Source organism: Methylobacter tundripaludum SV96, from assembly GCF_000190755.2.
In the GTDB taxonomy this organism is placed as follows: Bacteria; Pseudomonadota; Gammaproteobacteria; order Methylococcales; family Methylomonadaceae; genus Methylobacter_A; species Methylobacter_A tundripaludum.
In genome coordinates this window covers 114,851-172,521 of the sequence record NZ_JH109152.1, presented here as the reverse complement: position 1 = coordinate 172,521, position 57,671 = coordinate 114,851, and the positions used below count along the sequence as shown (strand labels likewise).

Here is a 57,671-nt window from a genome sequence, read left to right as displayed (position 1 = left end):
AACAGCGTTATCGTGGTTCCACAATAAACAATCTGTCGCAATATCATAGGCTTGTGCATTACGTATTGCTTCAAGCCATTTTTAATAGCTAACAAATACCAAAACCGGCGGCATAAGCACTTCAAATCTTATAAGCTCTAATGGTATATTGGCGATAGAAAACAATGCGTCCTTAAGAAGCGCAGACTTAATCAGGAGAGTTCTATAATGAATAATAAAGGCGTCGATCAGTCCAAACGCCAGTTTTTAACCTCGGCCTTGACCGTGGTTGGCGCAGTCGGCACAGGCTATTTAGCTGTTCCTTTTCTTGCTCAAATGCAGCCCAGTGCCAAAGCCATGGCGGCAGGCGCGCCTGTTGAAGTTGACATCAGCAAAATGGAACCCGGTCAATTAATCAGGGTCGCATGGCGAGGCAAACCGGTCTGGATACTCAACAGAACCCCACAGGTTCTTGAAACTCTAAAAACATTGGACAGTGAGTTAAGAGATCCTCTTTCTCAGGAATCGATACAACCGGAGTCCAGTAAAAACCCGGCACGTTCGATTAAACCGGAAGTGTTTGTTGCCGTGGGCTTATGCACCCACTTGGGCTGCTCACCTACGTTTCGTCCTGAAATAGCGCCTACCGATCTTGGCGACAAGTGGCACGGCGGATTTTTCTGTCCATGTCATGGCTCCTGGTTTGATCTGGCCGGCCGCGTTTATCGCGGAGTACCGGCGCCAACTAACTTGGAAATCCCCCCTTACCGCTATATTACCGATACTCAACTGATTATTGGTGAATCCGCAGAGGAAGCAAGCGCATGAAACCTAGCCGCATAACTGAATGTAACGAATGGATTTTGGCTCGTTTTCCGCTGACCAAACTCTGGAACGAGCACATGACGCATTATTATGCGCCTAAGAACTTCAATTTCTGGTATTTCTTCGGTTCACTGGCTTTACTGGTGTTGGTTAACCAGATCTTGACCGGTATTTTCCTGACCATGAATTACAAGCCGGATGCCAAACTGGCATTCGATTCCGTAGAATACATCATGCGCGATGTGAACTGGGGCTGGCTGATCCGCTACATGCACTCGACCGGTTCGTCGGCGTTTTTTATCGTTGTTTACCTGCACATGTTTAGAGGCTTGCTTTACGGTTCGTTCAAGCATCCCCGAGAGCTGGTCTGGATTTTCGGCATGCTGTTGTTCGTAGCCCTGATGGCCGAAGCGTTTATGGGCTATCTGTTGCCTTGGGGACAAATGTCCTACTGGGGCGCTCAGGTTATTATCTCGCTGTTCAGCGCCATTCCTGTGATCGGCGATGATTTGTCGCTCTGGGTCAGAGGCGACTATGTGGTTTCCGATGCGACCCTGAACCGATTCTTTGCCTTTCATGTTATTGCGGTGCCGCTAGCGTTGGTTATGCTGGTGTTCCTACATATCGTGGCCTTGCATGAAGTGGGCTCTAACAACCCGGACGGCATTGAAATCAAGGACTCCAAAGATCCCTGGGGACATCCTGTAGACGGCATTCCTTTTCACCCCTATTACACCGTCAAAGATTTGGTCGGCGTGGGCGTGTTTATGCTGTTTTTCGCCACGGTTATTTTTTACATGCCGGAAATGGGCGGTTACTTCCTTGAGCATGCAAACTTTATCCCTGCCGATCCGATGAAAACCCCGGAACATATTGCGCCAGTCTGGTATTTCACACCTTTCTATGCAATCTTGAGGGCGATTCCTGACAAATTTGCCGGGGTTATCGGCATGGGTGGAGCGATAGTCGTATTGTTCCTGTTACCTTGGCTGGATCGTAGTCCCGTCAAATCGATTCGTTACCGCGGCGGCATTTATAAAAAGGCTTTATTACTGTTTGTAATCAGTTTCCTGGCGCTGGGCTATTTGGGTACGCAACCGGCAACGCCGACGGCAACCATATTTGCGCGCATCTTCACCGCGATATACTTCGGCTTCTTCCTGTTAATGCCGCTGTATACACGGTGGGAAAAAACCAAGCCGGTGCCAAAACGCTTAACCCCAGTGCATAGTCTTGAGGAGCAATTGCCCGCGTTAATTGAGGAAATTACCGTATTAAAACCAGCAGCTACTGAAATTGGTCATACTGCTTTTAAAGGTTCTTCTTTTACCAGACAGCCTAATCCCGAAGGCATAAGAAACGTTATCAGTCGGTTTGTAAAAAAAGCAATAGGGAGTCTGGATTAATATGAAAAATTTAATAGCATCACTTTTATTGTTATTGCTGTCTTTTGGGGTTGCCGCCTCGGAAGGCATTGAGCTGCAAACAGCGAATATCGATCTTTCCAATAATGCTTCATTGCAACGGGGGGCGAAACACTTTGTCACTTATTGTCTTGGCTGCCATTCAATCAAGCATATTCGTTACCTACGTATTGCCCTTGATACGGATGTCGATCAAAAGAAGATGTTAAAAGACATTGCCCCTGAAGGAGCAAGCATCTATGACCAACTCCACAGCGCCATGAACAAGCACGATTCGGAAAAATGGTTTGGTACGCAACCGCCCGATTTGTCGTTAATTGCCAGATCGCGTGGTGCGGATTGGCTGTACAGCTATTTAAAAAGCTACTATATTGATCCCAAAAGCCCTAGAGGGGTAAACAACCTGATTTTCAAGGATACTGCTATGCCTAACCCGCTCTGGCAATTGCAAGGTGAGCAGCATGCAGAACATAAAAAAAATATATGGGGTGATGAATACACCAATTTAGTTATGAAAGAACCGGGTACATTGTCCACAGGAGAATTTGATATTTTCGTCAATGACTTGGTTAATTTCCTGGTGTATGTCGGTGAGCCTGTGCAGCTTGAAAGACAGCGTATCGGAAAATACGTGATATTTTACATTTTGATGTTTTTAGTTGTGGCTTACCTGCTGAAAAAAGAATACTGGAAAAAGATCCATTAATTCTTAAACGTGTAAAGCATAATTAGCGGAGCAATAAGATGAGCTGCCGAAGGTAGCTCATCGCTCCCACTTGAAATACCCTTTCAACACACCTCAGAACAGGCTTTACCCCTCAGCGTAGCCAACGCCCAACAACGGTAAATAAAAACCTCGCCAATCTGTTATAATACCTTTTTTTTACCGCCCTACACGTCTTAAAGAGGTTGTTATTCGTGACAAATATTAATACTCGTAAATCTGTAATGACGCTTTTCTCATCTCCAACATGCGCGATGAGCCACTGCGCCCGTTTTGTTTTGCACGAGAAAGGAGTTGTCGCAGACATAGAATATTATGACCCGACAGATCCACCTGAAGATTTACTTGAGTTAAATCCCAACGGCACGTCACCCACATTGATTGAACGCGATCTGGTTCTCTATGACTCGCGCATCATCATGGAATACCTGGACGAACGCTTTCCGCACCCCCCTTTACACCAAATGGATCCGGTTTCACGGGCCAATGCCAGAATGCTGATCAAGCGCATCGACCAGGACTGGTATCAGTTACTGGACGAAATTTTATTTTCCGGGGAGAAAAAATCTGCCCGTGCCAAGAAAATGCTCAGAGAGAGCATACTCTCTGCTGCGCCCATTTTTGCAGCCAGACCCTATTTTATGAGTGATGAATTTTCACTGATCGATTGCGTCATCGCGCCCTTGTTATGGCGCTTACCCAGCATAGGCATTGACGTGGCGACCCCGAATGAAGTGATCACTAATTATGCCCAACGCATATTCAACAGAGCCGCATTCAAGCGTAGCCTGAGCGAAGCTGAAAAAGAAATGATCGAGCCTTTAAAGTAAACCCTAGCCTTATGACTTCTCTAAAGCCCTATTTGATTCGTTCAATTTACGAATGGATTATTGATAACAACCTGACGCCGCATCTTCTCGTGGACGCCGAAGATACCAGTGCAATTTTACCGAAAGAATTTATTGAAGACGGCAAAATCGTTTTAAATATAAGACCGGAAGCGATACAGGGTCTGTCTCTCGGCAACCAGGAAATTGAATTCAATGCCCGGTTTAGCGGAAAACCCATGCACATTAGCACGCCGATAACCGCTGTGTTGGCAATCTATGCCAAAGAAAACGGTAAAGGCATGATCTTCGACCAGGAAGATAGCGATGGCGATGAGCCACCGCCGGTAAAGAAACCGGCCGCAAAACCAAATTTACGCATCGTAAAATAACGGTAATTTTTGCTATGTCCAGACCTTCTGAACATAGCAACCCCTTTGTCTTTTTCGGCGTACAAAGCGTAAACCTCGTAGACCTACTCACACTTTGCGAAAAACAAGCTTATTATTCTGTATCCATCTCGCTGTCCTTAACTTTTTGTTATCAGTTAATCTTTTTAGTTGTATAGTGAAAACTCTATCTGAAAAAGCAAGCCCTTTCGATAGCCCGTCAAACAGATAGCCTAACCCTTATCCTAAGAGGTGATCCATGAACTCACTACAACAATCCCTTATTTTATCTTTCTTCCTGACTGCTTTCTTAACATTGCCGGTGTCGGCAGCCGATACGGCAGCCGGAGAACAAAAAGCGGAGCCCTGTACCAGCTGCCATGGACAAAAAGGTAACAGCAGTAATGCGCAATGGCCCAACTTGGCGGCACAACAATCGACCTACCTGGCCAATCAGCTCAAAGCATTTAAGGCTGGAGATCGCATCAACCTTATGATGCAATCAATGACAGCCAACCTGAATAATGAAGACATCAATAACCTTGCCGCTTATTTTTCCAGCCAGAAGCCCGTTAAGGCCGGCGGCGATCCGGCATTGGCAAAATCAGGCGAATCCAAAGCCGCTATGTGCCTGGGATGCCATGGCTCCACGGCTCAAGGTAACGGCCAGTTCCCAAGGCTTGCAGGGCAACATCCCGAATACCTTGAGCAACAATTAAAAGCCTTCAAGGATGGTTCACGTAAAAGCGGGCCAATGCAAGCCATTATCGCCAACCTGTCCGAGGCAGATTTTAAAGCGTTAGCGACTTATTTTGGATCGCTATAACAACCATGTCCCCATAATGATAACCATAAAATATCTTTTACTTCCGGCAACCGTTTTAGCTTTAGCCATCTCCGGAGCGGCTATTGCAAAACAACCGAATGCTCACGATAACCCACACAATCAAAGCTCCCCCCTGATGCCCGCTTGTTGAACAGCAATAAGCAATCAAAAACAGGCGATAACCTTCGCGGCGGGGATAGAGCCGACGAAAGACAAGATATTAACCCATCCGGAGATCATGATAATTCGCGCAATACTGATGACAGGGAATTTCAGGGAGGGCAATCGCGACATCGGCGCTAACAAAAACCCTTGGATTCTGCTTTTAAAAAGGCGGTCACACCGCCTTTTTTATATCCGCGTTATTTTCAACTGCCCCACGCGGCAACAAATGCTTTATCATTAGCGCATTAAAAATTAAAACCCAAGGGCTACCTATAAAAATAATGAGCCACCATCCAGAAGCCACCCCTGACCGCAATTTATCCCTGATCTTCCTGTTTGCCGCGACCTTGTTTACCAGTGCGTCGCTGATGTTTGTGTTGCAACCCCTGTTCGGGAAGATTTTATTACCTTTGCTCGGTGGTTCCCCGGCAGTCTGGAACACCTGCATGGTGTTTTACCAGAGTATCTTGTTTCTCGGCTATCTATACGCACACTATCTATCTACACGCTACAGTCAGCACCGCCAAATCCAGATCCATACGGCGCTGATACTGATCAGTTTTCTGGCGCTGCCTTTGGCCTTGCCGGAAAACACCGTCCCGCCGACAGACAGCAACCCTACCTTCTGGCTGCTCTGGACGTTATTTCTCGCTATCGGCCTGCCTTTTTTCGTAGTGTCCACGACCGCGCCGCTGATTCAAAAATGGTTCGCCAATGTCGGCCACCATACCAGCCATGATCCTTATTATCTCTATGCGGCCAGCAACACCGGCAGCCTGATTGCGCTGCTGAGTTACCCGTTCCTGCTTGAACCCAATATCGGGCTGGCTAACCAAAAGAGTTACTGGAGCGTCGGCTACCTGATACTTTGCCTGCTGATTGCAGCTTGCGCTTTTGTGCTATGGAAAAGCAGACAAACATCCGAGCAGCAAGGGGACGATCAGGATACAACGGCCGACGAAAACAATCTCAGCCTTGCCACCCAATTACACTGGCTGGCGCTGGCCTTTGTACCCTCCAGCCTGCTGCTGGGCTTGACCAACTTCATCAGTACCGATATTGCCTCGGTGCCGTTGCTGTGGATTATCCCGTTGACGCTGTATTTATTGTCTTTTGTGATCGTCTTTTCCAAATGGAACGACAAAATTCATCCGCTAATGGTGAAGCTGCAACCGATATTCCTGTTGCCGTTTATCGCCTACGCGTTCATTAATCCGGCTGATTTGCCTTATTGGGCTTACCTGATTTTGCACCTGATCGCTTTTTTCTTTGCGGTGATGGTTTGTCACGGCGAGCTGGCTAAATTAAGGCCTCATACCCGGCATTTAACCACCTTCTACCTGATCATGTCCTTTGCGGGCATGTTAGGCGGCATGTTCAACACCTTTGTTGCACCGTTCGTGTTCAATGCCGTGTATGAATACCCGATCATGATTATTGCGGCCTTACTGCTGCGCCCCGGCCTGAAACTGTCATTGAACGCCGGATTGCTGTTGCAAATAATAGCCCCTGCCCTGCTGGTTATTGCCGGGATTATTGTTCATGCCACCGTCGCTGATTTACTCCAGTATTTCGACGCCATCGTCATCGGCCTGATAGGCTTAACCTTATTGACCTACCTGCTCAGAGCGCGGCCGGTCGGCTTCGCTTTAATGACAGGCGCCATTATTTTCCTTGCTCTCGGCTTGCATGGCCTGTCATCGCATACGCTGTACCAGGAACGCACCTTTTTTGGCGTGCTCGCCGTGCGTGAAGCCGTGCTGACCGATGAACAAGGCAAGCCTGAAAGCTATCATGAACTGTTCCACGGCACGACCAAACACGGAGCGCAACGTCTGGCAGCAAACTTAAGCCAAATACCGTTGACCTATTACAGCCGTCCGGGGCCGATGGGCCAACTGTTCAAGGAATACGACAACAGCGACCAAACCTGGAATATCGGCGTAGTCGGATTGGGCGCGGGCGCTTTAGCCTGTTATGCCAAAGACCAACAAAACTGGACGCTGTACGAAATCGATCCGCTGGTGATAGACATTGCCGGCAACCCCGCCTATTTCAGCTACCTGAGCCAATGCGCTCACAACGCAGCAATGAGGGTCGGCGACGCCCGTTTATCACTGGAAAAAGAGCCTGATCAGCACTTTGATTTATTAGTCATGGATGCGTTCAGTTCCGACTCGGTACCGACCCACCTGCTGACCAAGGAAGCGCTGGAGCTATATTTCAAAAAACTCAAACCGGGCGGCATACTGGCATTCCACATGACCAACCGCCATCTGTCGCTGAAAAAAGTATTATCGATTAATGCGGAAGCCCTGCACTTGGCCTCATTGATTCAGGAGTTCAAACCGCAACAGGAAGTCCCGCTGGTGGTTGCGACTGATTGGGTGGTTATGGCAAAGCAGGCCGAAACGCTGGAACCATTGCGCCTGAGCCGTCTCGGCAACTGGCAAAAAATGCCCTTATATTTTGATATGAAGCCCTGGACTGACGACTTCACCAATATTGTCAGCATTTGGAAATAGGGAGGCTTCAAAGTTCACGAGCTTTATGAACCGGACGGGCATATTGCCCCGTCTGAAACGTTTTGCGTTGGGTAACTTAGCTCAGACACCGTAAAACGTTAGGGACGGGATTGCAAACCCCGTCCCGCTTGAGTATCTGATCTGGTGGCAGGATAACTGCGGCCAAATCCGAAATCTACCGTCCTATTGAAACATCGTAATGTTGGGCATAAAAAGCATGCCCAACCGACAAGACTAAGGTAAACAATATCTTTACCTTAATTTTTACGGTCGCTTAATTTTAAATACCCGGTTTTGGTAATCAATGACAAAGCCGTCAGGAAGAATTTCTTTCAGTAGCATTGCGTCTTTTATTTGCTGCCCTGGCTTATATTTGACCATATCAATCATAATAAAGCGTTCTTCAGGATCCTGTGAGTAGACAAATACATTGATAGTAAATTTCGGTAGCGTCTGGCGAAATTCGAAAGGCAAATCACTTAACAAAGGAATACCTTTTATCGCAGGTATTGTTTCGGGCTCATCCGATCCAACATTGGCAACAGGAGCTATTACCGGAGTGGTTTGTATCTGTAACTCGGAGTTGTTGGTAATAGCAGGTTGCTTAATGGTGTCAGCCGCCGTTTTTTTTGTGGTAACCGGTAACGGAGCCGGTTCAGGCTTTTCTTTATCGATCAACTCCGCAATAGAGGTTATTTCGGATTCCGCTTTTTGTGCCGGTCTTTTCGACTGAGTGGATTTAGCAATTACTTTAGGTTCAAGCTTTACGTCTTGTGCCGACAGCGAGGGAGAAATAGTTGGCGCTCTCGCATCAGGCGGCGTCGACATTAAATTATTTCGAACAAACCAAACGCTGCCGGCAATAACCAATACATTAGCGATAAGAAGAAAAACTAATAGTTTCGTTGTATTACTGCGGTTTTGTGGCGGCTGAGGAAGAAGGATTTTGTCAGTTACATTCTCAGCCTGACTAGCCTGTCTTTCCTGTTCTGATTTACGCAAGGCATTTAGAATAAAAGACATAATTAATCGGTTATTTCTAAGTGAGGAAGATTAAGTGCCTGAGCTATATTTTTAAGATGGAACATAGTCTTTTCGCCCACCTTGCCGTCTTCCGGTAATTGGTGCTGATGCTGAAAATCCATAACGCGAGCGACTAACCTGTCATCATAAAAACGTGGCTGCTCTACGGCTTCAGTTTTCCTGTCAATACTATTTAACAGATGTCGTAACCATAACACAGACTCCGATGTCTCGCGGGGACGTATCACTTTGCCATCAGGGGTTGGCGGCGGTTCCAGTATTAAATAATAGCCATCCCAATACTTTAATGCATCCGCTACCGGAAAAGTCACATTATCTTTAAAATGAATCACGGATTGATTTTGCCCGAATCCGGTAAGCAAGGCATAGAACTTTTCTTCACCTGCCAATGAGAACTCCAGAATAGCCGGATGATTAATTGCCAGCATGTCTTTCCAGTTGGCTTTGCCAAATGCACAGCGCAGTCCTGTTGTTTCTACGTAATGACAATCCACCTGATTACTCTCAGGAATAGACTTATCCCAGAGTTTCAGCGTGCCGATTAACGCAGCATTTAACGAATAATCGGGATTATTGATCCAGTCATGAAACGTTTTTATTTTAACGACAGCAGCGGTGTTAAACGTTTCAATAAGAAGCGGTTCTTTTTGAACCGGCTGCAGGAGTTGGCTGATGATTTCAGGTTTTGTCTGGATGGCAGGATAGGTTGTTGTAAAATTAATTGCAGTTTGATGACTCGCCTTGGGCCAAACCATTCGAAAATAAATACCTGCGGCAATACAGCCCAAAAACAGCAGGCCGAATAATGCGCTCAGGTACGGGAATTTTTTATCGGTAAAAGCCAGCGTTTCATGGGCAGCAGCACTAACGATTGCCGGTGTAATAACATGAGTGTTGGTTGAGTAGGCGCCAAGCAAAGCGCGATCGCAGAGGATATTAATCATTCTGGGTATGCCGGAAGAAAGCTGGTAAATTTTGCGAATCGCGCTTTCTTTAAAAATGTCCGGGCGACCGTTACAAACAGTCAGGCGGTGGCGGATATAAGCCCGGGTTTCATTGAGCGATAACGGCAACAAGTGATAGCGGGCGGTAATGCGCTGATTTAACTGACGCAAATCCTGTCGTTTAAGCGATTCTTTTAATTCAGGCTGGCCGACCAGAATAATTTGCAATAATTTTGTTTTGTTGGTTTCCAGATTGGTCAACAGACGAATTTGTTCCAGCACTTCCATGCTTAAATTCTGCGCCTCATCGATTAATAAAACCGTACGTCTGCCGTTGGCGTGGCTGGTGAGCAGGTGCTGGTTTAAAAGATCAATCAGGTTTTTTAACGAATGCTGAGTTTTGTCATAGCGAATACCCAGTTCATCGCAGATAGTAGCCAATAATTCGACCGCATTAAGCTTTGGATTCAATATCAAAGCAATATCTATGTTTTCCGGTATTTTTTGCAAAAGACAGTGACAGAGAGTTGTCTTGCCGGTACCGACTTCGCCGGTTAAAGCGACAAAGCCCCCGCCAAAATTAATGCCGTAAAGCAGATGAGCCAAACCCTCCTGATGACGCGGACTCATATAAACAAAGTGCGGATCAGTCGCTATGGAAAACGGCAATTCACTAAAATGGAAATATTGGTTATACAAGGTTATGAGGTTCTTCAGTTAAGAAAAATTAAAAATTATTGTTATCTACAGCATGCGAGGCCATTCCGCTAGGTCGTAGACTCAGTCAAGTAGAGCAGATAAATCATATAATTTCTATCAGTACAAATACCTGTTTATCTGTAAAAACACTTATACCATTCAACAAAACTCCTAACCCCATCTTCCAGCAACGTGGCAGGTTTATAACCCAAATCATGCACTAAATCCGAAACATCGGCATAAGTATCGAGTACATCTCCGGGTTGTATAGGCAGCAAGTTCTTTATTGCCTCTTTACCCAAACATTTTTCCAGCGTTTCAATGAACGTTAACAAATGCACGGGATTATTACTGCCGATATTATACAAACGATAAGGGGCAAAGCTGGTCCCCGGGTCGGGATTGTCCCCCACCCAGTCTGCATTAGCTTGTGCCGGTTTATCAATAACCCGGATGACGCCCTCTACTATGTCATCTATATAAGTGAAATCGCGGCGATGATTACCGTAATTAAACACATCAATCGGCTTCCCTTCAATGATATTACGGGCAAACTTGATCGGCGACATATCCGGCCGTCCCCAGGGGCCGTAAACGGTAAAAAACCGCAAGCCGGTGGTCGGCAGCTTATAAAGATGGCTATAAGTGTGAGCCATTAATTCATTGGCTTTTTTACTGGCCGCATAAAGGGAAACAGGATGATCGACATTGTCATGGATAGAAAACGGCATTTTGGTATTCGCCCCATAAACCGAGCTGGAAGAAGCGTAGGCTAAATGCTCGACGGCACACAGCCTGCACCCTTCGAGTATATTGATGAATCCAACTATATTCGAATCGATATAGGCATGAGGATGGGTGATGGAATACCTTACACCGGCTTGAGCCGCCAGGTGCATGACTCTTTGAAATTTTTCACGGGCAAAAAGCTCGTCTACTGCGGCTCTATCGGCAATATCAAGCTTGATAAACTTAAAACGGTCATAGCCCCGCAGCCGTTCCAAGCGTGCCAGCTTCAAATTGACATCGTAATAATCGTTAAGGTTGTCTATTCCGACAACCTCGTCGCCCCGTTCCAGCAGCTTCAGGCTAAGGCTTGAACCTATAAAGCCGGCAGCTCCTGTTACTAATATCTTCAACGTCCTTTCTCCATTTCCAGAAATATTGACTACTGTATCTATATATAGCCGGGTAGGTTGGTAATTTTATTTCATACACGTTCCTAAAAAACCAGTTGGCATTGTACAAGTATCTGTAGGATAAGGAACTCAACTTCTTCAATCAATAAAGGCTATTCGGAACGCTACCCCGTATGGGTGTCGGTTCGAGATTGTCCCTGAATAGTCGCTACAATCCGTCTGCTGCCGCCCTGATTGCGGTGCTCGCACAGGTAAATGCCTTGCCAGATGCCCAAGTTAAGCTTGCCTTTGGTAATGGGAATGGTGCAACTGGAACCCAGCAGCGCATTTTTTATATGGGCTGGCATGTCGTCTTCGCCTTCATAGCCATGCTTATAATAAGGCGCGCCTTCCGGCACAAATCGATTAAAGTGGCTTTCCATATCCTGGCGCACCGTCGGATCGGCATTCTCATTAACCGTCAACGATGCCGATGTATGCTTGATAAAGAGGTGTAGCAACCCGCACTGTACCGCGGCCAATTCCGGAATAGCACTCAGGATTTCACCGGTGATCAGATGGAATCCCCTGCTTTTTGCTGATAATGAAAACTCTTTTTGTACCCACATTAACAAAACCTGCTGTATGGCTTGAGATGCCGCGTCAAGCGGCACGTTGAAGAAGAAACCTTTGGGTTGTTCACTTAATGGTTCAATGACCTTGCCAGACGATGCAAAGCTTCACTGCCGTGATTGAACAGCGGCCAGCCGTCGCCAGTCAAAACGGCCTTAATATCAGGCAACTCGGCAATGCGTTTGACCGATTGAATGGCCTTGTTTTTATCAGTCAGCTTTGCGTCCGGCAACATGCACAATTCACCGCCGATATGGCAACGGATTAAATCGCCGGTTATCAGCGTGCTGTGCTCCAAAAGCAGCGCCAATTCTCCCGGCGTTTTAGAGCCGTTAAGCTGATAGGCAATCAAGCCGGGAACGATTTCTTCGTGATCGTGAAGCCAGCGGGTGCATGCCAACGGAAACGTTTCTTCCTCGGCTGCCGGGCCGTAGATCGCCGCGCCGGTAACCTCGGCGATATGCTCGGCATCGCGGCAGTGGTCGCTATTGGTAATGACGATAAATCTTACCCCGCCCAGGCTTTGCAAGTGGCTGTGATCATGTTCGGACATCGGCAAAGGGTCGATTAAAACGTTACCATCGTCGCGCACCCACAGCACACTATGAAAATCCAGATTGCGCTCCCGATTAAATTCCGACCAGCCGAACAGGTCCTTTCTGTGTAATTGTTTCATTGCTAACCCCCTGAATTAATAATTTTACACCCTGTCTTACGATCCTCTGTGTATATTGCCGCTATTAATCGATTCCATCAATCCGGCAGTTCATAGATTGTGTCTATTGTTCAAAAATATCAAGCTAAAAGGCAAAACCAAGCCCTGCGACAGCCAAAATATCCGCTGAAGTTGTAATACTCGTAGTCTTACCTAGGTTTTTTTGTATAATCAAATTCATTTCCCAATTGTTATCCAGCAATGCAGACTCCCTTTAAAACCATCGGCATCATAGGAAAACCCAGCGATCCCAGCATCGCCGCGACTTTAACCGCCCTGCATGCTTTTTTAAAGCTACACCAATATACCGTCATTGTCGCGAAAGACAGCGCTCATTTTATTGATAATCCGTCCGTTAAATCCTGCACGATAGACACAATGGGTCAGCATTGCGACCTAGTTATCGCCGTTGGCGGCGACGGCACCTTTCTTTCGGCCGCCCGCGCCATCGTCGAAGATGATATTCCGTTGATCGGCATCAACTTGGGCAGACTGGGTTTTCTGGTGGACATATCGCCCAACGAGCTGTCCGATAAGCTACAGCACATCCTTAAAGGCCATTACACAGAGGAAAAACGCTATTTATTGCGTACCAAAATCATCCGTGACGGGCAAATTATCCACGAAGAAACCGCCGTCAATGAAGTGGTCGTGCATCGCTGGGTAACGCCCAGCATGATAGAGATCATCACCAAGATTGATAATGTATTTTTAAACTCGCAGCGCTCCGACGGCCTGATTATTTCCACACCGACCGGGTCGACCGCTTATTCCCTGTCCGCCGGCGGACCGATTTTGCATCCTGCGTTAAACGCGCTGGTCTTGGTGCCGCTTAATCCCCATACCTTGTCGAATCGGCCTATCGTGATCAACGATTCGGCCGAAATTGAAATAAGTTTTTGCCAGACCAAACAAATCAACGCCTTGGTGACTTGCGATCATATTGAAATTCCGAAGGTGTTAATCAGCGACAAAATTTTAATTAAAAAAGAACCGAAACCCATTAGAATTTTGCACCCGGAAGGCCATGATTTCTTCTATATACTCAGGAATAAATTAAACTGGAGCAGTGGTTACCACACCGACAATCATGCTATTAAACCTTAATATCATCGACCTCGCCGTCGTTAAATCATTAGACCTCGACCTGGAAAAAGGCATGTCGGTGCTGACCGGCGAAACCGGAGCCGGTAAGTCTATTTTATTAACCGCCTTGGGGCTGGCGCTGGGCGACCGGGCCGATTCCGGCTACGTGCGCCCGAATAGCAAACGCGCCGAAATTAACCTGGAATTCGATTTGGCCGACGCGCCTCAAGCGCAGCAATGGCTAAAGGACAATGAACTGGATACCGAGCAGCAATGCCTGATCCGGCGCATTGTTAATCATGACGGCCGCTCCAAAGCGTATATCAACAACCGTCCGGTCACCTTGCAGGCCTTGCAGGAACTCAGCGAAAAGCTGGTCGAAATTCACGGTCAACACGCGCATTTGACCCTGCTCAATGCCGACGAGCAACGTCGCCTGCTGGATGCCTACGCAAAAAACCAACCGCTGCTGGACAGTGTCAACGCCTGTTACCGGCAATGGCATCAAACCAGTAAAGAACTGGCAAACCTGATTAAATCGAGCGTCGATCAAACCGAACGCGAAGAATTGCTACGCTACCAAATTGAAGAATTGCAACAGCTGGATTTGGCCAACTTCAGCTACGCCGAGCTTTCCGAAGAGCACGGCAAACTGGCCAATCTGGGGCAAATTTTAAGCACCGGTCAAGAACAGGTCGATATGCTGTATGAGAACGACCGGCAATCGGTCAATCAAATGCTGAACCACTGTCTCAGCGAGTTAAGCCATATTGCCCAATTCGCGCCCGAATTGAACGAAATCTGCACCATGCTCTCCGAAGCGCAGATTCAGGTTGAAGAGGCATCCCTGCAATTGCGCCGCTTTCTCGAATCGCAAGAGGCCGATCCGCACCGTCTGGAAGCGCTGGAAAACCAGATCGGCATTATCCAAAGCCTGAGCCGCAAACATCACGTTACCCCGGATGAACTGCCGGAACTGGTCGGAAAACTTGAGCAGGAACTCGACGGACTGGCACACAGCAGCGAGCGTATCGAAGCCTTAACGGCAACTGTCGAACAATTACTGGCCCAATACCACCAGTTGGCCGCGCACCTGTCCGGACAACGCAAGCTTAGCGGCAAGAAACTGCAACAAAAAATTTCAGCAATGATCAAGGAACTAGGCATGCCGCAAGGCGAGTTTCTGGTCGACATAGGCGCACTGGATAGCGCTACGCCCAAATTGAACGGTAAAGATAAAATCGAATTTCTGGTCAGCGCCAATCCCGGCCTGCCAGCAAAACCACTGGCTAAAGTGGCTTCCGGCGGCGAACTGTCGCGCATCAGCCTGGCTATTCAGGTCACCACATCCAGTGATAAAACCACCCCGACCATGATTTTTGATGAGGTAGACTCAGGCATAGGAGGAGGCATTGCCGAAATCGTCGGACAAAAACTGCGCAGCTTAAGCCATAACAGGCAAGTCATGTGCGTCACCCACCTTCCACAAGTCGCTGCACAAGCGCATCACCATCTCTACGTTGAAAAAAACAACCAAACCGATATTACTTCTTCCAACGTCCGGTTACTGGAAACGGAAGAGCGCATAGAAGAGATTGCCAGAATGCTCGGCGGCGTCAATATCACCGCCAACACGCTGGCACATGCCAAAGAAATGTTGTTTCAATCAGCTCCCGGCACACAGCCGGAACGCACAATTACAGGAAACTAAAACCTATGAACAGATTTCCAGCAGAATGGGAAAAACAATCCGCCGTATTAATCGCATGGCCGCATAAAACCGGCGACTTTCGCAACCTTGATGCCGTTGAGCAATCCTACAGCGTCATTAGCGACACCATCAGCCAATACCAAAAACTGCTTATCGTTTGCAGGGATGACAGTCATCAGCAACATATCCAAACCTTAATAAGCAAGACCGACAACATCGACTTCATTCACGCTCCTGTGAATGACATCTGGGTCAGGGATACCGTTTTTCTTACCGTCGAAAAAGACGGCGTCCCTATGCACATGAACTTTCATTTTAACGGCTGGGGCGAAAAATACTCGCACCAAAGCGACAACGCGCTTAATCACAAATTGCTCAACGTCAAGCCCTTTAAAGGCGCAAGTCACACTGATATAGATTTCATTCTGGAAGGCGGCAGCGTCGAAAGCGACGGCATAGACACCCTCCTGACCACCAAACAATGTTTATTAAATCCGAACCGGAACAAAGGCCTGAGCCAACAGGAAATAGAACAGCAATTGCTCCAATACTTGGGCGCAAAACGGGTATTCTGGCTGGACCAGGAAAACCTGAGCGGCGACGATACCGATGCCCACATCGATACCCTGGCGCGCTTTTGCTCCGCCGACACCATCGCCTACACCAGCTGCGACGACCCCGAAGACCCGCACTACAACAGCCTGAAATTCATGGAAACACAACTCCAGACGCTTAGAACCCAGGATGGAGACGTCTATCATCTGATACCGTTGCCGCTGCCGAAACCGATTCATGATGAGGACGGGCAACAACTCCCGGCCAATTATTCCAACTTCCTGATCATCAATCGCGCCGTAATGGTGCCGGTTTACGGCGACCCGATGGATGCGATTGCGCTGGAACGTTTGGCCGGTTGTTTTCCCGATCGCAAGATTATCGGCGTTCCGTGCCAGCCCCTGGTGCATCAATACGGCAGCCTGCATTGCATGACCATGCAGTTTCCTGAGGGGGCGTTGAGGGCTGTCGGTTAATATTCGACACTTTTGCAACCTTGAGCGGGACGCGGTGTCATGTCAGGCTATCCTGCCTGACAACCTTCGGGTGAATGCAAATCTGTTCCAGACAGATTTGTCAAGCCGCGTCTCGCATATGGCGGATAATCAATGGCAACTTCGTGGACCCATTAATCGAGCTGAAGCCTTTTATGAATATCAAAAATCAGTCCCGCCTCTTCATGCCGACCATTAATCGTATTATCGTGCTTGTCTTTGTCCTGCTCAGCATCGGTTGCGCGAGAACCTATCAGGCCAGATATGTTGAAACGTCCCACTTCCTGGACGATTATTCGCTGCTTAAAGACGGCGAAGATGGCGATGCTTTATTAAGTTTCTGGAAAGACGGCACTAACTGGGCCGGTTATAAAAAAATTATTTTGGAACCCGTCATTACCAGCAAACTGCCCGATTCCGATCTCAACGACATGACCCACGCCGAGAACCACAGACTTAAAGAACTGTTTGAATACCGGATGCGGGAAGCCTTAAAGAAGAATTTTAAACTGGTCGCTCATCCCGGACCGGAGACATTACGCGTACAATTTGCCCTCACCGATGCCGAATCATCGATACTGCTGCTGGATTTATATACGGCCGTCTACCCTTCGGCTCGCGCCTTGTCCCTGCTTAAAATGTTGGCGACAGGCACTGAATCTTATGTCGGCCAAGCCAGTGTCGAGGGAAAAATCACCGATTCGCAAACCGGTGAATTACTGATGGCTTCAGCGGACTGCCGGGCAGGCGGGAAAACCTTACTGGGTTCTTTCGACAGCTGGGATGATGTTGAGCAAGCTTACCAATACTGGGCAAGTCAATTAAACTACCAACTTTGTACCAAACAGGGACATACTGATTGCCCTGAGCCTGAATAACGATAGCCAACCAAAACCCGTATTTCTAACCGGAACCCACACACCATGACCATTAATCACCCGCTTATTTTCTTGTTCGCACTGACGTTCGCATTACCCGCCCAGGCCGAAATCTACAAATGGACCGATGCCGGTGGAAAATCGCATTTCTCCGGATCGAAACCCGCTGATCCGACAGCCATAGAAAATCGTGACGACCTTAAAGCCAAATCGCAGCAACCGATTCCGGCCAATAACATGGCTCAAGCAGCAGCGCCGAAAGTCGATCTTTACGTCACCAGCTGGTGTCCTTATTGTAAAAAAGCCATGGCCTTTCTGCGCGAGAGCAACATTGCCTTTAATACCTACGATATTGAACAAGACCTTGACGCCGCAACGCGCAAAAAGACGCTTGATCCGGGTTATGGCGGTATCCCGCTGGCGGTCATTAATGGCACCGCCATCCGTGGTTTTAGCGCCAGCACCTATAAAGAAGCTTTAGCGAAATAAACCGATCTATGAATAAAACGTGGTTCGGGATATTTTTTTCGGCACTGATTTGGTCGGGTACATATCCTAAGGATTACCTGACTTGGGTGCTTGAAACGGCGCCTGCAATGATTGCCTTGGTCGTGCTTATAGCGACGCGCCGGAAATTCCGCTTAACGGGTTTGGCTTATAGCTTGATCCTGATCCACAGCCTTATTTTAATGGTCGGCGGACATTACACTTACGCGGAAGTCCCGCTGTTCGACTGGCTAAAGGACGCATTTAATTTAGACCGCAATAATTACGATAAACTCGGCCATTTCGCCCAAGGCTTTATCCCCGCCATCATCGCCAGGGAAATCCTCATCAGGAATCATGTGGTGGAAAGCATCAAATGGCTTAATTTTTTCGTCATCTGCATCTGTCTGGCAATCAGCGCCGTTTATGAGCTGATTGAATGGTGGGTTGCGCTGTTAAGCAAGGAAGCCGCCGACGCTTTTTTAGGCACTCAAGGCTATATCTGGGATACGCAGTCGGACATGGCTTATGCGCTACTGGGTGCGATGATGGCACTGGCACTGTTAAGCCGTATTCATGACCGATACATTAGCAAGTTGATGCTGGAGCCGGTTCAGCCCACTTCTTAGCTCCCTCGCTTTCGCGGAAGCGGACGCAGTTTTGTTATTTCCTTTCGCTAAATCGTTATAAAATAACGTCCATCAGAAACCACCCCACACGATCATCATGAAATCAACATTAACCGTTAGCGCTGTCCAGCAGCCCTGCGATGAAGACAGACAGACCAACCTTGATTTTTCCATCGCAAAAATCCATGAAGCCGCCGCTAACAATGCCGATTTGGTAGTGTTGCCAGAGCTTCATCTGGGGCCGTATTTTTGTCAGAGCGAAGATTATAATAATTATAATCTTGCCCAGCCTATTCCGGGCCCGACCACTGAAATCCTGTCTGGCGTGGCGAAAGAGCTCGGCATCGTCATCGTCTCGACCATCTTCGAAAAACGAGCGCCGGGGCTTTATCACAATACCGCCGTTGTTTTCGATAAGGACGGCAGTATTGCCGGTAAGTACCGGAAAATGCATATCCCCGATGATCCGGGGTTTTATGAAAAATATTATTTCACGCCCGGCGATTTGGGTTTTAAGCCCATCGAAACGTCTATCGGCAAATTAGGCGTATTGGTTTGCTGGGACCAATGGTACCCGGAAGCCGCCAGATTGATGGCTTTGGCAGGCGCTGAACTGTTGATTTACCCGACTGCGATAGGCTGGGACCCGGAAGATTCCCCCGAAGAACAGCAACGCCAGCTGGATGCCTGGATTACCATTCAACGCTCGCATGCGGTCGCCAACGGCATTCCGGTCATTTCCTGCAACCGTATCGGCTTTGAGCTGGCGCCGAATTCGACTACCGGCATTAATTTCTGGGGCAATAGTTTTATAGCAGGGCCGCAAGGGGACATCATCACCAGCGCCAATGATTCGGAAACAAAACTCCTAAGCTGCACGATTGATAAAGCAAGAGCTGAACGCGTCAGGCAAGTATGGCCGTTCCTGCGCGACCGTCGAATTGATGAATACGGCGATTTGACCCGACGCTTTATCGATTAAAGCGCTGTCGTTATTCATCCGCCAAAAATAAAAAATAGAACGCTGATGACGCTGATAATTATGATTAAATAAGGCTAATGCAATCATTGCGCGATTCAACTTTCGCCTTTCAATCTGTGTTCATCATCTTCATCTGCGTCGCCTAAAGGCACCTACTTTTGGCATCCGCGTTCCATTGTATTTAATGGCGCTAAATAGTTACCGGAAATTTAATCGTTGAGGCGCTATGCATACATCAGACAGTTCGGATGTTTTTAATCAAATACACATTGATGTTGCACGTAATGCAACGGACGATTTCAACTTGTTTCACGATAGAAACAGGTGGCTGCGCATCAATCACAATCCGTTCAAAGGCCCTATTGCACTAGGATTTCAACTGGAATCATTGATTGAACACAAAGTTTTTCTTTATCGCCAGCACCATAATGAAAATGCGCTTATTAGCGATAAAAACCTGCGTTTTAGCAACTACCAGTTTTCTTTTGTTAATGCAGTCAAACCCGGACAGGTGGTATCGGTCGATATAAAAAAATCGCAACTAAAAGAAGACCCGGAGACGATTCTCAGCAACAGAATTACGGTTAAATCGGGCGGCGCATTGGCTTTGCTGGGCTACAAAAAAGAATCCAAGTTTGCTTTATTTCTGACCAACCCGGATGTTCCGCAGTTTGGCGCCCTCAACCAGCATCCCGACCGGTCTTTTATATCCGGTAGCAGTTTTTTCCTGAAACGAAAATTCATTACGACCAGCAATGCAAAAAACTTTTTGTGCGGTTCCCTGGTCGATCAGGATGCTTTTTTCGACCCCTTTAAAAATAAAGCGGTGTTCCCTGAAATATTCCCGTGTAGTCTTATATCCAGCGCCTTGTTGGAAAAGGCGGTTATAGAAAAGCATGATTTCGAGCGCAACCCGCTGGTGTATATGTCGCATAAAATCAGCATTGACCGTACCTACCTTGCGCAACTGAAATCCGGCGATGCGCTGTATATACTGATCAGGCAAATCCCCCCGGAATCGAGGAAAGAAGGCATAGGCCACGCCATAGATTCGCCCTATCACTATGAATGTTACGGGCTGATGGAAGATAAAACGATTCTTTACCGGGCATTGATCTCTCTCGCTCCTCTGGAGCAAATACTGAACTCGCTGAAGTAATAAGCCATGCATGAATTAAAATATTTAATCGGCTATTCTGAAAACGTGACCAGCCAGGTACGCCTGCTGATCAGTAAAGATAAACTGGGCGAGACGCTGTTGAAAAAATACCCGGTTACTCACACGATCAGGACGGATAAGGCGCTTTATGCTTATACCGTTGACATGAAGAATGCTTTGCTTAAACAGTCCCAGCCGCTTAGCAAGGTGATTTACGACGATAAGATTAAGGATCTTCATCATGCCTTGGGTTTGCATACCTTTATTTCCAGAGTACAGGGCGACAAACACAAGGCCAAAAATGAAATCAGGGTAGCCTCGCTGTTCAAAAATGTGCCGCTGGAATTTTTAAGGATGATCGTCGTGCATGAACTGGCGCATTTAAAGGAGAAGGATCATAACAAGGCGTTTTACAAGCTGTGTGAGCACATGGAGCCGTCTTATCACCAGTTCGAGCTGGATATGAGGCTGTATCTGACTCATATGGATTTATTCGGCAGGCTCTACTGATGGATTGGCAAGCCATTGTCCAACACATTGAGTCGGCAACCCGGCAGCCTTTTAAGTTGCTCAAAGCCCAGCCGCTGTCGGGCGGCGATATTAATGCGGCTTACCGGTTACAGGCCGAAAATGTCAGTTTTTTTGTCAAGCTGAACACGCCTGAACGGCTTGCCATGTTTGAGGCCGAAGCCGCAGGCTTGCAAGCCTTGGCGCATACTCAAGCCATCCGTGTGCCGAAGTTTATTGTTTGCGGACAAACCACTGACCATGCTTTTTTGGTGCTTGAATATATCGACTTACATAACCTGAATAGCCGTTCCGAACAGTTGCTGGGGCAACAACTTGCACAGCTGCATCGGCATAAACAGGCCTATTTCGGTTGGCACCGCAACAACACCATCGGCAGTACTATACAAATCAACGGCCGCTATCACGACTGGATTACATTCTGGCAAGAGCAACGTCTAGGACATCAATTAACACTGGCTGCGGCCAAGGGCTATGGCGGTCGCTTACAAACCCTGGGCGAAAAACTCCGTACAAATTTAAAGCCGTTATTTTCCGGCTATCAACCGCAACCGGCTTTGGTGCATGGCGACTTATGGGGCGGCAATGTTGCGGCGGATGAACAGGGCAATCCGGTCATTTATGACCCGGCCTGCTACTTTGGCGACCGGGAAACGGATCTGGCGATGACCGGATTATTCGGCGGTTTCAGCCCGGCATTTTATCAGGCTTATCAAGCCGTTTATCCGCTAGATCCGGGTTATACACGCAGAAAAACGCTGTACAACTTATACCATATACTCAATCACCTGAACCTGTTCGGGCCAAGCTATCTGCATCAGGCGGAGAATATGCTCGATAAGTTATTAGCTGATCTATAACCCCTCATTATGCCGACTAGACAGGGTCTTTAACTTTTAGCGTTTTTATCGGCATAAAATCCCGAAAAAGGTCCCATTTTTTGTATAAAAGCTGCATAATCAAGCCTTTTATATTGCGGCTGAGTTTCGATGTCCATCAATCTAACAGTACAGCAAATTTTTTCCTGGGCGACACGGTTATCTGCCCAGCAGGATTACCAGGCATTAACGTATAAATTTCTAGAGCTCCTTGTTGAGATTCCATGGATTGATAGTGCCGTCGTTTATGAAATTTATAATCACGAAAGAAAAAAATCGGGAGAAACAAGTATTGTTCGTGAACTATTAATCAGACGATTTCCCTTGGACTTCACCAGGAATAATGAAGACCATAACGACCTGCTTGCCGGACTGGATCATACGACAGACTTGAATCTCAGCGCTCCGGATGAATCCGGTTTTCATGCGTGGGCTATTTTTTTTGTTCGAGGGAGCGGCGGCCCTGAACGCGCTATTCATCTGGAAGGCGCGTTCGACCGGGAAATGCTTGAATTACTTGACCGTTTGCGAGGAGTCTATCGAAATCTGGTGATATTACATGATACCAAGGAACGGGACGTGTTAACCAAATTGCCTAATCGGCAGTCGCTAGACGCTCGCTTATTACAAGTTTGCGAACATTACAGAGACCATCAAATTATTGATACAAAAGAGGAAAAAAGCTCATGGATTGCTATACTGGATATAGACCATTTCAAACGCGTTAATGACGATTTCGGGCATTTGTATGGGGACGAGGTGTTGCTGATATTTAGTCAATTGATGGAAAAATGCTTTCGTTACAATGATTTTTTGTTCCGTTTTGGCGGCGAAGAATTTGTTGTTATCCTGAATTTAGCCAGCCAGGAAACAGCGGTAAATGTGTTTAACCGTTTCCGGGAAGCAGTCGCCAATTACAACTTCCCAACTGTCGGCCGAGTCACTGTCAGTATTGGCTTAACCCATGTCGACGGCATATCCATGCCCACGACACAATTGGATCATGCCGATAAAGCGCTTTATCATGCCAAAGACACGGGCAGAAACAGGATAATTTTGTATGAAGACATGTCCGTTCTGGTTCGGGATAACGACCACAGTGAAACTGAGTTGTTTTAAAAGCCCTCGCTGTCATCGTCTTCATCAAGCTAACATCCAATAAATCAGCCCGTACCACGGGCAACGTCATTCAACTTCAACAAACACATATCCATGAGGAACCGCTAATGGCCGATATAAAATCCCCAACCGTTTCAAATCCCGGCGTATTAATCCCGGTCAATCCCGCCATTGAAAATTATATGCACGGCTTACTGCGACACACCGATCATCCGGTGCTAACCGAGATGGAAGCGCTGGCGCACAAAAACAACTTCCCCATCATTGGCCGTTTGGTGGGCGTCTTTATTGAAGCGCAGGCTAAAATGATCAATGCTGAACGGGTGTTTGAGTTTGGCAGCGGTTACGGTTATTCAGCCTATTGGTTTGCCCGAGCGGTTGGCTCAAAAGGCCAGGTCATTTGCACCGATGCCGATTTTCTCAACCAGGAAAAAGCCGAGCAATATCTCAGCAATGCCGGTTTGTGGGATAGAATCGATTTCCGGGCCGGCATGGCTCAGGAAGTTTTTGCCCAGACAGAAGGATTATTCGACATCTGCTATAACGATGTCGATAAGGGCGATTATCCTGCCATTTGGCTGATGGCTAAAGACAGGATTCGCCCCGGCGGACTTTATATTGCCGATAATGTGCTTTGGCGCGGCCGGGTGGCGGTAGAAAATCCTACCGACATTTTTCCCGGCTGGACTGAGGCAATTATTGAACACAATGAACTCATTTTTAATGACCCTGAGTTTGACACCTTCATCAACCCGACCCGTGATGGGGTGATCGTCGCGAGGAAAAAGACCGCATAAAAAAAGATACTCCTTCTTTATAAATAGCATTATGCTATTGCTTTAAATCAATGAGTCATGAGGATTCACTATGCCCTATACCAAAGATATTGTAGAAGAACTGAACATTCTTGTTCGCTACAACCTGGCCACCACTCAAGAAGGTATCAAGATACATAAAACCGCTTCACCGGAAACAATCGCCGCCACCCACCGACTATTTGAAAAAGGCTTGGTATCGCAAGATGACGGCGGCTATTTGACCAATCTTGGCATTGAAACTGCTAAACAGGCCCAAACGGTTCTCGATATACTCACGCCGGCTTAAAATCGTTTTAAAAAATCTGTTACGGTTATATTAAACCGTAGGCAATAAAAAAGGCTTAGCGATGTCATCGCTAAGCCTTTTTTGCTATGACCCAATTATCAATCAAGCGGCCAGTTCAACCGCTGCTCTCAACTTTTTCATCGCGTTTTGTTCCAATTGCCTGATCCTCTCAGCGGACACATTGTAACGCTCGGCAAGCTCATGCAATGTCGCTTTTTTGTCCATCAACCAGCGGCTTGAAAGAATATCCAGGCTGCGCTCATCCAGCTCCGCCATCGCATCTGCCAATAAATCCTGCTCATGGCCTTCCCAATCCGAATTTTCAAGCAGTACCGCAGGATCACCGCCGTGCTGATGGAGGTAACTGGCCGGGGCAACATAACTTTCTTCCGTTGATTCATCGACCGGCATATCAAACGACATATCCCTGCTGCCCAGACGTTTTTCCATTTCGTAAACGGTACTCACATCCACATCAAGGTCTTTGGCAATCGCCACCGCTTCGTCATTGGACAACCAGCCTAAATCCTGCTTGGATTTACGCAGGTTAAAAAACAGTTTGCGCTGCGCCTTGGTGGTAGCAACTTTTACGATGCCCCAGTTCTTAATCACATACTCGTGAATTTCAGCCTTAATCCAGTGGACGGCGAAAGAAACCAAACGCACACCAACATCAGGGTCAAACCGTTTAACGGCTTTCATCAATCCGATATTACCTTCCTGAATAATATCCGGCATAGACAAGCCATATCCACTGTAGCCTCTGGCAACGTGAATCACAAAACGCAAATTGGTCATAACCAATTCGCGTGCGGCTTCCAAATCGCCATCATCCCTGAATTTTAAGGCTAACTCGCGTTCCTGTTCTACTGTCAATTTAGGCATTTGCCTGACGACATTTAGATAGGCGTCAAATGTTCCGACTGATAAATTAATAGGTAAAGCTAATGCGTTACTCATTGCGACTCCCATGTAAAAAACTTTTTTTGAATTCTAGCACTCTGCAAGAAAGAGTGCTAATAATTTTCTACTCAGGTTTTAATTGCCGCAGTTGGAAATGCAGTACTATCCATGAACCCACCACACCCAGCACAGACGAGATAAACAATAATGCCAAGGTTTCGGTAAAGCCGAAAAACAGCACATGGAAAGCGTCATCATAAAGTCCGGAAAGCTTTTCGATGGGTTGTTTTAAAATCAACATGATGATTGTCACTATAAACCATGCAGCCACGCCGGAAAAAAAGCCAATCCAAAAACCACTGTACAAAAACGGCCTATGAATGAACCCGTTGGTCGCACCCACCAGCTTTGCGATCACGACTTCATCGCGGCGATTATGCAATTCCAGGCGTATGGTATTGGCCGTAATAAACAGCACTCCCGCACCCAGCAACAAACTCAATAAAATAACGCCGCGTCGCGCCACTTCCATAATAGACTGCAGGCGTTTGACCCATTGCATATCCATCTGGGCAAAATCAACTTCCGCCGAGCGCTTAAAATCATCAAGCAAAACCTCAAGCGCCTGCTCGTTTTCAAATGAATTTTTGGGTAACACCTGAATGACAATCGGTAACGGATTTTTTTCCAGGGCTTTTACCGCTTCGCCGAAGCCGCTGTATGACTGGAACTCTGCGAGCGCCTGCTCCTTGGTAATTAATTTAACATCCTGAATATCGGGGTTTTGCCTGATGACGCCCGCAAACTTATTTGCCCTCGCTTCTGAAATGTCGTCTTTAAGAAATAACGAAATTTGATTGCTGGCTTCCAAATTACCCGCCAGCTGCTGTAGGTTCGCCACCAGAATATAAAAACCGCTGGCGAGTGAAATGGCAATCGCCAAAACAACGATTGTCATTGCAGAAGAGAATCGTGATGCGACTAATCGTCCAAGACTTGAAAACAACGCATGCGCATGAAGATTCCGATAAGCATGAAATTTATCGACAAAATTACCGCCCGAAATTTTGGTTTGCCAGCGCGGTTCCTGTTTACCCGGTTTTTTATTAACATGTTTCATCATTTAACTTGCAACCAGTTGACCGTGATCCAGCTTTAAGATTCGATGATTCATTTGGGCAATCAATGATATATCATGCGAAGCAATCAATATGGTGACGCCAACCTGCTGAAACTGCTCAAACAAATGCATTATCTCGGCGGACAGTTCAGGATCAAGATTCCCGGTCGGCTCATCGGCCAAAATCATCGGCGGCTTATTAACCACCGCCCGAGCAATCCCGACCCGCTGTTGCTCGCCACCGGATAAGACAGCAGGATATTTTCTTTCTTTGCCTAATAAGCCGACTTTATCCAATGATGCTCTCACCCTTCGGGAAACTTCATGGTGTCCGTAGCCTGCTATCACTAACGGCAACGCTACATTATCGAAAACCGTTCTATCCTGTAACAGTTTGTAATCCTGAAAGATCAATCCCACTTTCCGGCGTATGAAAGGAACCTGTCTATCCTTAGCCTGATTGAGATCTTGACCGTCCAATAAAACCTGGCCCCGGCTGCAACGCTCAATAACCGCAATCAATTTCAATAATGTGCTTTTTCCTGCCCCTGAACGCCCTGTCAGAAAAGCCATTTCACCGCGTTGCAGATGAAAACTGACATTACGCAAGACATCGCCTGCGCCAGGGTACCTCATACTGACATTATCAAACTTTAACATAGGCCTCTTTAGTCTTTGACAAACAATGCATTTACAAAAGCATCTGCATCGAAATCCTGCAGATCATCAATACCTTCGCCTATTCCTATAAAACGAATCGGGATTCCGAACTGTTTGGCCAGCGCGAAAATAATACCGCCTTTTGCGGTGCCATCAAGTTTGGTCAGAACCAAGCCTGTCAATTCAACAGTTTCGTTAAACAGTTTCGTTTGCGACAAGGCATTTTGCCCGGTGCCGGCATCCAGCACCAGCAACACTTCATGAGGCGCGGTTTCATCCAGCTTACTCATAATCCGTTTTACTTTTTTCAATTCATCCATCAGGTTGGATTTTGTATGCAAACGTCCGGCGGTATCGGCAATCAACACATCGATGCCTTTGGCCTGCGCGGATTGAACGCCGTCATAGATAACGGATGCCGAATCGGCCCCGGTATGCTGAGCGACTACATGAATGTTATTACGCTCACCCCAGGTTTGCAATTGCTCGACAGCCGCGGCTCTAAACGTATCCCCGGCGGCTAACATGACGCTATGGCCTTGAGCTTGCAAGCGTTTGGCCAGTTTACCGATGGTTGTGGTTTTACCCGCGCCATTGACGCCGACAACCAGAATAACAAAAGGTTTGTCCTGTTTTGGGATGTGCAAATTCTTGCTGCACGGCTGGAGCATAATCAGCAATTCCTGCTTTAAAGCGGCCGATAACGCCTCGCCGTCATTGAGCTGGTGCCGCTCAACACTTTCAGTCAAACGCTTGATGATTTCCGTGGTCGCATCAACACCTATATCAGCCATTAACAAACTGGCTTCAATTTCTTCCAGCAAATCCTCGTCAATTTCTTGCCGACCCAGGGGAATGTGCGCCAATACTCCGCTAAGCCCGGAACGGGTGCGTTTTAACTGGGTCTTAAGGCGCAGGTATAGCGACTCAGGTTCCGCTGCCGGATAAGCTTCTTCCGCTGCAGGAACGGCTACGCCTTCGCGTTTCGCCTCAACCTCTGCGGCAGGCTTTAGCTTTTCAACAAAAGCATGACGACTGTAAAAGCTGATGGCAATCAACGGCAGCATCAACAAGGCTGCAAAAGCATTATGAGCCACCGCAGCCCATAAAGGCGCCCCGAGTTTAATGCCGATAATGCCTGAGCCAACCTGCGCCAACAGCAGCACGCTTAGCCATAAGCCTGCTCGCCTGACCGGTTTTGGATGATGCGCCGATGTCGCGTTCAACATCAACAACGTCAGCACGATAAAACTAACCAACGCACCGACCCTATGCAGCCAATTTGCGGCGACTTGCGCATCGAATGCTATGACGCCGGTATAACCTGTGCTTAAGCCGTTAAATAAATCCAGTGCCGTTTGATAATCCGCTTTAGGCCACCATGAGCCATTACATTGAGGAAATCCCGAACAAGCTAAAGCGGCATAGTTAGCGCTAACCCAACCCCCTGAAACAATCTCTAAAAACAACACCCCCATTGCAACTCGGGCAAACAACGCCAAGCCATTGCTGCGCACTGTGAGCAGCGAAGCTTTCGGGTTAACCCGTAAATACAACCAGAATAGCAGCCAGAAAGTCATCATGCCCAGCAACAAATGGCCGGTTACGACAATCGGCATAACGTGCAATTTGACGGCCCACATACCTAAAGCCGCCTGCAATCCGACTAAAATTACCAGCCCCAATACGGCCGTAACGACCGCCAGGCGACTTTGTTGTTCGCGCCACGAAAGCAACGCCAACAACAAGATAGTCACGCCCAAGGTTGCCGCCAGATAACGATGACTCATTTCCTTCGAGGCTTTTTCTATATCGGGCGTCTGACCGGGAAATGCCTCCGCCGCCTGCGCTTTAAAATCGGCTTGCTCGCTAACAATGGCCTGTCCATAGCATCCAGGCCAATCAGGGCAGCCCAGCCCTGCTCCGGATAAACGAACGTATGAGCCTGCTACGATAACTATTAAAGCTAAAACAACGCTAAAGAGAGTTATTTTTCTAAACATTTTATTTTCCACTATCCGATTTGTGAGATTCGCAAAAGATGCATAAGATCACTTTTTACATTGTAAGGATCGAAACCCGGTTCATACTGCATCATTAAATTACCCAGCGGGTCCATTAACAAAAGCATCCCGTCAGGAATATTGCTTTGCCTGATTGCGGCAATTTTCTTGATAACCGCATCATTGGGCTTAACTCTTAATAAGGTCTGGTCATCTTCCCACCATTTGCTAGCGGTTTCCGGCGCAACATCTTTTAAGACCATGACAATTCGACGCGTACGGGTCAATTCTTTATTCAGCATGAGCCGTAACTGCTTGGTTTTATGAATAGCTTCGATACACGATTCATTACAATCGCCATTTGGAATGACGTTTACCAGCAGCCAGTGCCCGGTAAGTTCGGACATATTATCAGTTGAAAACCGGTCAAAACCGGTTAGATCACTACGCTCGGTTGTCAATGGCGGCGTTATTAACTGTCCATGATTGGTCTGTCCCTTTAACAGCTGCGGATGTTCTTTTAATCCCCAAGCGATTAAAAAGGGAATAACCGACATCCCAAAGATAACCAAAATTAATATATGATTTTTATTTTTTTGATTTTGCATCGTTGTTTTTAAAACTGTACCAAATAAATAGTATCGTTAGTGTCAATGCCAATGCAAACCATTGAATTGCATAGGCCGTATGTTGTTCGGGCTGCATAATGGTTGATGTATGCCATTCCCGCTTATAGCCATCAGGTAACTCTTTAGCCAGTTCAATCTGGAATTGGAATAATGAATAGCCTAATTTTTTAGCTAAAACGTCACTATCAACCACCTGCACTATTGATGGCCAACCCTCGGTTGGAATTTCCGCCCCGGCTAATTTTATACCAACGCTTGGAAAATTATTAATCCGTCCGGCAATAATCGCTTCCGCCTTATTAATCTGTAAATCAGGAAGAATCGACCGATTCTGGTTTAAAGGAATCCAGCCCCTGTTCACCAAAACCGCCTTAGTTTCCCCGGTCAATATGAATGGCGTCAAGACAAAATAGCCTGCCTTCCCGTCGCTGATTTGATTATCTATCAAAAACTGGTGCGCCACATCGTAACGCCCTGTAACATCGACATTTCTGTATCTCAATGCCTCTGTATTGTGTTCAATAGCCGTCGACAAATGCAGAGTTTCAGTTGCGAGCGCTCGCTCCTGCTCCTTAAGAAATGCCCGTTTCTGTTCGGAACGATCCAATTGCCACATTCCAAGCGCAATCAACGTCGGTAACAGGCACAAATAAACTAACGTTGGAATGATTTTAAACTTCATTGAGTAGTATCCGAGAGGATCATGCTTTTTTTCCTTATCCTATTGGCACAGGCACCTAAATAACCGAGAATACAAAAACCTTACCCATCAACGAACATAACTGTACTCATGATTATAAAAAGCATCGTTATTATCGCCTTTATCCTGATAATTATCAGCTTGGGCTCAGCACTATTCCATCTGGTTACACACAAGACTCAGGAACAATCCGAAAAAACAGTCAAAGCACTGACTTTTCGCATTACACTTTCAATCGTATTATTCATTTTTATTTTTATAGCCTTTGCAACCGGCATGTTCACGCCTCACGGCCTGGGTGCTCGAATGCACCAAACGCCAGTCGCCCCTGTTAAATAAAAACGACTCAACCATTCCGACAAAAAAAAAGCGCTGTCTGTTAGGCAGCGCTTTTTTTGGTTTGGCTGTTTAGACTAAATTACATAAACAAATACAAATAATCCTAACCATACCACGTCAACGAAATGCCAATACCAGGCAGCGGCTTCAAAAGCGAAATGATTTTCCGGTTTAAAGTGACCTTTCCAGCTACGGAATAAAACAACGCTCAGAATAATAGCCCCTACGCAAACATGGAAACCATGAAAACCGGTCAACATGAAAAAGGTAGATCCATAGATGCCTGAACCCAAAGTTAAACCCATTTCAGTATACGCTTCATGATATTCGAATGCCTGGAATGACACGAATAAGAGGCCCAGACCTACAGTAGCCGCCAAGCCTTTAATTAACTGATCGCGGTTTTTTGCCAGCAAGCCATGATGCGCCCAAGTACAAGATACGCCGCTAGTCAGCAGAATTAAGGTATTCAGGAAAGGCAATCCCCACGCTCCCATAGGCTCGAATTCGCCGCCGACTTTACCGGGACCATTGGTAGGCCAGACTGCTTCGAAAGAAGGCCACAATAGCTCTTTAGTTGCTGCCCTAGCGCCTTCACCGCCCAGCCACGGCACCGATAAATTACGCGTATACCAAAGTGTACCGAAGAAAACGGCAAAAAACATGATTTCCGAAAAGATAAACCACATCATGCCCATACGATAGGAAATACCCACCTGCGTACTATACATGCCTGATTCACTTTCCCCGGACTGCAATGTGAACCACCCGGCAAGCATAACAATAAATACCGTTAGCCCCAACAACATCCAGGCCGAACCGGCTGTCGAACCATTTAAATAATTTGCAAATCCAGCCAGCATCATCACCAAACCGGCAGTTCCAATGACCGGCCAGGTAGCTTTATGCGGAATGTAATACTCGTTACTTGTAGACATGACCTTCCTCTCTCATTTCACTGATGTTTCAGTATTATCAAAAAATGTATATGCAAGTGTAATCGTTTTATATTTCTCGGGTAATTCAGGGTTAACAACAAAACGCACCGGCATAGTCCTGCCTTCTCGCGCTTTGAATGTCTGTTCTGAAAAACAAAAACACTCTGTTTTTTTAAAAAATTCAGCAACCGCTCCGGGTGAAATACTTGGAATTGCCCGAGCAATCATTACCTTATCGGTCTTATTTTCCGCATAAAAATTCACCGTATAATATTCGCCTGGATGAACTTTTAATTTTTTTATTTCTGAACGAAACACCATCGGTGTTGCCTCATTCAGCGCAGTCATAAACTCTACGGTGACCTCTCTGTTTTTATCAATTTCGTAGCTAACTTCCTTAATAGCGGACGATTCGACTTTTCCATTGAGTCCTGTTACTTCACACAAAACATCATAAAGAGGAACCAGGGCATAGCCAAAACCAAACATTCCCAATACAACAAACACCAATATCCGAACTAACTTAGTGTTTTTTTGAGTAACGCCTTCCTTCATTGAGAAACAGCTCTTATCACTGCAAAAACATAAATAGTGACCGCAATTGTAATCAAAATCACTGCTGTCAAAATATTTTTTTGTTTGGTATTCATTATTTCACCTGATACGTTATCTAAGCAGGTTGCTTTTGAAAGCAACCTGAATGCAATACCCTAGATATGCTCAGTCGGTATAACTGTAGGTGGTGTAGTAAAAGAATGATACGGCGGTGGTGATGGCAAAGTCCACTCCAAGCTATGCTTGGCAGCGTCTTCCCACACTTCATCAGTTACTTTTTCGCCGGTTCCGCCTTTGATTGTATCGATAACGATATACAGGAACAGCAGTTGGCTGGCACCGAATATAAAACCGCCAATACTGGAAATCATATTCCAATCCGCAAATTGAACGGCATAATCAGGAATTCTGCGAGGCATACCGGCAAGTCCCAGGAAATGCTGAGGGAAAAACAGGATATTGACCGATACTACAGATAACCAGAAGTGCAACCGACCGATTCTTTCGTCATACATATGACCGGTCCATTTAGGCAGCCAAAAATAGCCGGCAGCCATCAATATAAAGACCGAAGCTGGAACCAGCGTGTAATGGAAATGCGCGACAATAAAATAAGTATCGTGATACTGAAAATCAACCGGTGCAACAGACATCATCAATCCGGTGAATCCACCCATCGTAAACAAAACGACAAAAGCAATCGAAAACAACATCGGTGTTTCAAAAGTCATCGAACCTTTCCACATGGTCGCAGTCCAGTTAAAAACTTTAACCCCGGTAGGAATTGCAATTAACATGGTTGCATACATGAAATACAACTCGCCTGCTATTGGCATGCCGACCGTAAACATATGGTGAGCCCATACGATAAATGACAAAAATGCAATTGAAGCAGTCGCATAAACCATTGAGCTATAACCAAACAAAGGTTTGCGAGCAAATACCGGAATGATTGTAGAAGCCACACCGAAGGTAGGCAGAATCATTACATAAACTTCAGGATGCCCAAAAAACCAGAAAATGTGTTGATAAAGAACTGGATCACCACCACCGGCAGCATCAAAAAAGCTGGTATTGAAGAATTTGTCTGTTAACAACATGGTCACTGCGCCGGCAAAAACAGGCATGATAGCGATTAACAAGAAAGCGGTAATCAACCAGGTCCAAACAAACATCGGCATTTTCATCAAGGTCATGCCTGGGGCACGCATATTGAAAATAGTTGCAATGATGTTAATCGCACCCATGATTGACGAGATACCCAGCAAATGCACAGAGAAAATCGCGAAAGGCAATGCCTTACCGGTTTGCAATACTAACGGTGGATACAAAGTCCAACCGCTGGCAGGTGCGCCGCCTTCCATAAACAAGGTGCTTGCCAGTAATAAAACACCGGCAACCAGCAACCAGAAGCTCATGTTATTCATACGCGGCAATGCCATATCCGGAGCGCCAATCATCATTGGAATCATCCAGTTGGCCAAGCCGACGAATGCCGGCATAACTGCGCCGAATACCATAACCAAGGCATGCATGGTGGTCATCGAATTAAAGAACTGGGGATTAACAAACTGCATACCCGGTTCAAACAATTCGGCGCGAATAACCATTGCCATTGCGCCGCCGACAAAAAACATCGTCAGGGCAAACAGCAAATATAACGTACCGATATCTTTATGATTGGTGGTAATAACCCATCTTAATAGCCCCTTGGCAGGGCCATGCTCGTGATGATCGTGATGATCATCATGTTCAGCGACTACAGCAGACATATTTCATACCTCTTGAATATATAAAAAAGATTAGATCGATAACAACGCAATGACTTATTCACTTTTACCTGCCGCCGGTGTAGCCGATTGCAGAGTCTGGATAGCTGAGGGTTGAATAGAATCACCCACTGAATTACCCAGACCATTACGGGTATATGTTACGACTGCCGCGAAATCAACTGGGCTTAATATTTTCCCGAACGCAGGCATCATGCCTTTTCCATCCAACATCAGCTTAACTTGAGCATTAATATCGCCGGTTACCACTTTACTTGCTGTTATAGCAGGGAAAGTGCCCGATAAACCCGCGCCATCCGCCATATGACAAGATGAACAGTTCGTGTCGTAAACGGATTTACCTTTAGCGATCAATTCTTCATTAGTCCACTGCTTGCTTGCCGATCCTGCTTCAGCCGCTATCGCCGCTTTTTGCTGCTCTACCCAGGCATTGTAGTCAGGTTCGTTCATTGCGATGACCACAATCGGCATAAACCCATGATCCTTACCGCAAAGTTCGGTACATTGACCACGATAAGTACCTGGCTCATCTACAGAAGTCCATGATTCATTGATAAAACCGGGATTAGTATCTTTTTTCCAACCCAGATCCGGCACCCACCATGAATGGATTACGTCTGCTGAGGTAAATACAAAACGAATTTTCTTCTTAGTTGGAATAACTAACGGCTTATCAACATTCAACAAGTAATGAGGAACGGATCTAGGATCGATGCCTGAACCTACTTGACGTACTTTATTGCTCGCCTCATCCAGACTGCTGAAAAAATGAATTCCATTATCAAGATATTCATATTCCCACTTCCATTGATGTCCGGTTACCTTAATGGACATTTCGGATTCTTGCACATCATCCAGCTCTATCATGGCCTTGGTGGCTGGAATAGCCATGCCAATCAAAATCAAGGTCGGGATAATCGTCCAAATAATTTCAACCGTGGTATTTTCATGAAACTGCTCCGCTTTATGTCCTCTTGATTTACGATGATGGTAAATCGAGTAGAACATAGTTCCGAACACACCAATACCTATGAATACACAAATCCATAGAATCAGCATGTGCAGGTCATAAACGTCATTACTGACCTTTGTAACCCCTCTCATTAAATTGAGCGTATATTCCGCCTGCGCTGTCCCTAGGCCTAAAGCCATTAAGATCAGACCTGCGAACAGTTGCTTTGTTTTCTTCACGGAGCAGCCTCCTCGTTAGTAGTTATAAACTCTTGTATGCGTTATATCGTTTCGTAATTTCAGGACATGCCAAGGTCGGCCCTATTCCGTTTACGTAATAATTATCACAAATAATCTTTTTGATTTTAACCTATGAAGGCAATCTATACCAGCTGTCCTTTCCTTGATATTATTTAGCGCAATAAAAAGGCTTGTGAATCAATGCAACTCACAAGCCCTTTGTTTTCTAATTTTGGAATCGGATTAGCTGTTTAGCGCATCCGCATAAGCCATATCAAAGTTAGGAATGTGGCTATCTAACCAACCCTTAACCAGTTGACCAACGCCTTCGTCAACTTCTGCCTGACCCGCATGAAATTTTGCTTGCAGACCGCCGCAAATACCTATCAAAGCTTCATGCTCCTCCTTGTGGCGATCGTAGCCTGCATAACCTTTTGCCAGCATTTCTTTTTCTTCATGAGCAAAATGATCGACAACATATGAAATCAAATCATCTAATTGCGCACCTATTGCAGAACGTTCCGCTCCTCCTGTTGCTAAATCATACAGTTTATTAAGCTTATCAAACAAAATCTTATGTTCATCATCTGCAAAGCCAACATTTGTACCGTATTGACCGGCTGTCCAAGTAATTAAAGCCATAACGTCTCTCCTGATATTTTTTATATTATTGATTATTTACCGCACAAACATTATGGATTATATCTAACTCCAAATCCATATTTAATTTATGGTATAAATCAACACACTCCCCGCCCACCAAAAACCTGATTTTTTTGTTAATTTCCAAGCCGGGGTGAATAATATCAGAACAACATTTACGTTAGTGTAACTTTGCCAGAAAAGAAGGGTCAATTCGACATCCGCCAATTTCCGGACGATCCAACAAATCCTGCTCGAAATCCCGATAGGTGGATAGCTGAAAAGCAACGCGTGTAATCTTGCCGCCGGAAAATTCAAACTCCATAGCGCCGCCTTTAACACGCGGACTGCCTTCCTTAGTGGTAAATAATAAAAGTCCCGCAGATTTTCCCAAGCTGTCAGGAACCGGGCGCGCGCAGCTCAGCTCGTTTATTAACAACCCTGAAAAGACTTGCGCCAGTTGACGAGCGCTGACAATAACGCCCTCGCCAGGGATAGCCGCCGACGCAGGCGCTGCTGCTACAACGGGAGCAACCTGGGCAATTGAAGCATCCGTAGGAGCTGGCGCTACCGGAGGATTCAGCAATAATTCCAAGCCAAAATTACCTAAATGATTTTGCAGTAACACACTGCCGTCGCCATTTTTTTCCGTACTTAGCAAGGGAAACAGCTGACGCTCCATTTCTGCCTTGTTTGGATTGTTCAGCACTGCAACCAACTGCCTCTCAATCGACTTAAGCGGCGTAAACAATTGCTCTTTTTTGTGGCTGGCCTCGCCCACCTGATCCCAGTCGGACGGCGTATTAACCGGCAATCCCATCGACTTCATAGCCACATAATCATCAGGTGCCAGACAATTAGCGAAGTTTTTGCTGCGATAACTTTCTATGACTTTAGGGCGCATTTCTTCACTCTGCGTCTTTTGCCGAGTAATATTGTAGTTGTTCCAATCGCCATTTTTAGCCAGAAAATAGTAAATCACCGCATTGCGGTCAAACTTGTTAAAACCCAAATCCTTCATCACCAGTTTCAATTTCCGGCAATTACCTTCCACGTCCGGGTAATTATTCCAGTCAGGCTTTAAATTCGGTTTTGCCGGATGTTTCGATTGCTCAATCAATTGCTGAAGATTGATTTCCCCAGCCGCTGATTTTATTGGCGAATAGCCAATTTCTTCGAACGACAAATCGCGTGCATCAGGGATGCCGTCAGCCGTCGTTTTTAACAGCAAAGAAGGCAAAATTTCCGGATAAATCTTTAGTTCACCCAGCTGCTTGGTATCGGAACCAAACAGATGGAACCCGCCTTCCGCCACATCAAAAACCTTAAACATCGTCTGATTGAGCGTTCCGGTCTTACCTGCATAAGTCGTAGCCGCCGGTAATGAATGCGACTCCGAACTATGTTTGGCCGATTGATGGGACGCAGGCGTTGTTACTTCCGCCTGCTGATTGCTCTTTACCCACTGCCCGGCAACCTGCCCCATGATCGCAACCCCCATGCCGACGCCCGTCAGCGCCAGCAAATTGCCGGCTGCATTCACATCACCGACCAAGCTCGATACATCCACGTCGCTATTAGCGTTCGTGTAAAAGTTATAATCGACCATGGTTTCCCTGCCCGAATCCAGACGTATCCACGGCGTCAGGTAAAGCTTCTTGGCATCGAAGGTAAAATTGCACTTGCCGGTGGTCGCCTGATACAAAAAGCCGGTAGCTTCACGACTAAACTTCAGCGCCTCGTTACGCACGCTATAAATAAGAGCCGCCGATAAATCGCCTTTTTCATAAGAAGGCGCCATATTGGTACAGCCGCTTTTTAAGACATTGTCGCCTTTAAAATCGAACTCCGAAATCAACCGCACATAATAATCATCGCCATCAATGGATTGAAAACCTTGTAAAGGTTGAAACTGGCTCGCCTGAGTGGAAGGATGATCAACCACAATTTGCCGGGTCGTTGTACATCCGGACAACAGCGTACCGGCAACTAAAATTAATTTTACTGATGAGATAGTGCGAATCGACATGCATTAACCTTGTGCCGTAAGTTAACGGCGAATCTAACTGGAAAAAAACGAAAATAATAGGGCTTTCTCGGAGACTTTGTCATGTTTTATTTTTACCTGGTCACCCGTAAAGGCGTTCGACAACAGCTCCTGCATTGCTCTATCTCCTGTATCCGTATAGCCGTAAAGATGTATTACCAATGCGCGGTTATATCTGCACTTGTTCCGCGAAAAAATTGAAATCAGCGCTTTCCCTATAAGGGAGAACACCCAGCAAAGGCGCATCCACACCGACTTTTATGGTCAGGATATTCTCGTCCCCGTTTAACAACTCCGGGTCCGTACAAACTGCAATCCAGCCCGCACAATTTACGCCTGACTGCTTTATCGCCTGATGCGTCAGTCTTGCATGATTAATACACCCCAACTTGATGGCGACTACCATAATAACCGGCAGCGCCAGCACTTTTGCCAAATCGCTGATAGCTTCCCGCTCATTTAAAGGCGTGTACCAACCTCCGGCGCCTTCAACGACAACGATGTCGGCCAGGGCTTTCAACAGCTCGAATTTGACGGCCAAATGATCCAGTCTGACCGGGTCTTTTACACCCGCAATATGAGGAGAAACAGGCAGTTCGTAGGCGTAAGGGTTGATCAAGTCGTAATCAATCTGCAATGACGCGTTTTCTTGTATCAGCAACGCATCTTCATTTTGCAGCCGCCCGTCCAACATCAAACAACCGGCGGCAACGGGTTTCATGCCTACAACCGATTTTCCCTGACTTTTAAAGTAACGCATCAGCGCAATCGTCGCCCAAGTTTTGCCGACGTTGGTGTCGGTGCCGGTTATAAAGTAACCTTTTTCCATTAGCTTGCCGTGACCATAATGGCCTCGTAAGTCGCAGGAATCCGATCGCTGGTCCGATGCCGCTCATAAGCCGCAATCATGCGCTGCATCTGCGTTTTGGTAGTGATATTTTTATTACGCCCGGCAATCATGTTATGCGCGCCGATGTGCTTTAGCTCCTTCATCAGCGCCAAAACCGAACCGTAGCTCGATCTATAAAGCCTGGTTTCAATTTTTATCTCGGTGTAACCCGCCAACTGGAGAAAGTGAGTCAGCTGTTGCTCGCTATAAAAGTCATTAACGTGGTTGTAGTCGTCGACATCCGCCCACGCGGCTTTTAATTCCTGTAACGTTTGCGGGCCGAATGTCGAAAAAACCAGCCGACCGCCCGGTTTCAATACCCGTTTAATATCGGTAAAAACGACATCGAGATTGATGCACCACTGCAACGCGAGATTGGAAAACACGCCATCGACGATTTGTCCGGCAAGCGGCAACTGCTCGGCATCGGCGCATAAATAAGTGACATTCGGCATATCGGCCAGCTTTGTTCGCGTTACCTGCAACATCGGCAACGCCATATCCAGCGCGATAACAGGCTGAGCAAACGCCAATAACTTTGCGGATAAAAAACCGGTGCCGCACCCCAAGTCCAACAGAGGCCCCCTCAGGCTTTCGGTATCGATAGTGCCCAGCAGCGCCTTACCGACAGTGCGCTGTAGCTCGGCAACACCGTCATAAGTAACCGAAGCCGCAGCAAACGACTGCCTGATTTTGGCTTTATCTAAATACATTGCTCATCCATAAATCGGGAAATAATCGCCAGCGTTTCCCGGCTGTGCGATAAAAACGGCACATGCCCTGCCCTGTCGATTACATTTAATTCCAAGCTTGGCAATAACTGCTGCATTTTTTGACCTACGGCCACGGGAACCAAGGTGTCCAGGCCGCCTAAGATGGCCGAGACAGGAATAGTCAGCCCGGATAAAACCGGCCTCAAATCAGCCTCTTTTAGTATTTTCAATCCGCCCTGCAAGGTATTTTTATCAGGCGCATCGCATTCAAACACGGATTCTTTAAGCGTCTTCAACAGGATTTTCCGATCGGGCAAGCCGTTTACCTGCAAGGATAAAAAACGCAGCAAAGTCGCCTGACAGTTTTTATTCAAATGCCCCGCAAAATCATCCAGCAAGCCTGTATCCATGCCCGGCCATTGTTCTGTTTGCGTATACGAGGGATTCCCCGCCAGCAAAACCAGTGAAGACACCCGCTCCGGGTAACGATCGGCTATATCAAGCACCACCGTAGCGCCCAAGGACCAGCCCAGCCAGCAAATCCCTCCAGCCCCTTTTTTAAAGAGGGAGGTTTGCCCATTGCCCTCTCTTGGGCAAGAGGCATACTCATTCCCCCCCTTTGAAAAAGAGGGGCTAGGGGGGATTATATTAACCAACTCGTCGCTAATCCGTTCCAACGTAAACGGATCGATTTTTTCGCTACGCCCGTGTCCCGGCAAATCGATACAGGTAACACGGTAATTTTGCGCCAACTGCTTGGCGAACTCGCGCCAGATACCGGTGTGCATCGCCCAGCCATGCACCAGCACAATGGGCTTGCCTTTGCCGAACGTTTCCAGGTGAATTTTTGTCACTTGCAACCTGCGATAATTTTAGCCAATGCATCCAGCAACCGATCGACATGTTGTTCCTCATGCAGCGCAGAAAAAGTCACCCGTAACCTTGCGCTGCCTTGAGGCACGGTCGGCGGGCGTATCGCGCTGACCAGAAAACCGGCATCTAATAAAGCGTTGCTGATGTTTACAGCCCTTTGGCTGTCTCCAATCAGGATGGGCTGAATGGCCGACGACGATGCCATCACCTGTAGCCCGAGCTGCTCCGCGCCCAGCCTGAATCGCTCCGACAGTTTTTTAAGCTTGTCCCGACGCCAGCTTTCTGAGATAACAATTTTTAGGCTTGCCCGTGTCGCCTCGGCAACTGCCGCCGGTAAAGCGGTGGTGTAAACATAAGTGCGAGCTTTCTGGATCAGGGTTTCAATCAATACCTCGGAACCCGCGACAAACGCGCCAAAAGTGCCAAAACCTTTACCCAAAGTCCCCATCAATACCGGCACATCGTCCTGACCGAGACCGTAATGTTCAACAATCCCGCCGCCGTATTCGCCGATTACGCCCAGTCCATGCGCATCGTCAACCATCAGCCAGGCACCCTGTTTTTTTGCGGCAACGGCCAATTCATTAAGAGGTGCAAAATCGCCATCCATGCTGAATACGCCATCGGTCACGATCAGTTTGTTACCTGCGGCTTTTTCCAGATTTGCGCTGAGATCAGCCGCATCGGCATGGGCATAGCGCTTAAATCGTGCGCCGGACAACAGGCCGCCGTCCAACAAGGAAGCATGGTTCAACCGGTCTTCAAACACCGCATCGCCACGCCCCAATAAAGCCGAGATCACGCCGATATTGGCCATGTATCCCGTAGAAAACAATAATGCCCGGTCGCGTCCGGTAAACGCCGCCAACTCTTCTTCCAAAGCATGATGAGCCGCACTATGCCCGCAAATCAAATGCGCCGACCCGCTGCCGACGCCGTACTGATCCGCACCGGCTTTAAACGCATTGACCACATCGGGGTGATTGGCCAACCCCAGATAATCATTGCTGCAAAAATTGACAACATTCCTGCCGTCAATTTCCAGATTAATGCCTTGAGGGGATTCTATAATCCGCCGGGAGCGATATAAGCCCTGTTGGGCAATATCATCAAGCTCGGCTGTTAGCTCTGAGAATGGGTGAGCCATTAGGTTTAAGACACATGTTGCTGGTTCCCAAGCTCAAGCTTGGGAACCCAGAAGGCGAAGCTCCAGCTTCGCGAGTCAGGAAGCTGGAGCTTCCAAGACTGGATTCCCAAGCTGGGGCTTGGGATCCAGCGCAAACTGTGAGATAAATCTGTGCTTATCCGTATCATCCGTGTTCCATTATAAAATTGAACAGTTAGCACTCATCAAGCGTAACTTGAACCACCGGAATAGACCCCCAAACGATCAAACAAAGCCAAATCATGGTTAGTCATCGGATTGTCGGTGGTCAATAATTTATCGCCGTAAAAAATCGAGTTGGCGCCGGCCAAAAAGCACAACGCCTGCATTTCATCGCTCATGTTATTGCGACCTGCAGATAGCCTCACACGCGACTTGGGCATCATGATTCTGGCAACGGCTATGGTTCTGATAAAGATGATCGGATCCAGCGACTCTGTGCCCATCAGCGGCGTGCCCTCAACCTGCACCAGCATATTGACCGGCACGCTTTCGGGATGCTTGGGCAGGTTTGCCAGTTCGATCAACAGATTGGCGCGATCGACATCGCTCTCGCCCATGCCCACGATGCCGCCGCAACACACGTTAATCCCGGCATCCCTGACCCGCGCCAGCGTATCCAGACGATCCTGGTAAGTCCGCGTGGTGATCACTTCGGAATAATAGTCTTCCGAAGTATCCAGATTGTGGTTGTAATAATCCAGACCGCCCTCTTTTAATCGGGCCGTTTGGGCGTCGGTCAGCATTCCCAAGGTTACGCAGGTTTCCATACCCAGCGCCTTAACGCCCTGAACCATTTCCACCACCCGTTCCACATCCCTATCCTTAGGCTGACGCCAAGCCGCGCCCATGCAAAAACGCGATGCGCCTTGATCTTTAGCCAATTGCGCCGCCTTCAATACCGCATCGACCGGCATTAGCGCCTCGGGCGTCAAATCGGAATCATAGCGGGCGCTTTGCGGGCAATAGCCGCAATCTTCGGAACAAGAGCCGGTTTTGATACTCAACAGGCTACTAATCTGAACTTCATTGGGATCGAAATTTTCCCGATGTACGGTTTGCGCCTTAAAAATCAGGTCATTAAAAGGCAACGCATAAAGCGCTTGCACTTCGTCCAACTGCCAATCATGGCGAATTGCAGGGTTTGCAGACATTCTGTTAAGCTCCAGTTACTGTAATACTTAAACAAAGACAATCGATAAACTTGTCAACCTGTTCAAATGAAAATGGTATACAACTGGATCAATATTATACAGGATTACCTGCTTCCGCCTACCTGCATCTTATGCGGTAACCCAGGACACAATTCCCGCGACATTTGCCATTCGTGCTATACGCACTTGCCTAGAAATAATCTATGTTGTTATCGATGCGCCGAAATACTGGAAACGCCCACTACCGCCCCCGTGCTTTGCGGCCGCTGCCTGAGTCGGCATCCGGCATTTGACGAAACTTACGCGCCGTTCATTCATCAGGGAGCCATCCGGCATTTAATCGGCACCTTAAAATTCGGCGCCAATTACAAGAATGCGCGCTTGCTCGGCATGTTATTGGCCGACCACCTGAAACAAACCGCCGAGCGGCCGGATTTGATTTTGCCGGTTCCGTTGCATAAAGCCCGTTACCGCGAACGCGGCTTCAATCAGGCCATAGAAATCGCCAGAACCGTCGCCAAGGAGATGCAGATTCCGCTGGACCTGACCAGTTGCAGGCGAAACCGCGACACGCCCCATCAAACGCAACTACCCGCCAAAAAACGCCGCAAAAACCTGAAAAACGCCTTTTCCATCATCAACCCCATCCACGCCCGGCATATCGCGATACTTGACGACGTCATGACCACCGGCTCAACAACCCATGAACTGGCCTATTTATTGAAAAAAGCAGGCGCTAGCCGGGTTGATGTTTGGGTTTGTGCGAGGGCTTGATTCACCAATATCGTCAGGGTTAATCCGGATACTTTTTATTTTTCCGACTGCGAACGTCAATAAGCCCAGCTCTCATGCCTAACCGGTAGCTTATTCAACTCATCCTTATAGAACCGCCATTTCGGCATGAACCGGTCCATCAAGGTTACGAATCGGATGTTGTGGGTAGGCTCCAGCAAATGAACCATCTCATGCACAACGATGTATTCCAGACACTCCCGCGGCTTCTTCGCAAGCTCGGTATTGAGCCGGATGCTTTTCGAACTTGGACGACAACTGCCCCACTTCGTTTTCATCCTTTGCACAAAGAACCGTTCCACCTTCACACCTATAAGCGGCTCCCATTTGTCGATCAACGCCGGAACGGCTTCCTTGAGCCTTTCGCGATACCATGCTTCAAGAATCTCCTGCTTCCTTATATCACTGCTTGCAGGACGAATTTGAAGTCGCATTTTATTGTGCTTTAACTCGACTTCCGGCGCGGCATCTTTCTCAACCAGTTGGAGCAGATAACGTTTTCCCCAAACGTAATGGCTTTCGCGGTCGAGGTATTCGCGCGGCGTTTCACGTTGTTGTTCGCGCAACTTTTGCTGTTGGCTTTTGATCCAGCCAAGCTTGGTAATCGCAAACACGCGGATGGTATCCAAATCCATCCGCAACGGCGCGGCAATACGCACCTTGCCGGTAGGTGGATACACGCTCAAATGGATATTCTTGATGTCTTTTAGCACCACATCCACGGCAATATCGCCAAGCCGGATCTGCGTGACCATCAATATTCCTTATGTTGGGTAATGATCGGGAAAATGCGCTCAACCTTAGCCTCATCCTGTAAAACTCCATACAAAGCTGATTTGATGATTTGCTCTTTTGCCTGAACGCCGCGCCAATCGTCAGGCCTGACTTGTCTAATGGTCTCGTCGATCCTGACGACCAATGCCAACACATCATTTTTGCTTGCATGCCCATAGACGGCAGACGGCTCAGCCGTACCGGAACAAAGATTGTCATAAAGCGCGCGGCGTCCCGGCGTATTTAATTGTTCGGGCGTATCATCGGCCTGACCCTTTTCCACCGTCTTCGCCAGTTCGGCAATCCGTTTCAGGTATTCCTCATACTCAACAGCCTTGGCTTTACGGGTGGCGATGATCTCGTCCAGCAGCGCCGACATCTTGTCGTAAAAAGCCGGGTTGTTCAGGTGTTCCTTAATGATCTTGCTGCGAACATTATTCTCAATGGTCTCGGCCACGGCGTCCTTGTTGCCCTTCAAGCCGCCAAGTTGCGTGTTGATCGCATCCGCAATGCCGGTTTTCACAATCAGTTCCAATAGCGGCATGTTATCGAACGGCGAAATCTTCCTCGGCGCATCGGCTTCAATATAGGTGTCGATCAGGTGCCGCATGTCAGCCTCGTAGGCTTTCATATCCAGCTTTTCGTCGGCGGCGTTGCGGATGATTTCCCGCAGCTTGAGATACTCGTCAAGTTTCTGTTTGACGCGCTTAGTCTCGACATCGCTGTATCCGGCTTTGTCCAGTTCGCCATCGATATTGGCGTAGGCACGCACCAAAGCGACCGCCGCCTTGTAAAACGCAACACGTTGCGTTTCATGCGCCTTCAGATCATCAGGTATCTCGGTGTTGCCGCAGAAATAATGGATGTACTCAAGCTCACTCTTCGGCGGCTCCACCGACTCGCAAAGCAGCGCGATAGCCTCCAATGCATTATCCAAGCGTTCCCGGCCTTTAGTCAGGCGGTCTTGCAGCATGATCTCAGGATCGACACCGCCCGCGCTATGATCAAGCTCTGAGCTATAAACTGCGATGGCGTTTTCCACCTTCTTGAACAGATCCTTGTAGTCCACAATATAGCCGAAATCCTTGTCCTCCCCGTCCAGCCGGTTAGTGCGGCAAATGGCCTGGAACAGTCCGTGATCCTTCATGCTCTTGTCGATATAAAGATAAGTGCAGCTCGGCGCATCGAAACCGGTCAGCAACTTGTCCACCACAACCAGCAGCTTCATGTTGGCCGGTTGCTCCTTGAACAACTTCTTGGCGTTGTCCTCATAGGTCTCGGTTTTGGACTTGCCGGACAGAGCATCCACGTTGTGCAGCAGCTCGGTGTAGGTGTTGTAGATGAACAACTTGTCCGTCTCCGTGTTCGCGCCGGTATCTTCCAGCGTGATGTCTTTAATCTGGGGATTATAGGAGGTGACGACCGCGCACTTGCCTTTAAACACCGTCTTCTGAAACAGCTCAAAATACTTGCATGCCTCATAGATGCTGGAGGCCACCAGGATAGCGGTGCCACGCCCGTCATTCAGGCGGCGGCGTCTTTTAAAGTCGAAGATAATGTCCGCAACCACCCGCGCCATGCGGGACTTGGAGCTAAGCACATTCTGCATCGTGCCCCACTTTTCGCGCAGGGCTGCCTTTTGCCAATCGTTCAGATTCGTGGTGGAAGCCTCGAACCATTCATCGACCGTTTCCTCCGAACCTAAATGCTGGTCGATGTCCCGCGCCTCATAAATTAAGTCGAGCACTACATTATCCTCTACCGCCTCGCTGAATTTGTAAGTGTGAATATAGCCGCCAAACACTTCCAGACTGGTGGCTTTATCCTGCTTCAACAGCGGCGTTCCGGTAAAGCCGATAAACACCGCGCTGGGCATCAACGCCTTCATCGTGCGGTGCAGCTTGCCGCTTTGGGTGCGATGGCATTCGTCCACAAATACGAATAGCTCACCTACCGTCCGGCAAGGTTGAGCTTCCAATTCCTTGATGAACTGCTCGAAATCCTCCACGCCCTTTTTGCCGAACTTGTGCACCAGCGAACACAGCAAGCGCGGCGTAGCTTGACCAAGCTGAGTCATCAAGTCGCGACCGCTTCCGGCGCGGGCCATCGGATGACCGGCAGCAATGAAAACGCCCTCGATCTGTTTATCCAGTTCGTCGCGGTCGGTGACAATCACCACGCGGGCATCAGGCTTGTTTTCCAGAATCCATTTCGCCAGCAGCACCATTACGATGCTCTTGCCGCTGCCCTGAGTATGCCAGATAATGCCGCCCTCGCCGCGGAGGACATGCGCCTGCGCCGCCTTGATGCCGAAATACTGGTGTACGCGCGGCAGCTTTTTCCAACCGCCATCGAACAGTACGAAGTCGTGCATCAGCTCGATCAGACGCGCCTTGTCGCACATCTTCAGCAGGTATTTATCCAGCTTGTAGCGGCTGTTGTCGGTCTCGTCTTCTTTCCATTTCAGGAAATACTTTTCCTCGGTCTTGATAGTGCCGTATTGCAGCCCCTCGGAATCGTTACCGGCGAAGATGAGTTGCACGGTACTGAAAAACCAAGCATTGAATTCCGGCTGCTGGTTGGAAATATTCTGGCGAATACCATCGCCGATTGAGACGCGGCTGTTCTTCAACTCGATCACGCCCACGGCGATGCCGTTAACGTAAAGCACCAAGTCGGGCCGTCGGTTGCAGTTGCCGCATAAGGTAACTTCCTCGGCAATGGCGAAATCGTTTTGCGCCGGGTTTTCCCAGTTGATCAGCTTGATTGTCTCCGTATTCTGGCCCACTGCCGCCTGCACCTGAATGCCGTAGCGCAGCAAGCTATACACTGCCTTGTTGTTGTCGTACAGGCTGCGGTTCGGATTGCCCACCTCGGCGCGCAGCCGGTCGAGCGCCCGGCTGATCTGCTCCGGGCGGCAGCCGCTCTTGGCCAGAAAATCGGCAAGCAACCCTTCCTCGATATTGCTGTTGTTGTCGCGGTCAGTCCAGTCGCCAAGGAAGCGATAGCCCAATTCATCGCGGAATAGCGTAATGACACGGTTCTGCGTGGCGCGTTCGGATTGACCAATCTCATTCATTTTGCATTTCCATTATTTGACTTTTGCAATGGCTTAGACGTCCGTCTTTTCCTACTTCTATCCGTTATATGCGCTAGACCAAGGCCAATCATGCGCTTCCTCGCAGAGCCCGGCTTTTACCGGGTTATTGTGAATATAACTGATCGTACTGTGAAAATGTCCTTCATCGCGAATATAGCGATCCCAATACTCGCGCATCCAAAACTGATTTTTAGTAGTGCCGGTAGCCCTGGGAACGCCGAGCCCCAGCTCGGCATTATGCGAAATAGCCCAACTCCCGGTAAACGATTTCCACGACTGCAAAATCTTCGGCAAACTAATTGCAGGTTCAATCAAAACATGAACATGGTTGGGCATAATGCACCAGGCAATCAAACGATAACGCTCGCCATCAAATTTCTGCAAAGTTTGCTGCATCACTTCCGCCATGCGCGGATGACGCAAAGCGCAGCAGCCCAAACCGGCATCCAGCCATTGCTCTATTTTCTTGCGCCGTTCACGCTCGCGCGTCGAGATCGGCAATTGTTCGAGTTCCTGCTCCAGTTGCTTCAGCACTGTTTGCGGCAGGGAATCGGCAAGCCGAAAGGTGATGAATTGCAGAGTGCCCGGCGCATCAAAATGCGGCAAATAGCCCCGGCTATACCAACCCTTGGCTGCGGGAGCACCCACGGGAGCGCCGAGCCCCAGCTCGGCTTTTTCACTTTCAACCATCTGGTGGTTTGTCGCGCCAAGCTGGGGCTTGGCGTTCCCGTTCCCGTTCCCGTTCCCGTTCCCATTAGTCATCATAGCAGGCGTATCCTTCCGGTAAGCAGATTGCGCATCATACCTTGTTTGATGGCGCGAGTTTTGGCGAGTTTGTCTTCCAGTGCGGAGATTTCGGCGTCCATGTCGGAGAGGATGGCGGCGATGGCGACTTGTTCATCTTCAAAAGGGACTTTTATCTCTATACTTTCGATAGTCCGGGCATTAAGGCTTGGAACACCCGATGCTTCATTGTATTGCTTCCAATCGATCAAACAGAACCGATAAAAAAGAAACTTGGCGTTATTTTGTTTATGAATCACTGAGTAAAATAGCGTATCTACAGTCCAAAAGGGCTGCTCCATATATTGTGGCCGGTCAATCGTTCCTTTACGACCAATCAAAACCGAAGGTTTGTCGTAGAGAAAGCAGTTTGCAACTCCAATCTGACCACCTGTTGCTAAAATCGGGTAGATACCATTCCGATCTTCGACAGCGTGTTGACTCTTCCCATGCGCAATAGTCAGCACATCGCCAATTCGCTTTACCCCCCATTCCCCGCTAAACCCCGGCAGGCGCTTTTTGCCGGTTAGCCGCTCCTGCATAGCACCTTGTTTGATATGGCGCTTTTTGGCGATGAGTTGTTCCAGGGATTCTATAAAGACATCCGCATCGCTCAACGCCTCGGCAATAGCTTCTTGTTCGGCTTTGGTGGGAGGGATAGTTAGCGGACAGGACAGAACATCATTTTTCCGAAGATTTGTTTGTTTTACACCGTCGTCAAAGCTTAGGTAGAAAGGGTGCCGATTTAGTTTGTAATAGAAGAGTCTTCCATTGATCTGGTTTGGACGAAGCACACATATCCGTTGATTGACAGTATACAGATCATTATGATCAACAAAAAAACATCTTGCGATTGCTCTTCCGTTAGGGACATCGCTCATGACCATGAGAATTTCACTTTCCGAAGTGGGAGAGAAACAATCATCTGAATATTTTTTAACTTTACCGTTGGTCGAAATAAATTTGGAATTCACAACGATGTATTTGCCGAAATCACTAATACTACCCTCGTGAGCTTTCCCATTTGCATAGGCTGCGACAGAACCAACAGTTTTGACTTCCCAATCCTCCGGAATCACCCCAACCTCGGTCTGCTTATAGCCCTTCGGTATACGCTGCTCGACCTCGACCAAATAACCGGCTCTCGCCTCTCTCAATTCCATGCGAACCCCATCCTTTCCAGGTGGGCGTTCACAGCATGCTCCAATTTGGCAACCCGGTGTGACGCTTGCTGCAGCGGAGTTTCATAACGTTCGGCCAGTTCTTTTACACGCCGGGTGAGCGTCTGGCTGATGCGGTCCATTTCGCTGTGGATAGCGGCGGCGATGGCAGTCAGCCATTTGTCTTCGACTACCAGCGTTTTGATCCCGGCCTCGGTGAGCATCGGATATTTGGCATAGGCCAGCGCGTCGAGTGCGGCCTCGGCTTCTTTCAGGGCTTTCTTGAGCTCGACCTCCTCATTTGCCAAATGCAGCCATACGCAAAGGATAGCCTCTTCGGGAGCGCCGAGCCCCAGCTCGGCTGCTTTTTTATCGCCAAGCCGGGGCTTGGCGTTCCCGGTGATTTCTTTCAGCCGGGCGGCGACGTTGACCTTGTTGACCTTGTCCAGCTCCGAAAATGCGCCTTCCTCACCGCCGTGCTCCTCTTCCAGCTCGGTCATTTGCGCGGCAAGGGCTTCCAGCGCGGCCTCCTGCTCGCAAATAGCCGCCTGTTGTGCGGCAAAGTAGCGGTTGACGATGAGCTGCTTGGGCACGAGGTCGCAAGTCCAGCCTTTGTCTGTTTCCTTGACGGTTTTGCCTTCCTTGTTTTTCTTGACTTCAATGATCCGGTAGGTCTCGGCTTTCCAGCCATCGGCGGCGATCAGGTAACAATCGTCCTGCATGGTCACGGCCCAGTAGTCCATCAGATGCTGATAGACGTCGTATTGTTCAATCAGCGGTTTGTCGGTGTAATGTGCCAGCAGGTCTTCCGCGAGTTCGCCGATGACGGTCTTGGGGTGACAGTCCGCTTGCAAACTTTTGAGTGTTTCGACGCTCCGATCCCGCCAATCGGCAAATAGGGCGCTCATGCTGTCAATGAAACTGACGAATTCCGGATGTTCGTAGATGGAGGTCTTGATGGATTGCTTGGAAACCGCCAGATCAAGGTAGCCGGGACGATTGGCCTTGAATAGGGTCTGCCGAAGTTGAGGACACACATCCCAATACGGCTGCAAGGCATCCACGTCGGCGCTCGGTATGCCGCCTTTCAGGTGCCCCTCGATGTCCTGAATGTCTTCCGCTTGCTGGCTATCGATATAGCGCGGGATATTCAGGTTGAATTCGTTCTTCTCGATCTCCTCGACGCCGACCATGCGCGAGTATTTGGCAACCTCCAGCCGCTTGTTGAAAACATCGACGATCCGGTGGATGTCCATATCGCGCAAGCGGTTCTTGTTGCCGTCTTTGATGTAGCCGCTGCTGGCGTCGATCATGAAGATGCCTTTGCGGGTGTGGGCATTTTCCTTGTCGATGACGATGATGCAGGCGGGGATGCCGGTGCCGTAAAACAGGTTGGCAGGCAAGCCGATGATGCCTTTGATGTAGCCTTTTCGAATCAGGTTCTTGCGGATGTCGGCCTCGGCGTTACCCCGGAACAGTACGCCGTGCGGCAGAATGCAAGCGCCCTTCCCGGTGCTTTTCAGCGACCGGACGATATGCAGCAGGTAAGCGTAATCGCCTTGCTTGTCCGGCGGCGTGCCGAAATCATGGAAGCGTCGGTGAGGATCGTTAAGCGGGTCGATGCCGGTGCTCCAGCGTTTGTCGCTGAACGGCGGATTGGCGACTACGTAGTCGAAGGTTTTGAGCTGACCGTCATCGCTAGTAAACAGCGGATTAGCCAGTGTATTGCCTTGCTTGATCAGAGCCGTCGGGTTGTCGTGCAGGATCATGTTCATGCGCGCCAGGCCGGAGGTAGCGGCGTCTTTTTCTTGCCCGTAGAGCGTGACCTTGGCATGGGCTTCGTCGCCCACTTTCAGCAGCAGCGATCCGGAACCGCAGGCCGGATCATAGACGGTGGTATCGTTAGTGGTGCACGCATCGCGTATGCCGATGATCTGCGCCATGATGCGACTGACCTCGGCGGGCGTGTAGAACTGGCCTTTGCTCTTGCCGCTCTCGGTAGCGAAATGGCGCATCAGGTATTCGTAGGCATCGCCAAGAATGTCATCGCCTTCCGCGCGGTTCTTGCTGAAATCGAGTGCCTTATTTTCGAAGATGGCGATCAGGTTGGTCAGGCGCTCGACAATCTCCTGGCCACTGCCCAGCTTGCTGGGATCATTGAAGTCGGGCATATCTGACAGCTTGTTGGCATTAGCCAGCGGCGCGATGATCTTCTTGTTGATCTGGTCGCCGATGTCGGGTTTGCCCTTGAACGCGACCATGTCCTTGAAACTTGCGCCTTCGGGGATGATAATCGGAGCGTAAGGAACACCGGCGTATTTGTCGCTGACGTATTTGATAAACAGCAGCACGAGGACATAGTCCTTGTATTGGCTTGCATCCATGCCGCCGCGAAGTTCATCGCAGCCGGACCAGAGGGATGAATAAAGTTCGGATTTTTTGATAGCCATTATTGAGTTGTTTTTTTGTTTTGATCTGTCCGTCTGCAACAGATGACAGTGGCGCAAGTAGAGTCGGTTAGCGGCCCCTTGCCTTAATTGGATGCGAGTTTTTCGCCGCACCTGAAACGGTTGCTGGAATTGCCTCAACTAACCGTCACTTATCCAACCCATCGCCCATGTTTTTGGGGACTACGGATTTTTCACCCGCTCTCGTAATTTACAAAAATATCCTATTTGAAAAAACCGTTGAATTATTGCTCATCATCGGGTGATGGCTTTGCTGCATCGTTCGTTTCTTGCCCAACGCTGTTGACCACGCGTTTCGTACCATGCCCTATTTCCTTGGCCGCATCCCTAGTGCCATGCCCAATTTCCCTGGTGACATTACGCGTCGTATGGCCTATCGTTCTTCCGGCCTCTTTAAACTCGGCACAGGACGACAATAACCCTGTAGAAAATATAACGAAAAAGGCAACTACTTTTAGAAATGAAATGGTCATTTTTTCTCAGCCCTCAACATTAAAAGATGAATTTTACAATATCACTAAATGAATACTATCGCCCCTAGTTTAGCGAATGAAAAATTTACTCCTGGAAATTTTAGACAATAAAAAACCCGCTAAGCCTTATGACTTGCAGGTTTATGGACTTCTTTGAATCTGCCTGAATTCACTAATGGAGGCTGCGGGCGGAATCGAACCGCCGTAGATGGCTTTGCAGGCCACTGCATAACCATTTTGCTACGCAGCCCTAAAAGTGAAATAAAAAAGCCGCGATAGTTCGCGGCTTTTTTTAAATTAATTGGAGCGGGAAACGAGATTCGAACTCGCGACCCCAACCTTGGCAAGGTTGTGCTCTACCACTGAGCTATTCCCGCGCTTCAATTTATTTGGCCATTATAAGCTCTTTTTAACTCTTGTCAACTTTTTATTGAACATCAATTGCCAAAACCCAACCCGAGCTACCTTTACAATCACCATCTTCAACCTGAACCTTAACAAATGCATTTTTCTTTCCTGCAAAATCTTGGAAGTCTACGATAGTTACCGGCGTTCCCTGAGCTATACGTCTACAAGATTCAACCTTACCTTTTTCTACGTCTTCACTATCATCAAATGCCGCTATAGCTCCAGGAACTGCAAGCAATTGAATAGGTGATTCAATTTCGTAAGTATTGGGATTTTTTAAAACATAGCGCTGCCCGGCAGCAAGATTCTTGGCCGAAGGTCCGGAAACAACGCCTGAATCACCGCCACTCATCATCATGACAATAAGCAGTAAGACTACGCCTCCAATAGCACCAAAAAATACTTTTGGATTTTTTTCTTTTAAGCTCGTCATTAGTGAAATTAACTGGCCAGCCGTTTCTTTTGCTGCATCTACCGTTTTTTTAGCGTTTTCTTCATTACTCATTTCGTATCCTCACAATTGTAATTTTTTATTATTTTCAGGTTCTTGCTCGAAGGCATATTACCTGATTGCCTCGATAACTCATATACAGAAACAATCCCACTACGAGTTAGCCCCTGAGTTTTATTTAGATGTCCACTTTAAAAAGCCGACAACTCATCACCAATAATCAACTTGACATGTCAACTTACCACGATAAAAAAACTTTTCAAGTGCTATATGTATATAGCACTATATTTCAACGACATGGGTTATTTAAATGAAATCGTAACCTTTTTTAGCCTGCGCCGATATCGGCTTGCTCTTTTCCGCTACCCGTCGACATTCAAACTGCCAGTAACCCAACCCGACATTCTTCCTGTTACTCAATACAACAGGAAAGTCTTCGTTATTCATAAACATTCGAATAACATCATCATCCTTTAGCATAAAACTATCAGTAATGATGTAGCTTTTTTCATATTCCAGCTCCTTCGCGCTATAAAAAAGGCCCTTTTGCGGAACATCTTTCCCCGACTCATCCAATTGAACATAGGAGACAGCAATGGACTGATGAGCCAATAATTGCATGCCAAAGTTTATTCTACCGCTTTGCTTATCAACAATGACCTTGTTAACAATGCCTAATGAACGCTTGTGCTCAGGACTGTCTGTTTTTCTAAAACTGACCAAACTCCCCACTGACAGGACGCCCGTTTTTGTAAATACGCCGGACAATAATCGGTCAGATGCCGATTGAACGAGAAACTCCAGATCTTTTTCGCCGTCGGATTCCAATGCACTTTGCAGTTCGTGGGTTGACTCCAGGCCTACGGCAATATATCGATCCGTTCTGTCGCTAAAAAAGGGCACTCCCTGCAGATCGACTCCTAACCATCTTTGCTCAAGATAATCGAGTAATTCCGCTGAGGGCTTTCCGATGTCATTTTTCAACCCATGCATCGAACTAAACCTTGCCTCCGCAGCATTAATCAATTTTTCTTTTTGCTTCAGAGCCTTGAACAACTTGGTAAAGTCCAGATACAACATCGCTGAATCGTTTTTAGCGCTTGTTTCAAACTGGTAATACGGCGCTTTATCTTCGTCTGTTAAGACAATGCACTGTATTGACTGACCATTCACAGGCTCTCTTTTTAGCCCGACCAAAGAACCTATCGTTTCTATAAAGCTATAAACCAACAACAGTTCCTTTTGCATCAAACCGGTCGGATCGGCAAGACTGAGCAAAAGAATCTGTCGATAGCACTCTTCAGGACTGCTGGGCTTATTGGACTGACTTATATCATTGGCGACTTTGGTGGTGCTGTTTTTTATTGTCACACTCAGGTTGTAAAGCGAATGCAAATCTATCCAAACCCAATCAGGAATCGGCATCCCCATAATAAAATGACTGACGATAATACTGCTCAATCCTTTAATGCAGCGCTGGATGGCTAATGCCGCATTCTTCCCTTGAAACCAGCCGACATTACGCTTGGTTAGCTCCTTAAGCACCATCCAATAGCCGATAGTGGATTCCTTTTCGATTGAGATCAACACGGTCAAAATTTTCTTGTCATTCTCTTCTTTTGGGAAACCCGCTTTAATTAGCCTGGATCGAAGATAATCTTCAATGACATGGATACTTGGACTTAAGCGCTCCAGCGCATCCAGCCTTAACTGGGTGCTCATTTCAACGGTATTGAAATCTATAAGAAAATCGTGAAGCAGGCGCGTGGCTAGGCCGGGATTAGCCGTAGGCAATTCAGCCACCCAATGTTGCAGCGCCTTTGCTTCAAATTCTTTAAGGCGCTGGGGATTATTTTGTTGCGTTGGAATAACCAGAAAAAAAGAGTTCTTCACATATTCACCGAATTTATTTTAATGCCTTACGTTGCCTAGAGGGACAGATATTTGCTCCTGCAATATCTGCATTCACCACATCCATGTGATTATGTAGGTAAGGAGCGCGAGCACGACTGCATGGATGCAGGAGGTAGAGCCACGCAGGAGCAGTTGCCGAGGAGCGGAAGCTTTGTCTAACAAAAACTTGCGATGGCGTTGTCCATCAGCATCACAATCCGTTGTTTGATTCATCAAGCCCCGCCTTTTCTCACCATCATCCCTTTTGATGGGTTATAGCCAATAATTGCCGCCGCCATAAATACGATAAAGGCGACCAGCGTATAAATAAATGCGTGTTGATTAAACTGGCCGTACAGGGCAAAGCGGATCAATTCAACGGCTTGAGAAAAGGGATTATATTGAGCCAGATTATAAAGCAGCGCACTGGACTCTTTGATTTTCCATAAAGGATACAGTGCGGTTGACATAAAAAACATCGGGAAAATCACAAAGTTCATCACACCGGCAAAATTTTCCAATTGTTTGATAAAGGACGACAACAATAAGCCCAGAGCGCCCAGCATTAACCCGGACAACAACAGTGCCGGCAATATCCACAAATAGCCTTGCCACGGCGCCTGAATATCATAAAACCACGCAATCGCTAAAAATACATAGGCTTGCAAAACGGATACGCCGGTGCCAGCCAGCAGTTTACTGAGCAATAAAAACCAGCGCGGCAACGGGCAAACCATCAGTATCCGCATGCTGCCCATTTCCCGATCGTAAACCATCGACAATGAACTTTGCATACCATTAAACAGCTGAATCATACCGATCAGGCCGGGGGTAATATAAACCTCGTAAAGAATATAGGTTTCGTAAGGCGGCGTGATCGCAAGACCTAATGCGGCCCTGAACCCTGCCGCGAAGACGAACAACCAGACCAAAGGCCGGACCAAGGCGGAAATAAACCGCTCGCGCTGCGTCACAAAACGCCATAATTCACGCCAGATGATGCCCCACATGGCGCGCCAGTAATGAAGCAACTTCATCCTTGTCCTCCTTGCGTCAACGTATAAAAAGCATCTTTAATTGTCGGAGTGCTGGTTATTTTAAGCACTTCATCAACCGTCCCATTGGCTTTAACCTGCCCTTTATCCAATACAATTAAATGATCGTCAGGATAAATTTCGTCAATCAAATGACTGGCCCATAACACCGCCAAGTTTTCCTCGACGGCCAGCTGATGCACATATTCGACGATGGACAACCGGCTGGGCACATCCAAACCGACGGTAGGCTCATCCAGCAGCAGCACCGACGGCTTATGCAATAACGCTCGGGCAATCTCCACGCGCCGCCTATGCCCGCCATTGAGCTGGCGTACTTTCTCAAAACGCCGGTCATACATATGCAAGCGTTCCAACTCCTGCTGAATCCTTTGCTCGGCCTGTTTTCGACCCATGCCATGCAAGGAAGTGTGATAGCGCAAGTTTTGCATCACCGACAAATCCATGTCCAGCGTGGTTTGCTGAAAAACTACGCCCAGTTTTGCCAACGCTAACAACGTTTGCCGCTTGATATCGAAACCGCACAATTCGATACTCCCGTCGCGCGTGTCGTACAGCCGGGTAATCAGGGAAAATAAAGTGCTCTTGCCTGCCCCGTTGGGCCCTAACAAAACAGTGCACTCTCCGGGCTGAATCTTGAAATTAACCTGGGTCAGTGCTTTTTTTCCGCCATAGGAAAAACTCAAGTCTTCGACGGACAACGCTATGGACGAGTTCATGGTTTTACTGCAACTCCCCACGGATAAGTACCCACGCCAATCGATTTAGTCACCATTTGAGTTTCAAGGTCAATTAGCGAAATATCGTTACTGGTGCCGTTAGTGGTATAAAGCCGTTTTTGATCCGGTGAAAACGCCAAGTTCCAAACCCGCTGACCAACCAGCAGGTATTTTTCCACTTCAAAGGTCTGGGCATTAATCACCGCGACACGGTTTGCAGGCCCCAATGCCACATAGCCGCGTTTTCTGTCTTTATCGATAACCACGCCGACCGGCTGGATTTTATCGACGGTAACGCCTTGCACATCAAACTTGATAGTTTTGACGATCTGCTTGGTTTTAACATCCAGAATCATCAAGGTACCGGCCATTTCCGAGGTGACCCACAATTGCTGGCTATCGGCTGTAAAGCCAAGCGCGCGCGGTCGCGGATCAACCAGCGTGTTTTCTACGATAGCATTGGTTTTGGTGTCGATCCAATGCACCATATTGGTCGTTTCAGAAGCGCTGGCAACCCAGAGATTATCAGGGCTTACAGTGATGCCTTCAGGCTCCACGCCCACCTTAATCTGCTTGACGGCTTTTTTATGTTTAATGTCGATGACGGTGACCTGGCTGTCATCTTCATTCGATACATAAAGCCGGTCGCCCGCAGGATTTAACGCAAAGGTCTCAGGATCTTCGCCGGACGGCAACTTTCCCGCTTCTTTAAGCGTCTCGGCATCAATGATCTTGATGGTATTTTCGTCGCTGGTAGCCACATACAAAAACTTGTTATCGGGGCTGATGGCGATGCCTCTGGGACGCTGGCCGATGTCTACCGTTTTAATTAACTTGC

The 57,671-nt window shown here is 47.7% G+C and carries 55 protein-coding genes and 2 tRNA genes (1 of these 57 cut by a window edge); 22 read left to right on the top strand and 35 right to left on the bottom strand.

Annotated elements, in window-relative coordinates:
- Positions 1–207 precede the first annotated feature (207 nt).
- The 7 genes from petA to METTU_RS00815 all read left to right on the top strand — a co-directional run bounded on the left by petA (position 208) and on the right by METTU_RS00815 (position 7,684).
- Entirely contained in the window at positions 208–807 is a 600-nt protein-coding gene (gene petA / locus METTU_RS00845) for a ubiquinol-cytochrome c reductase iron-sulfur subunit (protein ID WP_006889398.1), read from the top strand.
- Positions 804–2,210, top strand: a complete 1,407-nt coding sequence (locus tag METTU_RS00840) for a cytochrome b (RefSeq protein WP_006889397.1) — start codon at positions 804–806, stop codon at positions 2,208–2,210. Before petA ends, METTU_RS00840 begins: the two co-directional genes overlap by 4 nt.
- A 1-nt stretch (position 2,211) precedes the next feature.
- The gene (locus tag METTU_RS00835) at positions 2,212–2,934 is read left to right on the top strand and encodes a cytochrome c1 (RefSeq protein ID WP_006889396.1); all 723 of its coding nucleotides are present in this window, start codon (positions 2,212–2,214) and stop codon (positions 2,932–2,934) included.
- Positions 2,935–3,176: 242 nt separating this feature from the next.
- A complete protein-coding gene (locus METTU_RS00830) occupies positions 3,177–3,782 on the top strand; it encodes a glutathione S-transferase N-terminal domain-containing protein (protein WP_027149673.1) in 606 nt (201 codons plus the stop codon).
- An 11-nt stretch (positions 3,783–3,793) separates the two neighbouring features.
- Positions 3,794–4,171 carry a ClpXP protease specificity-enhancing factor gene (locus tag METTU_RS00825; RefSeq protein WP_006889394.1) on the top strand — a complete coding sequence of 126 codons (378 nt, stop codon included), beginning with the start codon at positions 3,794–3,796 and terminating at the stop codon, positions 4,169–4,171.
- Between the two features lie 256 nt (positions 4,172–4,427).
- Positions 4,428–4,994 (top strand): c-type cytochrome, encoded by a 567-nt coding sequence (locus METTU_RS00820; RefSeq protein ID WP_006889393.1) that lies wholly within the window; start codon positions 4,428–4,430, stop codon positions 4,992–4,994.
- Between the two features lie 446 nt (positions 4,995–5,440).
- On the top strand, positions 5,441–7,684 hold the full coding sequence (locus METTU_RS00815; protein WP_006889392.1) for a fused MFS/spermidine synthase: 2,244 nt from the start codon (positions 5,441–5,443) through the stop codon (positions 7,682–7,684).
- 264 nt (positions 7,685–7,948) lie between these two features.
- Here METTU_RS00815 and METTU_RS00810 read toward each other — a convergent pair whose 3' ends face one another.
- The 5 genes from METTU_RS00810 to METTU_RS00790 all read right to left on the bottom strand — a co-directional run bounded on the left by METTU_RS00810 (position 7,949) and on the right by METTU_RS00790 (position 12,798).
- Positions 7,949–8,707, bottom strand: a complete 759-nt coding sequence (locus METTU_RS00810) for a general secretion pathway protein GspB (RefSeq protein WP_006889391.1) — start codon at positions 8,705–8,707, stop codon at positions 7,949–7,951.
- Between the two features lie 2 nt (positions 8,708–8,709).
- On the bottom strand, positions 8,710–10,371 hold the full coding sequence (locus tag METTU_RS00805) for an ExeA family protein (protein ID WP_006889390.1): 1,662 nt from the start codon (positions 10,369–10,371) through the stop codon (positions 8,710–8,712).
- A gap of 134 nt (positions 10,372–10,505) precedes the next feature.
- Complete coding sequence (locus tag METTU_RS00800; RefSeq protein WP_006889389.1) at positions 10,506–11,510, bottom strand: NAD-dependent epimerase; 1,005 nt, start codon at positions 11,508–11,510, stop codon at positions 10,506–10,508.
- Between the two features lie 164 nt (positions 11,511–11,674).
- A complete protein-coding gene (locus METTU_RS00795) occupies positions 11,675–12,118 on the bottom strand; it encodes a secondary thiamine-phosphate synthase enzyme YjbQ (protein WP_006889388.1) in 444 nt (147 codons plus the stop codon).
- A gap of 74 nt (positions 12,119–12,192) precedes the next feature.
- Positions 12,193–12,798 carry an MBL fold metallo-hydrolase gene (locus METTU_RS00790; protein ID WP_006889387.1) on the bottom strand — a complete coding sequence of 202 codons (606 nt, stop codon included), beginning with the start codon at positions 12,796–12,798 and terminating at the stop codon, positions 12,193–12,195.
- Between the two features lie 240 nt (positions 12,799–13,038).
- Between METTU_RS00790 and METTU_RS00785 the strand changes: the two genes are divergently transcribed.
- The 13 genes from METTU_RS00785 to METTU_RS00725 all read left to right on the top strand — a co-directional run bounded on the left by METTU_RS00785 (position 13,039) and on the right by METTU_RS00725 (position 24,446).
- Positions 13,039–13,944, top strand: coding sequence for an NAD(+) kinase (locus METTU_RS00785; protein WP_006889386.1), 906 nt, complete (start codon positions 13,039–13,041; stop codon positions 13,942–13,944).
- Positions 13,928–15,634, top strand: a complete 1,707-nt coding sequence (recN, locus tag METTU_RS00780; RefSeq protein WP_006889385.1) for a DNA repair protein RecN — start codon at positions 13,928–13,930, stop codon at positions 15,632–15,634. The genes METTU_RS00785 and recN overlap by 17 nt, the downstream gene beginning before the upstream one ends.
- Before the next feature lie 5 nt (positions 15,635–15,639).
- Positions 15,640–16,665: an agmatine deiminase family protein gene (locus METTU_RS00775; protein ID WP_006889384.1), complete on the top strand. Its 1,026-nt coding sequence runs from the start codon at positions 15,640–15,642 to the stop codon at positions 16,663–16,665.
- Positions 16,666–16,838: 173 nt separating this feature from the next.
- The gene (locus METTU_RS00770) at positions 16,839–17,561 is read left to right on the top strand and encodes a DUF3313 domain-containing protein (protein WP_254257791.1); all 723 of its coding nucleotides are present in this window, start codon (positions 16,839–16,841) and stop codon (positions 17,559–17,561) included.
- 45 nt (positions 17,562–17,606) lie between these two features.
- Positions 17,607–18,050 (top strand): glutaredoxin domain-containing protein, encoded by a 444-nt coding sequence (locus METTU_RS21495; protein ID WP_006889382.1) that lies wholly within the window; start codon positions 17,607–17,609, stop codon positions 18,048–18,050.
- An 8-nt stretch (positions 18,051–18,058) separates the two neighbouring features.
- Positions 18,059–18,676, top strand: coding sequence for a DUF2238 domain-containing protein (locus METTU_RS00760; RefSeq protein ID WP_006889381.1), 618 nt, complete (start codon positions 18,059–18,061; stop codon positions 18,674–18,676).
- 97 nt (positions 18,677–18,773) lie between these two features.
- Positions 18,774–19,658 carry a carbon-nitrogen hydrolase gene (locus tag METTU_RS00755; protein WP_006889380.1) on the top strand — a complete coding sequence of 295 codons (885 nt, stop codon included), beginning with the start codon at positions 18,774–18,776 and terminating at the stop codon, positions 19,656–19,658.
- Positions 19,659–19,884: 226 nt separating this feature from the next.
- Positions 19,885–20,817 (top strand): hypothetical protein, encoded by a 933-nt coding sequence (locus METTU_RS00750; protein ID WP_006889379.1) that lies wholly within the window; start codon positions 19,885–19,887, stop codon positions 20,815–20,817.
- A gap of 6 nt (positions 20,818–20,823) precedes the next feature.
- Positions 20,824–21,327, top strand: a complete 504-nt coding sequence (locus METTU_RS00745) for a YgjP-like metallopeptidase domain-containing protein (RefSeq protein WP_006889378.1) — start codon at positions 20,824–20,826, stop codon at positions 21,325–21,327.
- Complete coding sequence (locus METTU_RS00740) at positions 21,327–22,205, top strand: fructosamine kinase family protein (RefSeq protein ID WP_006889377.1); 879 nt, start codon at positions 21,327–21,329, stop codon at positions 22,203–22,205. The genes METTU_RS00745 and METTU_RS00740 overlap by 1 nt, the downstream gene beginning before the upstream one ends.
- Before the next feature lie 129 nt (positions 22,206–22,334).
- Entirely contained in the window at positions 22,335–23,342 is a 1,008-nt protein-coding gene (locus tag METTU_RS00735) for a GGDEF domain-containing protein (RefSeq protein WP_006889376.1), read from the top strand.
- A gap of 107 nt (positions 23,343–23,449) precedes the next feature.
- Entirely contained in the window at positions 23,450–24,139 is a 690-nt protein-coding gene (locus tag METTU_RS00730) for an O-methyltransferase (RefSeq protein WP_006889375.1), read from the top strand.
- A gap of 70 nt (positions 24,140–24,209) precedes the next feature.
- On the top strand, positions 24,210–24,446 hold the full coding sequence (locus METTU_RS00725) for a TIGR02647 family protein (protein WP_006889374.1): 237 nt from the start codon (positions 24,210–24,212) through the stop codon (positions 24,444–24,446).
- 102 nt (positions 24,447–24,548) lie between these two features.
- Here the strand turns inward: METTU_RS00725 and rpoH are convergent, their stop codons facing one another.
- The 6 genes from rpoH to METTU_RS00695 form a co-directional block, all read right to left on the bottom strand.
- The gene (gene rpoH, locus METTU_RS00720) at positions 24,549–25,406 is read right to left on the bottom strand and encodes an RNA polymerase sigma factor RpoH (protein ID WP_006889373.1); all 858 of its coding nucleotides are present in this window, start codon (positions 25,404–25,406) and stop codon (positions 24,549–24,551) included.
- 67 nt (positions 25,407–25,473) lie between these two features.
- Positions 25,474–26,472 (bottom strand): permease-like cell division protein FtsX, encoded by a 999-nt coding sequence (ftsX, locus tag METTU_RS00715; RefSeq protein ID WP_006889372.1) that lies wholly within the window; start codon positions 26,470–26,472, stop codon positions 25,474–25,476.
- Positions 26,473–27,129, bottom strand: a complete 657-nt coding sequence (gene ftsE / locus METTU_RS00710; protein WP_006889371.1) for a cell division ATP-binding protein FtsE — start codon at positions 27,127–27,129, stop codon at positions 26,473–26,475.
- Between the two features lie 8 nt (positions 27,130–27,137).
- Positions 27,138–29,132 (bottom strand): signal recognition particle-docking protein FtsY, encoded by a 1,995-nt coding sequence (ftsY, locus tag METTU_RS00705; protein WP_006889370.1) that lies wholly within the window; start codon positions 29,130–29,132, stop codon positions 27,138–27,140.
- Positions 29,133–29,143: 11 nt separating this feature from the next.
- The gene (locus METTU_RS00700) at positions 29,144–29,740 is read right to left on the bottom strand and encodes a redox-active disulfide-containing membrane protein (RefSeq protein ID WP_006889369.1); all 597 of its coding nucleotides are present in this window, start codon (positions 29,738–29,740) and stop codon (positions 29,144–29,146) included.
- Positions 29,721–30,443 carry an SURF1 family protein gene (locus tag METTU_RS00695; RefSeq protein WP_006889368.1) on the bottom strand — a complete coding sequence of 241 codons (723 nt, stop codon included), beginning with the start codon at positions 30,441–30,443 and terminating at the stop codon, positions 29,721–29,723. The genes METTU_RS00700 and METTU_RS00695 overlap by 20 nt, the downstream gene beginning before the upstream one ends.
- Positions 30,444–30,551: 108 nt before the next feature.
- Here METTU_RS00695 and METTU_RS00690 point away from each other — a divergent pair, with 108 nt between their 5' ends.
- The gene (locus METTU_RS00690) at positions 30,552–30,800 is read left to right on the top strand and encodes a twin transmembrane helix small protein (RefSeq protein ID WP_006889367.1); all 249 of its coding nucleotides are present in this window, start codon (positions 30,552–30,554) and stop codon (positions 30,798–30,800) included.
- Positions 30,801–30,874: 74 nt separating this feature from the next.
- Here the strand turns inward: METTU_RS00690 and METTU_RS00685 are convergent, their stop codons facing one another.
- The 11 genes from METTU_RS00685 to bioB all read right to left on the bottom strand — a co-directional run bounded on the left by METTU_RS00685 (position 30,875) and on the right by bioB (position 42,757).
- Positions 30,875–31,738, bottom strand: a complete 864-nt coding sequence (locus METTU_RS00685; protein ID WP_006889366.1) for a cytochrome c oxidase subunit 3 — start codon at positions 31,736–31,738, stop codon at positions 30,875–30,877.
- 12 nt (positions 31,739–31,750) lie between these two features.
- Positions 31,751–32,293: a cytochrome c oxidase assembly protein gene (locus METTU_RS00680; protein WP_006889365.1), complete on the bottom strand. Its 543-nt coding sequence runs from the start codon at positions 32,291–32,293 to the stop codon at positions 31,751–31,753.
- Between the two features lie 155 nt (positions 32,294–32,448).
- Positions 32,449–34,065 (bottom strand): cytochrome c oxidase subunit I, encoded by a 1,617-nt coding sequence (gene ctaD, locus METTU_RS00675; RefSeq protein ID WP_006889364.1) that lies wholly within the window; start codon positions 34,063–34,065, stop codon positions 32,449–32,451.
- Positions 34,066–34,119: 54 nt separating this feature from the next.
- Positions 34,120–35,274: a cytochrome c oxidase subunit II gene (gene coxB, locus METTU_RS00670; RefSeq protein WP_006889363.1), complete on the bottom strand. Its 1,155-nt coding sequence runs from the start codon at positions 35,272–35,274 to the stop codon at positions 34,120–34,122.
- A 243-nt stretch (positions 35,275–35,517) separates the two neighbouring features.
- On the bottom strand, positions 35,518–35,916 hold the full coding sequence (locus tag METTU_RS00665; protein WP_006889362.1) for a bacteriohemerythrin: 399 nt from the start codon (positions 35,914–35,916) through the stop codon (positions 35,518–35,520).
- A gap of 181 nt (positions 35,917–36,097) precedes the next feature.
- Positions 36,098–37,945 carry a hypothetical protein gene (locus tag METTU_RS00660; RefSeq protein ID WP_006889361.1) on the bottom strand — a complete coding sequence of 616 codons (1,848 nt, stop codon included), beginning with the start codon at positions 37,943–37,945 and terminating at the stop codon, positions 36,098–36,100.
- Positions 37,946–38,132: 187 nt separating this feature from the next.
- Complete coding sequence (gene bioD, locus METTU_RS00655; RefSeq protein WP_006889359.1) at positions 38,133–38,792, bottom strand: dethiobiotin synthase; 660 nt, start codon at positions 38,790–38,792, stop codon at positions 38,133–38,135.
- Positions 38,792–39,565: a malonyl-ACP O-methyltransferase BioC gene (gene bioC / locus METTU_RS00650; RefSeq protein WP_006889358.1), complete on the bottom strand. Its 774-nt coding sequence runs from the start codon at positions 39,563–39,565 to the stop codon at positions 38,792–38,794. The genes bioD and bioC overlap by 1 nt, the downstream gene beginning before the upstream one ends.
- Entirely contained in the window at positions 39,556–40,419 is an 864-nt protein-coding gene (locus tag METTU_RS00645) for an alpha/beta fold hydrolase (protein ID WP_006889357.1), read from the bottom strand. Before METTU_RS00645 ends, bioC begins: the two co-directional genes overlap by 10 nt.
- Positions 40,416–41,585, bottom strand: coding sequence for an 8-amino-7-oxononanoate synthase (bioF, locus tag METTU_RS00640; protein ID WP_006889356.1), 1,170 nt, complete (start codon positions 41,583–41,585; stop codon positions 40,416–40,418). The genes METTU_RS00645 and bioF overlap by 4 nt, the downstream gene beginning before the upstream one ends.
- A gap of 203 nt (positions 41,586–41,788) precedes the next feature.
- Positions 41,789–42,757 carry a biotin synthase BioB gene (bioB, locus tag METTU_RS00635; protein WP_006889355.1) on the bottom strand — a complete coding sequence of 323 codons (969 nt, stop codon included), beginning with the start codon at positions 42,755–42,757 and terminating at the stop codon, positions 41,789–41,791.
- A gap of 66 nt (positions 42,758–42,823) precedes the next feature.
- On the opposite strand from bioB, the gene METTU_RS00630 reads away from it, so the two are divergent.
- Entirely contained in the window at positions 42,824–43,531 is a 708-nt protein-coding gene (locus tag METTU_RS00630; RefSeq protein ID WP_006889354.1) for a ComF family protein, read from the top strand.
- Between the two features lie 56 nt (positions 43,532–43,587).
- Here METTU_RS00630 and METTU_RS00625 read toward each other — a convergent pair whose 3' ends face one another.
- From METTU_RS00625 to METTU_RS00565, 13 genes are all read right to left on the bottom strand, one after another.
- Entirely contained in the window at positions 43,588–44,304 is a 717-nt protein-coding gene (locus METTU_RS00625) for a M48 family metallopeptidase (RefSeq protein ID WP_006889353.1), read from the bottom strand.
- Positions 44,304–47,402, bottom strand: coding sequence for a type I restriction endonuclease subunit R (locus METTU_RS00620; protein WP_006889352.1), 3,099 nt, complete (start codon positions 47,400–47,402; stop codon positions 44,304–44,306). The genes METTU_RS00625 and METTU_RS00620 overlap by 1 nt, the downstream gene beginning before the upstream one ends.
- Before the next feature lie 57 nt (positions 47,403–47,459).
- On the bottom strand, positions 47,460–48,188 hold the full coding sequence (locus tag METTU_RS00615; protein ID WP_006889351.1) for an REP-associated tyrosine transposase: 729 nt from the start codon (positions 48,186–48,188) through the stop codon (positions 47,460–47,462).
- Positions 48,185–49,369: a restriction endonuclease subunit S gene (locus METTU_RS00610; protein WP_006889350.1), complete on the bottom strand. Its 1,185-nt coding sequence runs from the start codon at positions 49,367–49,369 to the stop codon at positions 48,185–48,187. The genes METTU_RS00615 and METTU_RS00610 overlap by 4 nt, the downstream gene beginning before the upstream one ends.
- Positions 49,360–51,816 carry a type I restriction-modification system subunit M gene (locus tag METTU_RS00605; RefSeq protein ID WP_006889349.1) on the bottom strand — a complete coding sequence of 819 codons (2,457 nt, stop codon included), beginning with the start codon at positions 51,814–51,816 and terminating at the stop codon, positions 49,360–49,362. The genes METTU_RS00610 and METTU_RS00605 overlap by 10 nt, the downstream gene beginning before the upstream one ends.
- Positions 51,817–52,058: 242 nt before the next feature.
- Positions 52,059–52,307: a hypothetical protein gene (locus METTU_RS00600; protein ID WP_006889348.1), complete on the bottom strand. Its 249-nt coding sequence runs from the start codon at positions 52,305–52,307 to the stop codon at positions 52,059–52,061.
- 176 nt (positions 52,308–52,483) lie between these two features.
- A tRNA-Cys gene (locus METTU_RS00595) sits at positions 52,484–52,557 on the bottom strand.
- A gap of 52 nt (positions 52,558–52,609) precedes the next feature.
- Positions 52,610–52,684 (bottom strand) — tRNA-Gly (locus tag METTU_RS00590).
- Positions 52,685–52,734: 50 nt separating this feature from the next.
- On the bottom strand, positions 52,735–53,220 hold the full coding sequence (locus METTU_RS00585; RefSeq protein ID WP_006889347.1) for a hypothetical protein: 486 nt from the start codon (positions 53,218–53,220) through the stop codon (positions 52,735–52,737).
- Between the two features lie 252 nt (positions 53,221–53,472).
- Entirely contained in the window at positions 53,473–55,059 is a 1,587-nt protein-coding gene (locus METTU_RS00580; RefSeq protein ID WP_006889346.1) for a cyclic-di-GMP receptor FimW-related protein, read from the bottom strand.
- A gap of 233 nt (positions 55,060–55,292) precedes the next feature.
- A complete protein-coding gene (locus tag METTU_RS00575; RefSeq protein WP_006889345.1) occupies positions 55,293–56,096 on the bottom strand; it encodes an ABC transporter permease in 804 nt (267 codons plus the stop codon).
- Entirely contained in the window at positions 56,093–56,833 is a 741-nt protein-coding gene (locus METTU_RS00570; protein WP_006889344.1) for an ABC transporter ATP-binding protein, read from the bottom strand. Before METTU_RS00570 ends, METTU_RS00575 begins: the two co-directional genes overlap by 4 nt.
- A protein-coding gene (locus tag METTU_RS00565; RefSeq protein WP_006889343.1) for a PQQ-dependent catabolism-associated beta-propeller protein crosses the window boundary here: on the bottom strand, positions 56,830–57,671 show its 3' portion. It continues 121 nt past the right edge of the window; the window shows 842 of its 963 coding nt (coding positions 122–963); its start codon lies beyond the right edge, outside the window — the gene reads right to left on this strand; it ends in the stop codon at positions 56,830–56,832. The genes METTU_RS00570 and METTU_RS00565 overlap by 4 nt, the downstream gene beginning before the upstream one ends.

Coding starts and splice junctions, on each gene's coding strand:
- METTU_RS00665 (WP_006889362.1), bottom strand. CDS start 35,916: ATGGCTTTAATTACTTGGACAGCCGGTCAATACGGTACAAATGTTGGC.
- METTU_RS00585 (WP_006889347.1), bottom strand. CDS start 53,220: ATGAGTAATGAAGAAAACGCTAAAAAAACGGTAGATGCAGCAAAAGAA.
- rpoH (WP_006889373.1), bottom strand. CDS start 25,406: ATGAGTAACGCATTAGCTTTACCTATTAATTTATCAGTCGGAACATTT.
- bioC (WP_006889358.1), bottom strand. CDS start 39,565: ATGTATTTAGATAAAGCCAAAATCAGGCAGTCGTTTGCTGCGGCTTCG.
- METTU_RS00770 (WP_254257791.1), top strand. CDS start 16,839: ATGAATATCAAAAATCAGTCCCGCCTCTTCATGCCGACCATTAATCGT.
- bioD (WP_006889359.1), bottom strand. CDS start 38,792: ATGGAAAAAGGTTACTTTATAACCGGCACCGACACCAACGTCGGCAAA.
- METTU_RS00730 (WP_006889375.1), top strand. CDS start 23,450: ATGGCCGATATAAAATCCCCAACCGTTTCAAATCCCGGCGTATTAATC.
- METTU_RS00660 (WP_006889361.1), bottom strand. CDS start 37,945: ATGTCGATTCGCACTATCTCATCAGTAAAATTAATTTTAGTTGCCGGT.
- METTU_RS00620 (WP_006889352.1), bottom strand. CDS start 47,402: ATGAATGAGATTGGTCAATCCGAACGCGCCACGCAGAACCGTGTCATT.
- METTU_RS00815 (WP_006889392.1), top strand. CDS start 5,441: ATGAGCCACCATCCAGAAGCCACCCCTGACCGCAATTTATCCCTGATC.
- ftsE (WP_006889371.1), bottom strand. CDS start 27,129: ATGTTAAAGTTTGATAATGTCAGTATGAGGTACCCTGGCGCAGGCGAT.
- METTU_RS00695 (WP_006889368.1), bottom strand. CDS start 30,443: ATGAAGTTTAAAATCATTCCAACGTTAGTTTATTTGTGCCTGTTACCG.
- METTU_RS00600 (WP_006889348.1), bottom strand. CDS start 52,307: ATGACCATTTCATTTCTAAAAGTAGTTGCCTTTTTCGTTATATTTTCT.
- ftsX (WP_006889372.1), bottom strand. CDS start 26,472: ATGATGAAACATGTTAATAAAAAACCGGGTAAACAGGAACCGCGCTGG.
- recN (WP_006889385.1), top strand. CDS start 13,928: ATGCTATTAAACCTTAATATCATCGACCTCGCCGTCGTTAAATCATTA.
- METTU_RS00795 (WP_006889388.1), bottom strand. CDS start 12,118: ATGTGGGTACAAAAAGAGTTTTCATTATCAGCAAAAAGCAGGGGATTC.
- METTU_RS00690 (WP_006889367.1), top strand. CDS start 30,552: ATGATTATAAAAAGCATCGTTATTATCGCCTTTATCCTGATAATTATC.
- METTU_RS00820 (WP_006889393.1), top strand. CDS start 4,428: ATGAACTCACTACAACAATCCCTTATTTTATCTTTCTTCCTGACTGCT.
- petA (WP_006889398.1), top strand. CDS start 208: ATGAATAATAAAGGCGTCGATCAGTCCAAACGCCAGTTTTTAACCTCG.
- METTU_RS00830 (WP_027149673.1), top strand. CDS start 3,177: ATGACGCTTTTCTCATCTCCAACATGCGCGATGAGCCACTGCGCCCGT.
- METTU_RS00750 (WP_006889379.1), top strand. CDS start 19,885: ATGCATACATCAGACAGTTCGGATGTTTTTAATCAAATACACATTGAT.
- bioB (WP_006889355.1), bottom strand. CDS start 42,757: ATGTCTGCAAACCCTGCAATTCGCCATGATTGGCAGTTGGACGAAGTG.
- METTU_RS00605 (WP_006889349.1), bottom strand. CDS start 51,816: ATGGCTATCAAAAAATCCGAACTTTATTCATCCCTCTGGTCCGGCTGC.
- METTU_RS00755 (WP_006889380.1), top strand. CDS start 18,774: ATGAAATCAACATTAACCGTTAGCGCTGTCCAGCAGCCCTGCGATGAA.
- METTU_RS00790 (WP_006889387.1), bottom strand. CDS start 12,798: ATGAAACAATTACACAGAAAGGACCTGTTCGGCTGGTCGGAATTTAAT.
- METTU_RS00825 (WP_006889394.1), top strand. CDS start 3,794: ATGACTTCTCTAAAGCCCTATTTGATTCGTTCAATTTACGAATGGATT.
- METTU_RS00775 (WP_006889384.1), top strand. CDS start 15,640: ATGAACAGATTTCCAGCAGAATGGGAAAAACAATCCGCCGTATTAATC.
- METTU_RS00740 (WP_006889377.1), top strand. CDS start 21,327: ATGGATTGGCAAGCCATTGTCCAACACATTGAGTCGGCAACCCGGCAG.
- METTU_RS00725 (WP_006889374.1), top strand. CDS start 24,210: ATGCCCTATACCAAAGATATTGTAGAAGAACTGAACATTCTTGTTCGC.
- METTU_RS00840 (WP_006889397.1), top strand. CDS start 804: ATGAAACCTAGCCGCATAACTGAATGTAACGAATGGATTTTGGCTCGT.
- METTU_RS00575 (WP_006889345.1), bottom strand. CDS start 56,096: ATGAAGTTGCTTCATTACTGGCGCGCCATGTGGGGCATCATCTGGCGT.
- METTU_RS00785 (WP_006889386.1), top strand. CDS start 13,039: ATGCAGACTCCCTTTAAAACCATCGGCATCATAGGAAAACCCAGCGAT.
- METTU_RS00835 (WP_006889396.1), top strand. CDS start 2,212: ATGAAAAATTTAATAGCATCACTTTTATTGTTATTGCTGTCTTTTGGG.
- METTU_RS00615 (WP_006889351.1), bottom strand. CDS start 48,188: ATGATGACTAATGGGAACGGGAACGGGAACGGGAACGGGAACGCCAAG.
- METTU_RS00700 (WP_006889369.1), bottom strand. CDS start 29,740: ATGCAAAATCAAAAAAATAAAAATCATATATTAATTTTGGTTATCTTT.
- METTU_RS00745 (WP_006889378.1), top strand. CDS start 20,824: ATGCATGAATTAAAATATTTAATCGGCTATTCTGAAAACGTGACCAGC.
- METTU_RS00610 (WP_006889350.1), bottom strand. CDS start 49,369: ATGGAATTGAGAGAGGCGAGAGCCGGTTATTTGGTCGAGGTCGAGCAG.
- METTU_RS00680 (WP_006889365.1), bottom strand. CDS start 32,293: ATGAAGGAAGGCGTTACTCAAAAAAACACTAAGTTAGTTCGGATATTG.
- METTU_RS21495 (WP_006889382.1), top strand. CDS start 17,607: ATGACCATTAATCACCCGCTTATTTTCTTGTTCGCACTGACGTTCGCA.
- ctaD (WP_006889364.1), bottom strand. CDS start 34,065: ATGTCTGCTGTAGTCGCTGAACATGATGATCATCACGATCATCACGAG.
- METTU_RS00630 (WP_006889354.1), top strand. CDS start 42,824: ATGAAAATGGTATACAACTGGATCAATATTATACAGGATTACCTGCTT.
- METTU_RS00810 (WP_006889391.1), bottom strand. CDS start 8,707: ATGTCTTTTATTCTAAATGCCTTGCGTAAATCAGAACAGGAAAGACAG.
- METTU_RS00625 (WP_006889353.1), bottom strand. CDS start 44,304: ATGGTCACGCAGATCCGGCTTGGCGATATTGCCGTGGATGTGGTGCTA.
- METTU_RS00760 (WP_006889381.1), top strand. CDS start 18,059: ATGAATAAAACGTGGTTCGGGATATTTTTTTCGGCACTGATTTGGTCG.
- bioF (WP_006889356.1), bottom strand. CDS start 41,585: ATGGCTCACCCATTCTCAGAGCTAACAGCCGAGCTTGATGATATTGCC.
- METTU_RS00685 (WP_006889366.1), bottom strand. CDS start 31,738: ATGTCTACAAGTAACGAGTATTACATTCCGCATAAAGCTACCTGGCCG.
- METTU_RS00570 (WP_006889344.1), bottom strand. CDS start 56,833: ATGAACTCGTCCATAGCGTTGTCCGTCGAAGACTTGAGTTTTTCCTAT.
- METTU_RS00735 (WP_006889376.1), top strand. CDS start 22,335: ATGTCCATCAATCTAACAGTACAGCAAATTTTTTCCTGGGCGACACGG.
- ftsY (WP_006889370.1), bottom strand. CDS start 29,132: ATGTTTAGAAAAATAACTCTCTTTAGCGTTGTTTTAGCTTTAATAGTT.